Genomic DNA, 57,671 nt, shown 5'->3' with positions numbered 1-57,671 from the left:
ATGAGGGAGGGTTAAAATGGATAATATTTTGGCATTTATAGTGCTCATTGGAATTGCCGTGATTTTGTTTTATTTATACCTTATGAAATTTTTCAAGGAAGGTATTATTACGGGTTTTAAAAAAAAATTTGTAGAAAAAGATGAATATAATAATCAGCATGCTGATTGTTCCGATATAGATTCTAATAAATGGTAAGTTTGAAAACAAAGAAGAATTAAAATAGTAACATATTTGTAGATAACGACATATATTAATAAAAGTAAAAGGAGTATTTTATTGAAGGGAGGAATAGTATGGGAGTAGTCTTAACTAAGGAAATTGTTAGAGTAGACCAGGTCGTAGGAGAAGACAAAGCCCAGGCGGTGGTTGAAGGTGTTATAAACCTTCCGGCAGGCAAACCCGATATAAGCCGGGTAATTTCCGTAAAAGCCGATGTAGATATGGAATCATTGAAAATTAGCATTCTGGATGGGAAGATAATGGTAGAGGGAGAACTTGAAGTTGATGCAATGTATGTTGCAAACATTGCATCTCAGCCCGTTCACGCAGTTGAAGGCAGGATAGGTTTCAACTTTTTTGCCAAGGTTCCGGGAGCAAAAAAGGATATGGCAGTAAAGGTAATGCCCAAAATAGAGTACAGTAAATATTCTTTTGACCCGCAAAAACCAAGAGAGATTACAGCGAGTTTCGTAATACAGTTTTTAGTGAAAGTGTTGCAAAGGGTTGAAGTTGAAATCGCTGTAGATGCCACTGGGCCTGCAGATCTGCAGGTATTAAAAGAAACCGTTAAGCTGGACCATATAGTAGGGGATGCTGCTGCACAAAGCATTGCGAAAGGTGATATCAGCGTTCCTGTTGTAAAACCCGATATATTGGATATAGTAAAAGTACAAGGGACGGCGAGGACCACACAGATAAAAGTGCTTGACAACAAAATAATTGTAGAAGGAGTTCTCGATGTTGGAGTACTTTATGTGGCAAGGGTTCCGGAAGGGCAGGCGCAGCAGCCTGTGCACTTTTTGGAAGGGCAGATCCCCTTTACTCAATTTGTTGAAATACCCGGAGCAAAAGAATCGATGACCAAGATAGTAAGGGTTGAAGTAGAACATATAAGGGGTCGAAAGAAGGATGACAGAACCGTTGCAGTAGAGGCAGTTTTGAAGGTTATGGTAAGGGTATACGAAACAAAGGTTTTAGATGTGATTACAGATCTTTTTAGCCCTTCCGAAAAATTAGATGTCAAGAAGGTTGAGCTAAAAATAGATCAGGTTGTAGGAGAAAATGAAAATCAAATAATCGTAAAAGAAACGGTAATGGTACCCGACGCAAAACCCGATATTTTAGAAATTTACTCAACAAACGCTACTGCAAGGGTAGACAATGCCAGAATAATAGACGGCAAGGTTATAGTAGAAGGGACTTTGCTCGTAGAAACGCTTTATGTGGCGAAAGTTCCTGAAGGCCAACCGCAGCAGCCCGTGCATTTTATGGAGCATGAAATACCTTTCACAACTTTCGTAGAAGTTCCCGGTGCTGAAGAAAACATGATGCTGGATTTTGACTTAATTGTTGAACATGTTACCGCAAGCTTTGATCCCAACTCACCCAGAAAAATGGAAATCAGGGCAATTATCAAACTTTTTGCCAAGGTTACGGAGACAGTAGAACTTGAGGTTGTTACTGAGGTTATAGAGCCTGAGGAAGAAGCACCTGAAAAACCGGGAGAAAAACCCGAGGAAAAGCCCTCTTTAACCATTTATATAGTGCAAAAAGGGGATACTCTCTGGAAAATAGCCAAGCGCTACAATGTTACAGTAGAATCCATAGTAAAAGCAAATAAACTCGAAAATCCCAATATGATTATGCCCGGTCAACAGCTCATAATCCCGAGGTGATTTTTCAGCCCGCGATAGAAAGCGGGCTTTTTGTATTTGAATTTCATTTATTTAAATAAAATTGACAAGTAATATTATAAAAGATATTGTAAAAACTAAGAAATAAGATATTATATATTTAGGGTTATTTTAATGTTTTTAAGAATAAAGTGGGGTATGAAAATGGAATTAAAAAGTAATATATCGGGAGAAGAAAAGCTTACCGAAAAAAGAAAAAGAGAGATACTCGAGGCCGCAATCAAAGTTTTTGCGGAAAAAGGATACCACGGCACAAAAACAAAAGAAATTGCGGAAAGAGCAGGGGTTTCGGAGGGTACGGTATTTAAATACTTCAAAACCAAAAAAGATATATTGCTTGATCTTTTAAACACTTCTTCTATTGATTTTTTGATGAGAATGATTCAAGAAGCTGAAAGTGAAAAAAAAGACGTTCAGGAAGTGCTGGTAAGTTTTTTAAAGAAGTACACCGAGTTTGTAAAAAATAATTTTGAATTAATGAAACTCATATTTTATGAAAGTCAGTTTCATGAAGATTTAAAAAAAGAATTTCTTGAAAAGGTAGATAAAAAAATTACATATTTATGTGAAGAATTAATAAAAGAAAAAATAAAGAAAGGGGAATTTAGACAGGTTGATCCCAGGATAGCTGTAAAAGCATTTATGGGTATGGTGATTGCCACTTTAATATGGCTTAAAACTGAAGGTCCTTTAGAAAATGATATAGATGAAGAGAAAGTGCTGCATCAGCTGATAGATATATTTTTCAACGGTATAAAGGCTTAATGCCGTTCAACCACAGTCCTGTTAGGTTTCTAATTTCTTCTTCAGTAGGCACTTCTCCCGATTCCATTTTTTTTAATAGAATATAAAAAAATGCACCGCTTAAAAGATGGGAAGCAAAGGAAATATCTTTTCTATCCAACTCCCATTCTTTTTTTATGTACTTTTCAATAACCAAAGCCATGTCTTTAATCTGTGTATAAAAAAAATCATTATCCATTTCTATACCCTCTTTTATTTTTTAATAAAAATTAAGTAATTACTTACTCACCGTTATTAATTATTTTATTCCTGAAACCTTTAAAGGTCAATATAGTTATAAAATTTTATTTTTAAAAAACCTATTTCTATTTTTTTACAAGTAAATTACAAATGGATTACAAATGAAAAAAATCTATTGACTTGAAGATAAAGACGCATTATATTTAAAAGTGAGCACTCACTATCAAGTGAGCACTCACCAAAATTCATACCCAAATCCTCTTTATTTTGCCCTCCCCTTTAAAAAGGGGAGGGTCCTTGAAAAAATAATATTTAATGTTTTAAAAACATGTAGGGGGTGAGGATGGAAAAAGATTTTATCCTAAAAATTAAATAAAAAATATATCTTATAAGGAGGTCAGTGTATGGTTAATATGAAGAGAGCAAAGAAATTACTTGCTTTGCTCACAATCCTGTTCTTCGTAGCCGGTTCTGTTTTTGTGGTGCCGTTTGCAAAAGTCAAGACAGCATACGCTGCCACAATAAAAGAAGCTCCGGCTGTTGACATCAACAAACTAATATCAGATGTATCAGATAAAAACACAAAAGATGCTGTAATGAGGCTTGCAGCATTCGGAATTGTAAATGGAATGGAAGATGGGAAATACCATCCCGATGAAAAGGTCACAAGGGAACAGTTTGCAAAACTATTGGTCGTAGCACTTGGCATGGAATCAGCAGCAAAAGCAGCTTCAGGTTATACTCCATTTAAAGATGTAGCTCCTACGAGATGGTCCAGCGGTTACATAAGCGTTGCAGCTGGCCAAGGGCTTGTAAAAGGATTCCCCGATGGCACCTTCCAACCCGATAAAGGTGTCACCTATGCTGAAGCCATAACGATGCTTGTAAGGGCTTTGGGCTACAAGGATGAATTCCTACCCGGTAAATGGCCCGGCAACTACCTTGCAAAAGCTGCGGAAAAGGAAATAACAAAGTATGTAAAATTTGCTGATGTAAACGGCTTTGCAAACAGGGGCGAATGTGCAATATTAGTGAACAACACCCTCGATGCAAAAGTTGTAAAAGTAGACACCTATGAAATTGGAAACGTAAAATACTCTGAATCAGAGAAGACATTGCTTGAGGATAAACTTAACATTACAAAACTTGAAGATAAGAGAATAATTGCAAACAACAGGCTTGATGATTCGCTGAATGAAGATAATAATGAAGTTACTGTAGTCGATGCAAAAGACAATGGCAATGCAAAAGATTATGATGTTGTAGCAGGTTATAATGTTGAACCAGTATTGGGTGAAGAAGTAACCATTTACTTAAACGACGATGACGAAATTGTATACGCTGAAAGAGAATACGACGACAAGGCGATGTTCGACTATGCCTCTTCCGCTAAGGATGATAATACATTGAGCCTCGTCAAATTTGATGACGATTATAAGTTTGACAACAATGCAGTAGTATATGTTTCTGACGCTGATGGTGCTAAAAAGTATGAAATTTATGATGAAAAGGGTAATTTAATTGTTGATCTATCAATGTTTGTCGGTAAACCCGGTAAATTTGTTGTCAAAAACAGCAAAATAGTATTTGCCGATTTGCTCAACCCCGATCAAACCGATGACGGCTGGATGGTAGTAACAGAGAACAATAAGGGTGTTATCAAGGGTATTACTCCAAACACCGACAAACTTGACAATGTAAGCGAAATAGACTTAAGAGAAGATGAAACCTTCGATAAGGTAATAGTCCTTGATACCAACGGCAATGCTCTTACAGTGGATGATATCAAAAAGGGCAATGTAATTTACGTAGGCAAACAGGATATTGATGGAGATACTTACGCTATAGTAAGGGTTGTAAAGGACAACGTTGTTACTGGAAAATTAACAGGATATAAAGATGACAGGGTTGGAATAGATGGGAAATATATAAAATTATCGGTTAACGGAATTAAATACAGTGCAAATGGCGGAGATGACATAAAAGAGTATAATAATCCAGACAAAGACAACGACATGGAAGACTTAGATGATGTAACTGTCACCGCGTACCTCGATGCTGCAGGAAGGATTGCATACTTTGTAGGGAATACGACAGAATCTTCAGGCTATAAATACGGTATTGTCACAAAGATTTATACAGAAAGCGAAAAAATTAAGATTTACACCGTGACAAACGATGGCGAAGGCGACGAAATCGTATATCCTGTAGAAAAAACAAAGAACTTAACAGAAGATAAAGACGGTAAGCCAATAGCGGCAGGTAGCCTTGTAAAATTCAAGCTCAACAAGAATGGCGAAATTGCTGAAAACGAAATTTATGTAGTGGATCTCTCTAAATATTATGTAATGGATGATGACTTTGGCAAAGACAGTATTAAAACAACAAGTGGATCAATTCATGTAGACAGCAAGACAGCAATATTTGATTTGAGAAATGTTAAAGCATATATAGGAATCAATACCGATGAAGATGATGAAATAGAAGTAGAAAATTCTGTATATGCCACACAATATAACTTAGATATAACAGGCGCAGACGTTGATGACGATTTTGATGTAGTAAAATGGAGCGACCTTGCAGAAAACGACAAGGTTGATATACCGTTCTACGTAATCCTTGACGACAACGGCATTGATGCAAAAGCCATATTCTTTGTGAGCAGCACCAGCACAGGTGTAACAGATTCTTCAAGCGATGAAATGCCTGTATACGTAGTAGACATGTGGAAGAAATCTGGAGATGTATACGTAACCATTCATCCGTATGGTGAAAGCACAAAAGATGTAAAAGTTGATTCAGCGTATAAGAGCAGCATTAAAGATGAAAGACCATATGTAGTAAAGATCCAGGCTGACGGAGAATTAGAGATTGTAACAAGCAGCAAAGACTACCAGGAAGTATATGGCAAAGTTTATGCAAAATCTGGCGATACAGTGACGATAGAAGTATATAATAGCAGCACTGGCACATATTCATATCCTAAATACAAGCTGCCTGCAAATGCTATCGTCTACGAAGAAGACGAGAAGAAGTCTGCTTCAAGCATCCATAGTGGAGATGCAGTATACTTCATAGTTGAAGACGGTGTGAACATCAGGGTAATCGAAAGATTAGTTGATGATGAAGAAAAAGCTGTTTTAACTGACAAAAAGAGCCCATATTAATGAAAAATTAAGCGGATGGGGAAATTTAACCCCATCCGCTTACTGCTTGAACAAAAAGTTAACCAATTAATTATAAACATATTTAAATTTAATAGATTAAAAATGTGTTAATGGAGATGATTTCATGAATAACAGCCTTGCTTTTGATGGCGTAATACCTTATGAAGAAAAAATGAACAATTCAGATGATTTATTGGTAGAATTGAGCAATTTTTTCAGGGTTATAGTTGATTCCTTTGACGAAATATTTAAGAAATACGGGATTTCAAGAAGCAAATTTAACGTCCTTTTAATTTTGGGAAAGGAAAAAGAAGAAGGGCTAAGCCTTTCTCAGATTGGGGAAAGGATGAAGGTTAGCAAAGCAAATATAACAAAGCTCATAGACAGGATGGAAAAAGAAAATCTCGTGGAAAGAAAATACGATAAAAGGGATAGGAGGATAGTCCGAGCAGAGCTTACTTTAAAGGGGAAAGAGCTTTTTAGGGTAATTTTCCCGGAATACAAAGAGCAGTGGCAGAGGATAATTTCTGCTCTTGAAAATGAGGAAAAAGATTACTTGATAATGATACTAAAAAAAATAGAAAAAAGAATATTTGAAAACGGGTGATTGAACGATGAACATGGCAAAGCGAATTAGAAGGATTTTGACATTTTTAGTTTTGGTAGCTTTTACAATAGGAGGAATAAGAACTCAAGCTTTTTCTTTACAGAATCCAAATGAAAAGGTTGAAAAATTAAACCTCTCAAAGTGCATAGAAATGGCTTTAAAAAACAATATAAATCTCAGATTAGTTCAGGATGAGCTCGATATGGCAAAACTGCAGGATGAGAAAGCGGATTTTTTATCAAGAAAATTGGGAAGCGGGAAAGACAGTATTAGCGCAGGAAAAGAACAGCTTTCAGAAGCGAAAAAACAGCTTTCCGAGGTAGAAAAAGCATTGGAAGACCCAAACCTGCCTCCCGAGAAAAAAGCTTATCTTGAAGGAATAAAAAAACAATTAGAATCTGCAATAACAGAGGGGGAAACCCTTTTGGAAAAAGGGGAGGAACTTTTGGACAAATCCCTTGATCAGATTATTGCAGGTCTAAATAATGTAAAATCTGCGCAGGATTTGATAAATATTAAAGCTGGGGTAGCTTTGGATGTGGCTACAACTGCAAGGTCTCTTGCAGAAAGGCAGATAGCCCTTTTAGTGGAAAAAGAGTACTATGATGTGTTGAAAGCCCAAAAAATCCTCGAAGTGAAACAAAAAGCATTAGAAAGGGCTCAAGGGCAGCTCGACATTGCCCAAGCAGGGTATAATGCCGGGATGGTGGCAAAGGATGATGTCTTACTTGCAAAAACACAGGTCTCTTTAATGAAGGCTGATTTAGAAAAAGCAAAGATAGATTTAAGCAAGGCGAAAATGGAACTTAAAAAGAGCATAGGATATCCTTTGGAAAAGGATATTGAGGTGGAGGATGTTTTTACGACAGAAAAATACTTTCCAAATCTGGAGGAAGGGATAAAAGAGGGATTGGAAAACAGGCTTGAAATAAGAAAAGCAAAAGGAGAATATTTGGTCTACAAACTCAACTTTGACATAGTAAAAAGGATTTACCCTGAAAACACCTTTCAGTACCGTGAAGCCCTTTTACAGGCAAATAAAGCCTGGGACAATTACCAGAAGGCACTTCTCGATGTAGAAAGTGATATTAGAAATGCGTATGATTCACTTATGTACGCTCAGAATATGCTTGATTATATAGAAAACTGCGTAAAAAATGCCCAGGAAGTTTTAAAAATAGCAGAATACAAGTACCAAAAAGGCTATCCTTATCCCACAAAAAATTTAAAAACTATGGACTTAGAAGATGTGTCCGGAACAATAGTAGAGGTATTAGCGGCCCAGGAAAGGCTTACGGATGTGGAAGAAAAAGTAGTAGAAATAGTTTACAGCTTCAATCTGGCAAAAGCTAATTACGATAATGCAATAGGCAGGCCTTTAAATTAGTACGGTGGGGAGGAAGTAGGGAATATGAGAAAAAAATGGATAATATTGCCAATAGCAATCATAGTTACTTCACTTTTTCTTCAAGGATGCACAGCAAAAAGCAGTGCGAATGTAATGGGAGAGCAGGGCAGTGAAGTGAGGGGAATAATAGAGGCAAAAGAGGTTGACATTAACACAAAAATACCGGGGAAGATTTCTAAGATCTATGTTGAAGAGGGTCAAAAAGTAAATGCAGGGCAGGTCATTGCAGAGATCGAAAGCAATGAATTAAAGGCAAAAAGGGAGCAGGCGAAAGCTTTAGCAGAAGCTGCAAGAGGACAGGTGGATATGGCTTATGCTGCTTTAAAAGCAGCAGAGGCAACCCTTGAAAAGGCAAAAAACGGTGCAAGGCGTCAGGAAATTCAGGAAGCAGAGGATTATTATGAACTCACCGTAAAAACTTATGAAAGGGTTAAAGACCTCTATGAGCATGGAGCAGTGCCTGCACAGAAATTGGATGAAGCCTTAACACAAATGAACATAGCAAAGCAAAAGCTCGATATGGCAAAAGAAGGGGCGCGCAAGGAAGATATAGAGGCGGCTCAGGCGGTTGTAGAGCAGGCAAAGGCCGCTTATGAAGCTGCGAAAGACAAATATCAGCAGGCACTTGCAGGGATTCAGGAAGTAGACAGCTATCTTAAAGACACAAAGGTATTGTCACCAATAAATGGTACAGTAACGGAGATTTATTGCGACGAAGGTGAACTTGTTTCTACAGGGATGCCCATAGCTACTGTAACAAACCTTGATGATGTTTGGATAAAGGTTAATGTCAGTGAAAAAGATTTATCCAAGGTGAAGGTCGGTCAGGAAGTTGTGATAAAGGTGATGGCTTATCCTGACAAGTCTTTTAGAGGTAAAGTGAAAAGGATAAGCGAAAATCCTGATTTTGCTGTAAAAAGAGCAACCAATGATAACGGGTCACAGGATATAATGACCTTTGAGGTGAAGGTTGAATTATTGGAAGGCAGAGAATTAATGAGGCCGGGGATGACAGCCTTTGTGAGATTTTAATGGATTTCAGGGGGTTATTCGAATTGATTTATTTTATAAAAAGCTTAAAGGAAGAGATTTTAAGGATATTTAAAGACCCAAAGTATATTTTGGCGGTTATTTTGATACCAGCTCTGGTTTCATTGGTGCTCTGCTATATGTATTTGCCCGGCGTTGTAAAGGGTGTAAGTACAGCAGTAGTAGATTTGGACAACACTTCTCTCAGCAGGAAGATAATATGGTATTTTGAAAACAATGAAACTTTTAAAGTGAATTATTATCTTGATGAGGATAAAAATTTAGAAGGTCTAATAAAATCCGGGAAAGTGGACGTGGTTGTTTTTATACCTGAAGGCCTTGAAAAGGATGTAAAAAATCAAAAGTCGCCTAAGGTTCTTATCATTGTTAACGGAACAAACATGTCTATTTCAAGCATTTGCCTTGAAAAAAGTGCTGAAATCTTGATGACGGTAAATGCCGGGATTGCGGTAAATTATTTAGAGGCAAAAGGAGTGCAGCCGGATAAGGCAAAAAATTTTGTGTTGGGCCTGCCCTTCGAAAAAAGGGTTTGGTATAATCCAACGAGAAATTACGGCAAGTTTTTAATGCCTGGTGCAATAGCTTCTTTATTTCAGATTTCTATCGTTCTCGGAGCAGCGACTTCAATCAATGGCTCAAAATACAAAGTTTTTTCAAAAGAAATGAATTTTTTAGATAGGCTTCAATTTGTTATGGGAAAACTTGTCTTTCATGCGATGACAGGAGCATTCTTTTTAAATCTAACATATTTCCTTTCTATAAAATACTTTTTGCTCGGGAAAATTGAAGCTGTAAAAGGTATTGCTGTCTTATCCCTGCCTTTTACTCTTACTATCTCGGCTATTGGGGTAATATCATCAATAATTTTCCGCGATCAGATTTCTTCAACAGAAGTGGCTATGTTTTTAGTGCTTCCTACCCTTATTTACTGCGGTTATACCTGGCCAACCCTTGCAATGCCTCCTTTATTAGGCAAACTTGCAAAACTAATACCTTTATACTATTTTGCTGATCCTGTTAAAAGCATTATGGCGACGGGAATAAATAAGGATGTATATATTTACAACTTCAACGCTCTTTTAATATATTTTTTTGCAGTTTTTGCAGCTATCTTTTTAGCTCTTATTCTTTTTGGGAGAAAAAGGAAAGCGGTGGTTGAATAATGCTTAAAAGAGAGTTGATGAATCTGAAGAAAGATAAATTACTTGTGATAGCACTTGTTATAACACCCGTAATTTTTACCGTGCTTTTTTCCTGGTATTACAGCCCTGGTGTAGTAAAATCTATACCTACGGCGATTTTAGACCTTGATAATTCTTCATTGAGCAGAATGATCATAAATTACTTTGAGAATAATGAAAAATACGATATAAGGTATTTCCCTAAGGATGAGGTTGAGCTTAAAAATTTGATACAGCAGGGCAGTGTGAGAATGGCTTTAGTATTCCCTCCGGAATTTTCTTCTAAAGTAAAAAAAGGCGAGGATACGAGAGTTCTTGTTATATGTAACGAAAACAACCTGATTGTTGGAAACAATGCCTTAACCAGAGCCTCCGAAATACTTCAAAGCCTGGGAGTGGGAATTCTTATAAAAAAGATTGAGTCCTTAGGTTATCCGCCCGAATACAGCAAGAATTTAGCAATGCCTCTTGGCTTTACCACAAGGGTTCTCGGGAATCCTGCATATAACTACAGCTATTTTCTGATTCCCGGCCTAATAGGAGCAATATTTCTAGAAATATCTGTTCTAAATATGGCGAGGACAATTGCTGTTGACGCTTCTCAAGAAAAAAACGGCAAAAAGCTAATGGAAATTTATATAACAAGAATGTTTATATATTTAGCCATATTAATATTTGTGTTTTTGGTTTGTATTTTAGCAGTCAATAAATTATTTAAAATTCCTGTTAGGGAAAAGGTATTTGATATAACTCTACTTTCGGCAGCGTTTATAACTTCATGTCTCAATATAGGTGCATTTCTGGGGATTTTAACTAAAAACCCGCTTTTTTCTGTTCAGATTACAGCTTATTTATCTATGCCGACTTTTCTCGCTTCGGGTTTTACATGGCCCTATCATATGATGCCGGAGCCTATAAAGAAATTTGCAGCGATTTGGCCTTTATATTCCTTTATAATTCCCCTTCGGAATATAATGTTGCTCGGGTCATCTGAAGAGGAAATACTATGGGCTATAAAGCGATTGGGCTTAATAAGTGTTTTTGTGTTTTTATTGAACATATTTATAATTTTACTTCCTACAAGCAACAAAGAAAAGGCAGGAATTGCTGGTGGTGAGCGATGACTTATTGACGGTTCTATGAATTATTAATATAATATGTACAAATGAATAATTCGGGCAGGTAACAAGGGAAGCCGGTGAAAATCCGGCGCGGTCGCGCCACTGTGAGGAGGAGCGACCCCACATCATGCCACTGGGAATAACCTGGGAAGGCGTGGGGGAGCAGTGAATCCGAGCCAGGAGACCTGAGGCCTGCTGTCAAACTGGTGCTCCCTACGCAGGATGGGGAACAGTTTACCACTGGCTTATGTCCCCTGGCTTATCTTAAGGAGCCAGGGTTTTTATTTTATTTCATCATTGGGTCTGTTTCAACCCACCTCTGAGGGGAGCCCTGGGGAGGGGAGGTGTTTTAAGAAAAACAGCATATTAGCATGCTGGAGTTAAAATCAATTTTGATAATTGCAGAAAATTAAATCTGAGAAGGTGGGTTGAGATATGTTATATAAAACCAAAAAGCGTACGGTATCGATTATTCTGGTATTTTGCCTTTTATTAAGCATCACTATTGGTGGAGGGGCTCTGACTGCAGCTCAGGCTGCCACGCAGACTGAAAGTTATACCGCTAAGCAATTAGCTGATAAGGCTGTGCAGTTTATTAACGACAGATACAAAGCCGGGGAAAAAATTGACGGCTACACTGCATACGTCCTTACCCTTGCTGGAGAAGATCTTTCGTCGGAAAAATGGTCCAGGAATGGTGAAAGTCTGAAGGAGGAAATTCAGAAAATTGCCGATCTCCTTGGCAATCATAACAGCCTGATTACATATATCCTGGCTACACAGAACGCCGATGGCAGTTTCGGACCTTACGCCAACGAATACGGAACCAAAGCTCCTCTGCAGGCGCTGGCGATGGTAAAGAATGAAATAACCGATAGCAATGTAAAAGATCAGGTGCAGAATAGTGTTTCAAAAGCCGTAACATATTTCAAGGATCGTTATTTAAAAGGGTCTCTGGCTTATGATGCGCAGGGGTGGAGCTTCGACTACCGCTGTGTGGAAGCTCTATCCGACGCAGGGGAAGACCTGTCCAAATGGGTATACGGCGGGAAGTCTCTAAAGGATATAGTCATCACCTCCGCTGACGCTGCTGCGAGTAACGCCACCGTTCTCGATGCCGTCTACCTTGCAAAAGAGCTGATCGCCCTTAGAGCGGTAGACCCGAAATCTAATAATATTGACACTCTTGCCCAAGCTATTGCGGAAAAAAAGAAAACTGACGGCGATTCAATTTATTTTGGTAATAGCATTTATGACAATGTGATGGTCCTGACCGCCCTTGGCAAGGCAGGTAAACTCAACCTGATAGACCAGCAACAGGCTTTTAACTATCTAAATAAATTTAGACGCCCGCATAAGGATAGCTGGGGTAATGAAGCAGGGGTCGCCTGGGGCGGCTATTATCCTGAAGAGCCCGACTTGACGGCACAGGTGCTCACGGCCCTCAGTTATTTTGACGCGGCTCGCGATACCAGCAGCGATATCTATAATGCCATTCAGGGCGGCCTCACTTACCTGCAGGACATCCAGGACGCCGAGACCGCGGCCATAAAAGCCCAGTGGGACAGCACCTTTGCAACGGCCGAAACCCTCATAGCCCTGAAATCACTGGGAAAGACATATAATGATTACGCCGGTGCCGATTCCGCCTGGGTAAAAAGATCGAAGACAAAGACCATTGCCCAGCAAATACTGGTTTTAAACCTCTGGGGGGATGCGGACAGGGTAAACAGGCTTGTAAATCTTTTAAAAGAAAGGCATTCTTCAAAAGGCTTTGACAACAGCGTTTACAGCGACATGTGGGCGTATATCGCGCTGGGAGAAGCGGAAAAGATAAATGAAATAAATACTGCTGAAGCGCGAAGCTACATACTGGGGAAGCAGAGCTCATCCGGAGATACGTCCGGTGCCTGGGGAGAAGTATGGGATGGTGTGTTTTTCCCCGACTTTATGTCAACAGCCCAGGCTATTCGGGCACTGACATACCTGCCCAACGCTTCCGAAGACAAGCAGGTCCAGGATGCCGTAGAAAAAGGGCTTGCTTATCTTAAAAAACAATTGCAGCCCGACGGTAGCGTCTATACCACACAACCCTATCCGGATGATCCGGTGGTGGATACGGCCGAGGTAATTGTTACGTTAAAGAAATTGGGCATGGACCCTGCAGACTGGAAAAGCAGCCAGGGCTTCATTCCTGTTGACTACATGATGCAGAAAGCACTGAATTCCGATGGCAGTTTCGGTGCAATGGGGAATATTCTTGACGCTGCGGAAGCTCTAAGCGCATTTATTCTCATTGATGGGGAAGTTGAACCGATGGGATCTTCGCAGCCCGTTTCTAATCAGGTTAGGTGCACCGTAGATATCGCGGTGGTGGGCAAAGATGGTGAGCTGCTTTTTGGCCCCCGTTCAGTCACCGTAATGGCAGATGGAAGATGGGGGCTGACAGCACTGGGAGCCCTTGACGCTACTGGCCTTGATTATGTTGATGATAACGGCTTTGTCAAGAGCATTGAAGGCCAGGCCAACAGTGGCATGAATGGATGGATGTATAAAGTCAACGGCAAGGTACCTTCTGTCCTGGCCTCCAAATTTGCTATAAATGACGGTGATGAAATCATCTGGTGGTACAGTACAGACATAAATTCTACAGGCCCCACGTGGGAAGAACTGGTAAACAAAAAAGTGATTCAGCAACAGGAAGACGCGATCTCTCCCAACTTTGTAGAACAGAATAAAAAACTCCCGCAGGCTTTGCAGGTTTCCGATGAAGCGCTGAAGGCACTTGAAAAAATCGACCAATTGCTTGAAATAAAAGCGAATACGAAAGATGCGGCGGGCTTTGAAGAAATAAACAAATCGGTAGTGATCGTTGGAAACCGTGAACCGTTTAAACGCAGTGAATTTTTGAATTTAAAGGAAATGCTTCTTCAAAATACGGTTGATCTGGAGAAGAAGGTAACCGCTTCAACAGGGGCAATCATTGTCGATAACAAAGAGGAAATAGCCCTTATCATTCCGGCTGGTGCATTGAAAAAGGATGAGGTAATATCGATCAAAGAGACCAGTCTGCCATCGACTGAGAAAATCGCTGGCAATAGAGGCTTGAGCGCAGTTCCTGCCGGATACAAAGCTTTATCGGGGATTTATGAATTTGGCCCGGATGGAACCTCTTTTACTGTGCCTGTAACAGTGGCCATAAGAATTGCCATTCCACCCCTGGTAAAACCGGAAAACCTGGCCCTTGCCTGGTACGATAAAGCAGGCGGCAGGTGGGCGGTTATCCCTGCTGTGGTGGACTTGCAAAAAGGTGTTATTCTGGCCAAGTTAGAACATTTCTCCGAAATTGCCGTGTTTGCAAAGGAGGTAAAAAAGTCATTTACTGATGTTAACGAGGCATCTTTCGGATGGGCCATGGATGCTGTTGAAGCTCTGGGCGGAGCCGGAATTGTGACAGGAGTTGATGGAACACGCTTTGAGCCTGGCCGTGCTGTGACCAGGGCCGAGTTTGTCTGCCTTCTGGTCAAAGCGCTGGGCCTTGAGCCAAAGACAGGCGGAAAAAGACAATTCAAAGACGTAAAGGAAGACGCATGGTATGCAAGAGCAGTACACATCGCTGCAGACTGGAATATTGTCAACGGCTATGAAGATGGCACATTCCGCCCCGACAGCACCATTACGAGGGAAGAAATTGCGGTCATCCTCGCCCGTTCATTGGGGCTTGCCTCATCAGGGAAAAAGCCGGATTTTAAAGATAAAAAATTGATTTCGTCCTGGAGCGAGGAAAGTATAGCAGCCGCCGTAGCCGGGGGGTTGCTCAAGGGGTTTGAAGATGGTACATTCCGGCCTAAAGCTGCAGCCGGCAGGGCCGAAACCGCAGTTATAATTTACCGGATTATGGGAGGCGAATAGATTTCTATTTATTTTAAGACTTTGGCACAGTGGGGGATATAAGTGAAAAAACAAGCTGTAAAGCTTTCAATTATTATAGCACTATTGCTTGTCATAATAACGGGGCATGTAATATACACTCAAAAAATTTTTCATACCAGGAATACAGAGTTACTTGCTACGGTTGAAAAAAGCACGCTTTCGGATGGTTCGATAAAGAAGGAAACAAGCACTGGTCCGGGGAGTATAACCGTTGAAAAAAAGGTTGTTGAAGAGGCAAAGCATGTCAATGTGTCATCACAGACAAAAATAAAACAGACTTCTAATGCTAAATCTGCGCCTGCCGGTGGAGGGGATACTCCCATGGGCAGTGCTGCGGTTTCCTCTGAGGTAAATACGCCTCGTACCGCTTCTGAAAAAAAAGAGTCGGCTGTTGATAGCGGTGATGCAACAAAAGATACAGAATCAACATCCGCCGGGAGCGGGGAATGTCGGGTAGAAATTGCCATTATCGGAAAGGAAGGCAGAATAGTATACGGCCCCGCAACCGTAGCAGTAAAAGAAAACAACAGGTGGGGTTTAACGGTGCTTGGCGCTCTGGATACCACCGGAATTGAATATAACACCAGCCCGACGTATGCTGGTTTTGTTATAAGTATAGCAGGACAGGCAAACAAAGGCATGTCGGGATGGATGTACAAGGTAAACGATGAAGTTCCAATGGCTGCCGCAAGTGAGAAAAAGATTAAACCTGGCGACAGAATAATCTGGTGGTACAGCGAGAGCATCAATACCCCCTCTCCCACCTGGGAGAGTCTGGAAGGGAATGCACCACAAAATTGATAGGAGAAGATTATCATGCTGGACCGCTTTTTTTATAGAGAAAAAGGGCTCTTTCTGCAGAGTCTTCATCCGCTGTCGGCATTAATGTATATTGCAGTTTTGCTGGTGCTGACATTGATGTTCAACCACCCGCTTTACCTACTGGGGCTGCTGGCGGTAACAGTTACGGCTATAAGAGCTGTTGACGGGATAGATGCCTGGAAAACTTTTTTTAAAGTAAGCCTGGGGGCAGTTTTTGTTATCATAATTGTAAATGCGGTTACTGTGCGCGCCGGCGAAACCGTTATATGGCACGGACCGTATATCCCGGTTTTCGGGAAGTTGGATGTCTCACTGGAGGCCGTTTGTTATGGTGCGGACATGGGATTAAGGCTTCTTGATATAATGAGTATTTTTTGTCTTTACAATTTTATGATTCATCCCGACCGGGTAATGGATTTGCTGTCTCGCTTTTCTTCCAAGTCCGCACTGGTGCTTTCCCTCGCCGCCAGGATGTATCCCGCCATGGTAATTCGACTGGATAGTATCAGAGAAGTACAGGCGGCAAGAGGAATCAATTTTAATGCCGGAACATTAAAAGAAAGAATGGGAAAATACGCCGTGTTGATAAAAATACTGCTTTTAACTTCACTGGAAGATTCCCAGGAAACAGCAGAAGCCATGTATGCGAGGGCCTTTGGTAGCGGCAGACGTTCACACTATGTCCGTGATGTCTGGAGGCTTAGAGATAGCGTCTGCCTTACCGCAAGCCTGCTCGCCCTGGGGGCGGCGACATACGGTTGGGCCAAAGGCTTGGGCACATTCAGCTTTTACCCGCGGCTCGCTTATCTTATTGACGGGTATACGGGAATTGTGTTCTTTTTCACCGTAATTTTTCTGTTATCCTTCCCATTAATGTTGAGTTGGGGGTGGCACAATTGCCCCTTTATCAAATCAAAAATCTGACTTATTTTTACCCCGACAGCCAGAGGCCTGCATTAAAAGACGTAAATATGAATATTGAAGAAGGGGAGTTTTTGCTCATCGCTGGCGGTTCTGGTTCGGGAAAATCTTCTCTTGCTCGGGTGCTCGCTGGCTTAATCCCCGGCTTTTATGGTGGCCGCATAGGTGGCAGCGTTTTCTTTCGGGGCAAGGATATTAAGCAGCTTGACCAACGCAGTATAGCCAGGGAGGTGGGGATAGTCTTCCAGGATCCGGAAAAACAGCTGATTATGACAAGCGTGGAAGCCGAAATTGCGTTTGGTCTGGAAAACCTGGGCCTTCCACGGCAGGAGATGGCCCGTCGTATTGCCGAAGTCATGAGTTTTTTGGGGCTTGCGGAGCTAAGGCAAGAATTTACAGTAAAACTATCCGGCGGTCAAAAACAAAAACTCGCCCTTGCTGCAGTACTTGCTATGCAGCCTTCGGTTTTAATCCTTGACGAGCCCACTTCTCAACTGGACCCAGTAGCGGCGGAGGATTTTTTCAATCTTGTAAAACGTTTGAATGAAGACATAGGCATGACCGTGATTTTAATCGAACAGCGGCTGGAAAGATGTTTTCATTTAGCCGACAGAGTTGTGATTATGGAAGGTGGAAGAATAAAGTATGAGGGCACGCCTGAGCAGGTGGCACGCCGGGCGGCGCATTGTGAAAACCCTTTTATCCCGCCTGTTGCCCGCTTCTTCGCCAAAACGGGTTTTAATACGATTCCCGTCACAGTAAAGGAAGGACGGCGGATGCTAAGAGAAAACTTTAGCCCTCCTTCGAGAGATTTTTATTTAAAGCATCCCGTTGTGGTGCGAGAAGAAGAACCGATCTTACGCATGGACAGAGTATGGTTTGCATATCCCGATGGCAGGGAAGCATTACAGGATATAAATTTACAATTTTTTGCCGGAGAGCTGGTTGCCGTGCTGGGAGCCAACGGAGCAGGCAAATCCACACTCCTCAAAACCATGGCAGGCCTGTTAAAACCAGGGCGCGGCCGGATTATGTTGATGGGCAGGGAACCGGGGAGCAGCATTAGTCGGGGAGCCTGGAATTCCTGTGTGGGTTACCTTTCCCAGAATCCCAGCGATTACCTGTTTCATGATACGGTAGAAGAAGAATTATTATATACTTTAAAAAACTTCGGTATCAGCCCGAACGGTGTAGTTGATGAAATAATGGATAAGCTTTCATTGCAGGATTTCCGACATGTAAACCCACGGGATTTGAGCTGTGGAGAACGCCAGAAGGTGGCCCTTGCTTCGGTGATGGTCACGAGGCCAAAGCTTTTGCTGCTGGATGAACCTACCAGGGGGCTGGACTATCGCCAGAAGATCGAAATGGGGAAAGTGCTGGTGGAATATTGCAGGCAGGGGGCAAGTGTTGTGCTGACTACCCACGATATGGAATTTGCAGCAGAATACGCATCGAGAGTTATCATGATGTTCTGTGGCAGAGTAATATGTGACGGTCCGGTACATCAGGTCCTATCAGAGTCAATTTTTTATTCTACCCAGATCGGCAGGATGTGCCGGGGGTTTGCTGACGGTATTCTAACTCCGGAGGAAGCTCTGGCCGTGTTAAAACCGGCGTCGTCTGGAAAGCGGGAAAGAAAGTTAAAAGGAAGATGCTTATGAAAAAATTGTTGTCAAGAATTCTATTCTGGCTCGGTTTTGCAATTATCCCGGTGTTTCTGGTGGTCGCCATGTCGGGGAAGGCTTCCATCACCCGGGAATGGGGGCTGGCAGCATCTATTATCATCCTCGTTGCTGTTGGTTTGATGTACCTGGGTTTTGAACTGGACGCTTCCTCTCCTAGAGAAATTGCCGTAATAGCGGTGCTGGGAGCCGTTGGCGCAGCAGGCCGGATTGCCTTTGCCGCCCTGCCCAACATACAGCCTACTACATTTATAGCAATCGCTTCCGGTTATGTCTTCGGCTCAAGCGCCGGTTTTATGACAGGTTCCACTGCAGCCTTGGTTTCAAACTTTTTTCTGGGGCAGGGGCCGTGGACACCGTGGCAGATGTTTGCTTGGGGTCTTGCTGGCTCATCCGCAGGTATCGTTAAACGTCTCTTCCCGCACATAGGCAGATGGGGAATGGCTGTTTTCTGCTTTTTATGGGGGTATTTTTTTGGATGGATTTTAAACTTGTGGTCGTGGACTACCTTCGTTAAACCATTAAACTGGCAGAGTTTTATCGCCGTCTGTGCGGCAAGTTTCTGGTTTGATACTTTTCACGCCATAGGCAATGCGGCATTTTACCTGCTTTTCGGCACAGGCTTTATTAAAATATTAAATCGGTTTAAACACAAAATGATTATAAACTATGAGGAAAGCATTAAATAGATGATTTTACAAAAAACCTCTTATAGTAGAGTAAAAAACTACTGTAAGAGGTTTTCATATTGATAGGAAAAAAGAATGAGATATTATCTGACTTGCATAGAAGAAGAGGTAAAAATAAATATAGCTTATTGACACGCGACTTTTAAATTATTATTATAGTAAGTAAGCACTCACTTACATAAGGAGTATAGTATGTTTTTTATTATTTCCCTCCCGTAGGATTTAAATAAAAATAAGGGAAGCCGAGGGTGATATGCTACCTCGGTCTGATTTTTGCAGCAAACGATTTATTATTTGAGCAATCAAAGGGGGGATATTTTTTTAAAAGGCAAATTGACCGAACGGTCGGTTCTGTTATGACTAAAAAACAATTAAAAATAACAATTACATAAAAGTAAAAGGGGTGCATTTTATGAAGTTTTGCAGAAAAAACACCAACATAATAGCTCCGCTATTGCTAATTTTCTTTGTGGCGTCAATATTCCTTCTTGCTGGATGTTCAAAAAAGAAAGAAGAAGCAAAAAATGATACAGCAGTGCCGGTAAAAGTGATGAAAACAAAAAAGGATAAAATAGAAGACATAGCGACTTTTACGGGCCAGATTGAGGCAGGCGTTGAGGTCAAAATTGTAAGCAAAATTTCAGGAAAGGTAAAAGAAGTAAATTTTGAAGTGGGTGATTACGTAAAAGAAGGAGAGCCTCTCGTAATACTTGAGACAGATGAACTGTACGACCAGCTTTCCCAGGCGGAGGCTGCTTTAGCGTCGGCAAAAGCAAACCTTGCTGCCAATGAATCGGGGACGCTGCCTCAGCAGCTTGAGCAGGCAAAGTCTGCTTTTGAGCAGGCCGAGGCAAACTATTTAAACGTCAAGGCTGATTATGAGCGCATGAAGGCGCTGTATGAGGCGGATGCAATTTCTAAGCAGGCATTCGACAGCATGGAACTGAAGTATAAAGTGGCAAAAAGCCAGTATGAAAGCGCAAAAGAACAATTGAGGCTGACCGAAGAGCGCCTGCCCAAAAATATTGAAGCACTGAGAGCACAGGTTGCTCAGGCACAGGCTCAGGTGGAGCTTATAAAAACAAATATAAAGAATTCGGTGATAAGGGCGCCTATATCGGGCATGATTTCATCAAAGCAAATAAATCCCGGGGAAATGTGCCAGGCAGGAGCGGCGCTTGGTTTAATAGTTAATATAGATAAAGTTAAAGTAGTTATAGATGTGCCTGAAGAGGATATTAATAAAATAAAAGATGGGCAGGAAACAACAGTGAATATAGATGCCCTTGGGGATGAAGGTAAAATAAAGGGGAAAATAAGCATTATTTCGCCGGCATCGGGTTCAAGCAGGCTTTTTAAGGTAAAAATCGAGATGGAAAACAAAGATCACACCTTAAAGCCCGGCATGTTTGCAAGTGTGAATGTCGTCAGGGGCATAAAGGAAAATGTGATTACGGTTCCAAAGGATGCTGTGCTGATTAAAAAACATGGCAATGTGGTATATGTTGTAAAGGAAGGCAAAGCAGAAGAACGGCTTGTCAAGATCGGAGTAACAAACGGAGACAGAGTTGAAATAACGGAAGGCCTTAATGAAGGCGAAATGGTTGTGATAAGCGGGCAAAACATGCTGATGGAAGGTTCTACCGTGAAAATTCAATGAAGATTTAGCAAGTGGGGTGAAATCATGAGAATTACGGATACGGCGATAAAAAGGCCCGTAACAACACTCATGGTAGTACTTATCGTTCTTATTCTCGGATTTGTTTCACTTAGCAAAATGCAGGTTGATTTGCTGCCGGATATACAGCTTCCGACGGCCGTTATTGTAACAACATACCCCGGGGCAAGCTCTGAAGAAATAGAGACAATGATAACAAAGCCGATTGAAAAAGAAATAGCAGGGGTAGAAAACATAAAAAGCATATCTTCATCAAGTGAAGCCAACGTTTCGATGATTACGGTGAGTTTCAACTGGGGGACAGACCTCGATACAGCGGTGACGGATATAAGAGAGAAAGTGGATATGGTTAAAAAAAGATTGCCGGACGATGCAGATGAACCACTGGTGTTTAAGTTTGACCCGTCTATGATGCCGGTGCTTATTTACGGCATGACGGGTGACAGAGATCCGCTTTTGATGAAGCAGATTGCTGAAGATATGATAGAAAAAAGGCTTGAGAGGGTAGCGGGAGTTGCAAGCGTCCAGGTTACGGGTGGAGTAGAGCGCCAGATAAGGGTACTGCTTTCACCACAAAAGATGAACGGGTACGGGATAAGCATTGGCCAGGTTGTGCAGGCACTAGCAGCAAATAACCTGAACCTCCCTGGCGGGACTGTAGATTACGGTAGCAGAGAGCTTATAGTGAGGACTACGGGCGAATTTGAAAATGTCGATGAAATAAAAAACCTTCCTGTAGCTAACAGACAGGGGGCTATAGTTAGATTAAGCGATATAGCCAATGTTAAAGATGCTACAGAAGATGTAAAGACCCATTCCAGAATAAACAAGTATGAAGGATTAAGAATACTTATACAAAAATCCAGTGACGCTAACACGGTTGCGGTGGCAAATGGAGTAAAAAAAGAACTTGAAACAATTAAAAAAGAGCTTCCGAAGGGCATAGAGCTATATCAAATATTGGACCAATCGGACTTTATAAACAGGTCGATAAATAGAGTCAAGTCAAATGCACTGGCTGGCGCTATTCTTGCAGTGGTAGTGTTATATCTTTTTCTGCATAATTTCAGGTCTACAGTAGTTATTGCTATATCAATACCTATTTCAATTATAGCCACATTTGTCGTAATGTATTTCAGCGGCATTACGCTAAACCTCATATCCCTCGGCGGCCTTGCCCTGGGAATAGGTATGCTGGTGGATAGCTCCATAGTTGTGCTTGAAAACATATATCATCACAGAGAATTAGGCCTTAACGGCATGGAAGCGGCATCTGTTGGAGCAAGTGAGGTTACTCTTGCTATAGTGGCATCGACACTGACTACAGTTGCTGTATTTTTACCGATAGTCTTTGTAAAAGGACTGGCAGGAGTAGTATTCAAGGAAATGAGCCTCACCATCACATTCTCTCTCATGTCTTCTCTGATTGTTGCGATTACAATCGTACCTTTGCTGAGTTCCCGTCTGGTCAAAGTAACCCCTGCAGAAGAGAAAAAAGAGGGCTTTCTTGCCAGAATATTCGATGGAATGGACAGATTTTACAATAGTGTAGATGAAAAGTATGGAAAGCTTCTTGCGTGGGCCCTGGGGCACAGGAAGATTGTAATACTTGCAATTGTTGTGCTTCTTGTTATAAGCATAATGGCGGTTCCTTTAGTGGGGACGGAATTTTTCCCGGAGACCGATGAGGGCAGGATATCAATCAGTGTGGAATATCCTCTTGGCACAAAAGTTGAGAAGACCGACGAGTTGGTTAAATCCATAGAAAATATAGTTGCTTCAATACCAGAAGTTCAAATGTATTCCTCACAGGTTGGAACGGATACAAAAAGGAGCTTCCTTGGGGCGGGTGGAAGCGGCGAGATAGCGAGCATGGACGTGCGCCTTGTCCCGGTCAGCGAAAGGAAGAGGTCAACTAAGGATGTAGTTGAAGAAATCAGGCAAAAAATAGGAGAAGTCCCCGGGGCAAAAATCGAGATAAACAGCGCATCTATGATAAGCACTATGGGTTCTGCTATGGCAGGAAGCAGTAAACCAGTCCAAATTGCCATAAAGGGAGATGATTTTGCTACACTTGAGAGCCTTGCCGAAAAAATTAAAGCTATAGTCAAAAAAGTGCCGGGCACCAGGGATGTTGAGACATCCATTGATGAAGGGAGACCTGAAGTCCGGATAAAAGTTGATAAGGACAGGGCTTCATACTACGGCCTGGATGCAAGCCAGGTGGCGCAAACAGTAAGAATTGCAATAAACGGAGTTGAAGCGACCAAATACAGGGTTGCCGGGACAGAGGTGGAAGTAAACGTCCAACTAAATGAGCTTTCAAGGAAAACCCTTGAAGACCTTGAAGGGATGACGTTGATGTCTCCGTCGGGCGTCAATGTGCCGCTTAGAAACATAGCTAAATTTACGATTACTGAAGGCCCAAATGTGATCAATCGTGTTGATCAGGAGCGAGTAGTGTATGTGACGGCCGATATTTACGGGAGGAGTTTGGGTGAAGTAACAAATGACATCAAGTCAGCAGTTTCTTCAATCAATCTGCCAGAGGGCTACAGTATAAGTTTTGAAGGCCAGAATAAAGAAATGATGGAATCGTTTGCGGATCTATTCCAAGCCCTGCTTCTTGCGGTATTCCTTGTTTATGCAGTAATGGCAGCCCAGTTCGAGTCGCTCCTTCATCCATTTACCATAATGTTTGCAATACCGTTCTGCATAACGGGCGTTGTATTTGGCCTGCTTTTAAGCAGGAGGGCGTTTAGCGTGCCTGCATTTATCGGTGTTATAATGCTGGCCGGTATTGCGGTTAACAACGCCATTGTATTGGTGGATTACATTAACCAGTTGCGGGCAAAAGGAAAGACGGTTAAAGAGGCGATAGTTGAAGCCGGCCCAAGAAGGCTCAGGCCCATCATGATGACAACACTTACGACAGTTCTCGGCCTTTTACCCCTTGCTCTTGGAATTGGTGAAGGCAGTGAAATCCAGGCGCCCCTTGCTGTTACCGTGCTGGGAGGATTGACCGTCTCAACCCTTTTGACCCTTGTGGTTGTGCCTGTGCTTTACTCTATATTTGAAGACCTGTCGGCAAGGGTGGTAAGAAGAATAAGGATATTAAAGCTGATAAAACCAGGGAGGTCCTGAAAATGAAGAATAAAAAAATCATATATTTCCTTGCGGCTGTCTTATGTTTTTTAATACCGCTTGCAGGTTTTGCGGAATCCAAAGCTCGCGGAGATGTTTCTGCTAATACAGCCGAAATCGCAAACAGTGTGTCCGAAAGTCCTGAAGTTGAAGAAAAAACAAGCTTTTCGCTTGAAGAATGCATAAATACTGCGCTTCAAAACAATATAAACTTAAAAATTTCTTGGCAGGAATACGAAAAAACAATAGTGGAGCGAGAAGAAGCTGAATTTCAAGCAAAGAAGATAGAAGATATTCGAGATGATAAGATATTGAGAAATTATGTTCCAACAGCTTTCAGCTTTGAGGGAGCACAGGTCAAAGACCTGGCTCCCAAGTTGAAAGAAGCAAATGAGCTGATAGCAAAGAAGAACCTTGCACTTGATGAGCAAAACCTCAGGATAGAGGTGGAAAAAGCGTATTTTAATGTGCTGAAAGCCCAGGACAACCTGAAAAATGCCGAGGTTCAGCTTCAGAGAGCTAAAGAACAGCTAAAAAACGCTCAGGAAAGCTATAAGCACGGCGTTGTGGCGAAGGATTCTGTGCTGATGGCAGAATCTGCGGTTGCCAGCGCAGAAGCAAACAAGGTTTCTGCAGAAAAAAACCTCCAACTTGCAAAAATGAACCTCAACAAAATTATGGGCCGCAGCCTTACGGCTCCTCTGGAACTCACAACTACTTTCACCTATACACCTGCTGAGGTACCGGATGTTGAAGAAATGGTCAAAAGCGCCTTAGCCCTAAGGCCTGAAGTCATAAGTGTTAGAGAAATGAAGGAAGTTGCAGAACTGAACTGCAAACTCGCATTAAAATACTACGCTGAAAACACTTTTACTTATAAAAAGGCTAAAATAGAGCTGGAAAAGGCTATATTAGGAGTAAAGGAAGCGGAGGACCAAATTACCCTTGCTGTAAGGTCGGCACATTTGACAGTAAAAGAGGCGGCGGAAAAATTAAAATCAGCAGAAAAGGCAAAGGAGGCAGCACAGGAGATATACAGGATAACTGTCCTAAAGTATAAATCTCAGGTTGCTACAATGGCAGAGGTGCTTCAAGCAATGGAGAACTTGAGACAAGCCGAGCTTTTATACACATCTGCTGTCTTTGATTATAATGTGGCAAGGGCACAGCTTGATAACTGGGCCGGGAAAGGTTTAGAATAAGATTACATTTTTCAGGGGTGAAATTCTTTGAGAGGTGAGAAACAGGAAGAAAAGCGTTCCTCGATACTTGAGGCTGCTGCTTCGATATTTTCAAATAAAGGTTATCCAAATACGAAAATGCAGGATATTGCAGAAAAAGCTGGAATAGGCAAGGGCACTATTTACCAGTATTTTAAGAGTAAAAAACACCTTTTCCGACAGGTGATAAAGGAAGGAATGAATTTTTATTTAAATGGTATCAAAAATGAAATAAAAGGTTATTCCGATCTTAAAGAGATATTGAAAGTGATTGTTAAATTCAGTTTTTCTTTTATGGAAAAGCACGGTCATGTGTTAAGGATGATAGCGAGCCACCGCAGTATAGTTGATGAAAATACGATGAAATGGATATACGATAGAAAAACCAAAGTGATAAGCCTTATTTCGAAAATAATTGCTGAAAACACGGAGAAAACCCCACAAAACGTCAATGATATAAATCTTGCTGCCTATTGCTTTTTCGGGATGATGATTTCTGTGATTCAGGAAAAGGTGTTCCACAATAGAGAATTTGATATAGAGGAAGTTTCGGAAAAGATCGTTAATATCTTCTTACGCGGATATGATAAAATATAAGAGGACCAAAAATGGTCCTCTTTTTTACATTATTTAATTAAATATTTTTTTTAAATTATATCTTTTAGGAGGATTTTTAAATAAAATGTGAAATATATATTTAGGACGAATAAAGGGCGGGGATAGGTTTGCACTATTTTGAAATAGAGACAAAGGCAAAGATAAATCTAACCCTTGATGTACTTTATAAGAGGCAAGACGGATACCATGAAGTTGAGATGATAATGCAGTCAATTTCTTTATGCGATAGGGTAAAAATAAAATTACTACCCCAAAGGGAGATAAGAGTATTCTGCGATATGGCTGGGGTTCCGCTAAATGAAGAGAATACGGCATATAAAGCAGCAAAACTGTTAATGGAAACCTATAAGCTGGATGCGGGAATAGAAATCGAGATAACAAAAAATATTCCTGTTGCAGCCGGGCTTGCAGGGGGAAGTGCCGATGCTGCTGCTGTAATAATTGGCATAAATGAACTTTTTGATTTAAAAAAGAGCACTCAACAACTAATAGAATTTGGTAAAATAATAGGAGCAGATGTGCCCTTTTCAATAATAGGTGGCACAGCCCTTGCAAAAGGCATAGGTGAAAAATTGGAAAAACTTCCCAAACTCGAAAACATCGGCGTTTTATTGATAAAACCGCCTTATTTTGTTTCAACAAAAAAAGTATACAGTAGACTGAATGTAGGAACTATAAAAAAAAGGCCGGATACTGCAAATATGATAGAAAGAATAAAGAATAATGATATTTATGGAATAGCAGAGGGCCTTTGCAATGTCTTAGAAGAGGTAACCTTTAAAATGCATCCTGAACTTGAAGGAATAAAAAGGGAATTGAAGGAAAAAGGAGCCTTGGGAAGTTTAATGTCGGGGAGCGGCCCAACAATATACGGCATTTTTGAAAACCGCAGGGATGCGGAAAAAACCGCTGAAAAACTTTCAAAATTTAAAAGCATGATTATTATAACCGAAATGCAGTAGGGAGGGGAAATTTTGGCAGGTAAATTTAAAGCTATAAGATTGGACAATTATAAGCCTCTAAGAGAAATTGTTTTCCAGGCTTTAAGAGAAGCCATAATTTCTGGCGAATTAAAACCTGGAGAGAGATTGATGGAGGTCCAGCTTGCTGAAGAAATGGGGGTATCACGCACCCCGGTAAGGGAAGCTATAAGGAAGCTGGAACTCGAGGGGCTTGTTGTTATGGTGCCGAGGAAAGGAGCTTATGTAGCGGGGCTTTCTATGAAGGATGCCGCCGATGTCTTTGAGGTAAGGCAAAGCTTGGAAGGCCTTGCTGCAGCCCTTGCCGCCGAAAGGATAACCGATGAGGAAATAGAGGCCTTGGAAAGGATCCTTTTGGAGATCAACGATGCTGCAGAAAAAAATGATCTAAATCTCATTATTCAAAAGGATGCGGAATTTCATAATATCCTTTTTAAGGCAAGCAGGAACGATAAATTGGTGCAGATAATAAATAATTTAAAAGAACAGATTGACAGGTTCAGAATACAGTCCTTTGAAAACCCTGGCAGGCTGAAAAAATTGGTAGAGGAACACAAAAAAATAGTGGAAGCTATATCGGAAAGAAACGTCGAAAAGGCTAAAAAACTGGCAGAGGAGCATATAGAGAAAGTGGAAAACAATGTAATGAATATATTGAGAAAACAAATGGATATTGGAGATGATATTTAATGAAGGCTTTAATACTTGCAGGGGGTAGCACCGATGAAAGTTTAAAGGATAAAGGGGATAATAAAGCCTTGATAAAAATTGGCGAAAAGGAAATGATATTGTATATTGCAGAAGTTCTAAAAACCATTAAAGATATAGATGAAATTGTTGCAATAGGTCCTAAAAGGCTCGAAGGAATTTCCAGGGGGCTTTTCAGTGTTGTGGAGGAGGAAGGTTCGCTTTTTGAAAATGTTAAGAAAGGTCTCTCAATTTTTCCAAAGGAAGAGGAGATTCTCGTTTTGACTTCCGATATTCCCATGATTACTAAGGAGGCATTGGAAGATTTTATAGATAAAGCTAAAAAATCCGGTGCAGATTTTTGCTATCCGATAGTTAGAAAAGAAATCAATGACAAAAAATTCCCCGGAGTCAAAAGGACATATGTAAAGGTTAAAGAAGGCACCTTTACAGGTGGGAATGTGGTTTATATTAAAATAGAAAAGGTTGTAAATGCGGTAGACAAAGTGGAGTCTTTTTTTAAATACAGAAAAAATCCACTAAAATTGGCTATGATTTTTGGTTCTGTTTTTTTATTAAAGTTTTTGTTCGGCACCTTAAAGATTGAGGAATTAGAAAAAAGGGTGCTTGAACTTTTTGGTATTAAAGCAAAGGCTATTATAAGCGATTATCCGGAGATAGGAACGGATGTGGACAAGTTGAGCGACCTTGAGATTGCTGAGAAAGTGCTCACAAAAGGGGGCGGATTATGAGAAGAAGCCAAAGGCTCGTCCTTATTACAAAGCACCTCACCGAAAATCCCAATAAAATAATTCCCCTCAAATTTTTTGCAGAGAAATTCAATGCCGCTAAATCTTCAATAAGTGAAGATTTAAATATTATAAAAAGCTCTTTTTCTGATGCGAGGGAAGGCATTTTAGAAACTATTCCAGGTGCAGCTGGAGGTGTAAGGTATAAGGTAAAGAGTTCAGAAGAAAAAATAAAGGCTTTTTTACAAGAACTTTGCGATTTAATAAGCGACAAAAATAGGTTAATCCCGGGTGATTATATTTATTTGACGGATATAATTTTTTCTCCGGAGTATTCTCTAAGGATTGGAGAAGTAATAGCGGAGAGGTTTATTGATGAAGAACCTACCTGCGTGCTTACGGTTGAGACAAAAGGGATTCCCCTTGCTTTGATGACGGCTCGGGCTTTAAATGTCCCCCTTGTTGTGGCAAGGAGGGATATTAAAGTAACTGAAGGGCCTTCGGTAAATATAAGCTATATTTCGGGTTCAAGCGGCAGGATTCAAAATATGGCGCTTCCGAAAAGAGCTTTATCGGAAAAGGCAAGGGTTTTAATAGTCGACGATTTTATGAAGGGCGGAGGCACCGCAAGGGGGATGACGGAACTTGTGAGGGAATTCAATGCCGAGACTGTAGGCATAGCCGTTTTTATAGCCACAGAAGAACCGAAGGAAAAGCTTGTAAAAAATTATACAACCCTTTTAGTGCTTGAAAAGGTGGAGACAATGAAAGGGTTGATTAAGATTCGCCCCGGGATTTTTTAAAAAATATATAAAAATTATTAAAAATTAGGAGGACTTTGGTTATTTTTATAGAAGTATCTTTAAAGATGATAATATTGTTGGAGGTGCGGTTTTTGGAAATTACCGATGTAAGAATTAGAAAGATTTCAGATGAAGGCAAAATGAAAGCTATTGTTTCTGTTACTTTCGATAATGAATTTGTTGTACATGATATCAGGATTATTGAAGGGGACAGTGGGCTTTTTATAGCTATGCCGAGCCGAAAGACTGCGGATGGGCAGTTTAAGGACATAGCTCATCCTTTAAGTTCCTCGATGAGGGCCAAAATTCAGGAGGCTGTACTTAAATCTTATCAAGCGGCAATAAGCTGAATTCAGGTATAAAATTGAAAAAAATATAGGGCAAAACTGTCCCTATGTTTTTTTTTGACTATATTTCTTACAAATGCTCATTTTTATGATATATTATTAGAGGTAAATATTTTTTGTTTTTTCAGGAGGGTAAGATATGGCTGGGTTTACTGCGGTAATACTTGCTGCAGGTGAAGGAACGAGGATGAAATCTGGGATTCCAAAGGTTTTACATAAGGTTTGCGGTTATCCGATGCTCTTTCATGTAATAAATAGTGCGAAAAAAGCCAAAGCTGATAAAATCGTAGTAGTAGTGGGAAAAGGGGCCGGTGAAGTAAAAAAGGCTTTTCAGGATGAAGGCGTAGAATTTGTGCTTCAAGCTGAGCAAAAAGGTACTGGACATGCCCTTTTACAAGCAAAAGAAGCGGTAAAGGGAAGCGAAAATTTAATTGTCTTATACGGTGATATGCCGCTTATAGAGCCAGACACTATTGAAAGACTTTTTGAATTTCACATTGAGAGACAACCTGCAGCTACGGTTTTAACCTGTATCTTTGATAATCCTTATGGATACGGAAGAATAATAAGGGAAAATGAAAAGGTAATTGCGATAAGGGAGGAAAAGGATGCGAGTGAGGAGGAAAAACTAATAAAAGAGATAAATTCGGGAATCTACTGTTTTAACACCGAAAAAGTTTTTTCAGCTTTAAAAAAGGTAAGAAATGATAACCGCCAAGGAGAATACTACCTTACCGATGTTGTTGAAATCTTAAACAGCGAAGGAGAAGAAGTGCTTGCTTTTAAAGTAGAAAATTCGGATGAGGTTCAGGGCATAAACGATCGGGTGCAGCTTTCAAAAGCTCAGACTATAATGCAAAGAAAAATAATAGAGGCTTTAATGAAAGAAGGGGTTACTTTTATTAATCCCGAAAGCTGTGTTGTGGATATGAGAGTAAAGATAGGCAGGGATACTGTGATATATCCCAATGTGGTAATTGAAGGAGAGACCGAAATCGGTGAAAACTGTACAATTGTAGGCAATACTGTTATAAGAAATTCAAAAATAGGTAATAATGTGGAAATATCGGCAAGCTTTATAGCGGAAAGCGAAATAGGAGATGGTGCCAAAATAGGGCCTTTTGCCAATTTGAGGCCCGGTACAAAAATTTGTAAAAATGTAAAGATAGGTGATTTTGTGGAGATAAAGAACAGCAGCATCGGTGAGGGCACAAAGGTGCCGCACCTTTCTTACATCGGTGATGCAGAAATTGGAGAAAAAGTAAATATTGGTGCAGGGGTTATTTTTGTAAACTATGATGGATACAAAAAACACAAAACGGTTGTAAAGGACAAAGCTTTTATAGGGTGCAATTCAAATTTAATTGCTCCCATTACAGTAGAAGAAGGTGCTTATGTGGCAGCAGGCTCTACCCTCACGAAGGACGTGCCTTCCAAGGCTTTAGCAATTGCGAGAGCCATGCAAGAAAACAAATTGGGATGGGTTGAAAAAAGAAAGAAGTTGTTTGAAGGAGGGGAAAACTGATGGCGGAAAATAAGCTTAAAATTTTTACAGGAAATGCCAATCCGGAATTGGCAAGGGAAATTGCTGAAATACTTGGAATAAACGTAGGGGATGCTGTGGTCAATACCTTCAGCGATGGCGAGATTCAGGTAAAGATAAATGAAAGTGTAAGGGGTGCAGACGTTTTTGTGGTCCAGCCCCTTTCATACCCTGCAAATGACCATATTATGGAGCTTTTGATAATGCTCGATGCTTTTAAAAGGGCATCAGCGTGGAGGATAACGGCGGTTATACCCTATTACGGATATGCAAGGCAGGATAGAAAAATCAGGGCAAGAGACCCTATTACAGCAAAACTTGTTGCAGATATTATTTCAACAGCAGGAGCCCACAGGGTATTAACAATGGATCTTCATGCGGGACAGATTCAGGGATTTTTTAATTTTCCTGTAGATCATCTCCTTGCAGTGCCTATTCTTGCCGATTATTTTAGAAAAAAAGAGTTAGAAGATGTGGTCGTTGTTTCACCGGATTTAGGAGGAGTAACAAGGGCAAGGGAACTGGCTAACAGGGTTAAGGCTTCTATTGCTATAATTGATAAAAGAAGGCCTGAACCTAATGTGGCGGAAGTTATGAACATAATCGGAAATGTAAAGGGAAAGACAGTTATAATGATAGATGACATCATCGATACTGCTGGGACAATAACCCTTGGGGCAGAAGCCCTTTTAGAAAAAGGGGCAAAAGAGGTCTACGCCTGCTGTACCCATCCTGTGCTTTCGGGGCCTGCTATTGAAAGGCTCAGCAAATCGCCCATAAAAGAGGTCGTTGTGACGAATACTATTGCTCTAAGAGAGCATCAAAAGATAGAAAAGATAAAGGTGCTGTCGGTAGCTCCGCTTTTTGCTGAAGCTATAAAAAGGATTCATCAGCACCTTTCAGTAAGCACATTGTTTGATTAATTGATTTTTTTAAACATTCAAATATTGATTATTTCCGAAAAAGAGGATATACTATTATATATGTGTAACAGCCACAAAATTCCACAATTTTGAAAGGGGGATTAACATGGCACAGGTTACTTTAAAAGCTGCTGAGAGAAAGCTTGAGGGCAAAGGCGCATTGAAGGCTTTAAGAAGGGCTAAAAAAATTCCTGCTGTTTTATACGGTAAGAATATGGAAAATAAGTATTTGGCTGTTGACGAATTGGAGTTTCTAAAAGCCATTAAGGGCCATGGGGAAAGCGTGCTTATTGACCTTATTCTCAACAACGAAAAACATACAGTGATTATTAAAGAGATTCAAAAGGATTATTTAAATAATGTTATAAACCATATTGACTTTTACAGGGTGTCTATGACGGATAAAATAGAAGTGGACGTACCTATTGTTTTAAAAGGCGAACCCGAAGGTGTTAAAATGGGTGGAGTACTGCAGCATCAATTAGATGAGCTCACTATAGAGGCATTACCGCAGGATATTCCTGAACACATCGAAGTTGATATTTCTCATTTAAAGATAGGCGATGTGCTTACTGTCAAAGAGATAAAACTCAGCGATAAGATAACTGTGCTTGACGACCCTGACGAAATTGTGGTAGCAGTTCTCGCACCTACTATTGAAGAAGAGGAAGGTGCAGAAGCTGCTGAAGAAGAACCCGAAGTTATTGCAAAGGGAAAGGAAAAGAAACAAGAGGAGTAGTGTAAATGTATTTAATTGCTGGTTTGGGCAATCCTGGCAAACAATACGAGAATACGAGGCATAATATAGGCTTTATTGTAGTGGACTTTATAGCAAAAGAATTAGGTACAAATATAGACAAAATAAAATTTAAAGCACTGTACAATGATATATTTTATAAAAATGAAAAGTTGATTCTTTTAAAACCTATGACTTACATGAACCTTTCAGGGGAAAGCGTAAAAGAGGCTGTAAGTTTCTATAAACTGCCTCTCTCTAATCTAATAGTAATATATGATGATATGGATTTGCCTTTGGGCAAGATAAGGATTAAAAGAAGCGGAAGCAGTGGAGGCCATAAAGGAGTAGAATCTATAATTTACCAGCTTGCTTCCGAGGATTTTTTAAGAATCAGAATAGGGATAGGCAAGCCAAAACCTGGACAGGATACAATAAGCCATGTAATTGGTACCTTTGATGCGGAAGAAGAAAATAAGGTTAAAGAAATTATTAAAATAGCTGCAAGAGCTACTTTTTGTATTATAGAAGAAGGTATAGAAAGAGCGATGAATCTTTATAATGGGATAAAGTTATAAAGTGGAATGTTTACAAAAATTACCTCGAATTTTATAAATTAAAAAGGGCATCCTGAAATTTAGAGGAGGGATGCCCGTTGTCTATAATAAGAAAATTTTTTTACGGGATTGGTATTGCAACCCTTGCCTATATGTTGATGCCTAATAAAATGAAGAAAAAGATGGAACCAATGGTTTCAAAAGGCATGGATGAGGCAAAGATGCTGGCAGAAAAGGGCAAACAAATATTAAAAAAAAACTTCAATGAGAAAATTGAAAACGCACAGGATCAGCAGAACACTAATGAAATTACTGCTGAGGAAGAAGTGGATTTAAAAAGGGAGATTCAAGAATTAAAAGCAACAGTAAAAGCACTACAAAATGAGATAAGAGAAACAAAAATATATTAAAAAAAAGCTGGCCGGATATAAATACCGACCAGCTTTTTGCTTTTTTAATCCTTCAAAACTTCCTTGTTTAATTCCCCTTCAGTAGCTGCAACAACTACAGAGCCTGCAATATCACCAGTTACATTTACGCAGGTCCTCGGCATATCGAGGATTCTGTCAATACCAGCAATTAGTGCAATACCTTCTAAAGGCAGACCTACCGACTGCAATACCATTGAGAGCATGATTAAGCCGGCACCGGGGACACCTGCTGTGCCTATGGATGCTAAGGTTGCGGTCAGTATTATTGTCAGCTGTTGGGAAATAGTAAGGTTAATACCGAAAATTTGGGCTACGAAAAGGGCGCATACACCCTGGTATAAAGCTGTACCGTCCATATTTATTGTCGCACCTAAGGGTAGGACGAAGCTCGATACGGATTTTGAAACCCCGAGATTTTTCTCGGTGATATCCAAACTTACGGGAAGTGTAGCCGAACTGCTGCAGGTGGTAAAGGCGACGAGCATTGCAGGGGCGGCTCCTTTGAAAAATTTGGCAGGACTCATTTTAGCAAAGATGCGGACAAGTGTGGAATAAACTAAACCTGCATGGAGTGCTACACCCAAATAAACGGCAATAATTACTTTTAAAAGGGGAAGCAGCACTTTCGGACCGTTTGCTGCTACAACGGGCACTATCAATGCAAAAACACCAATAGGGGCGTATTCCATTACAATGCCAACTATTTTATAGCTTACTTCTGCTAAACTGTCAAAAAAGCTCAGGACAGGTTTGCCTTTGTCACCGGCTATGGTTATTCCAATGCCCAAAAAGATGGCAAAGGCTATTATCTGGAGCATATTGGCGTCAGCCATTGCTTTTACAGGGTTTGTAGGGATGATGTTGAGGAGTGTTTCTACCACCGATGGAGCTTTGCTTACCTCAACTTTTGCATCAGCCGGTAGAGTAAGGCCTAATCCGGGGTCTAAAAGGTTTCCTAAGATAAGGCCGAGGGTAACCGCAAAAGCGGTGGTTAAGAGGTAATATGCAAGGGTTTTTACGCCTATCCTGCCGAGCCTTTTAACATCGCCTGTGCTTGCGGCACCTACAACCAATGAAGAAAGCACGAGGGGCACAATAATCATTTTGATTAAATTCAGGAAAAGGTCGCCAAAAGGCTTTATATAGGTTTTTGCTGCATCGGGTGCTGACTGGAAGAAGAGTCCGACTATTATACCAAGTATAAGTCCGATGAAAATCTTAGTTGTTAAATTAAGCTTCTTCACATTGACACCCTCCTTTGGAAATAAATAGAATGAATTTATATTTATTTTTGATTTTTATATTTTTTCTTATTTTTTTCCTCACCCCCTGTAGTAAAAATTGCAACTAAAATATTATATCATCTTTACCACAAAATATAAATTAAAACCACAAAAAGTAACAGAAAAGTAAAGATTAATACGAAATGTTACAAAATTTTATTGTATTAAGATTAATTCTATAAATTATAAAAATGGAAACAACTTATTAAAAAATGTCACCAGAACATATGTTGTAATATAAATATGTTTTCCTTGAAAAACACCAAAATTAAATATATTATTAATTCAGGATAAATAAATAAAATTAAAATATGTCACTAACATATAGTGACAATGTCAAATAAAAGAAGGAGGTCTAATATGAGGACAAAAATTCAAAGTTTTGGCCGCTTTTTAAGCGGTATGGTGATGCCTAATATAGGTGCTTTTATTGCATGGGGACTAATAACTGCATTTTTTATCCCTACCGGGTGGATGCCTAATGAAAACTTAGCAAAACTGGTTGGTCCAATGATTGTCTACCTTCTGCCTATTTTAATTGGCTACACAGGTGGGAAAATGGTTCATGGGGTTCGCGGCGGTGTAGTAGGTGCAGTTGCCACAATGGGGGTTGTAGTCGGTTCTAATGTTCCCATGTTTTTGGGAGCAATGATTATGGGGCCATTAGGCGGTTATGTTATTAAGAAATTCGACGAAGCCTTTCAGGACAAAATCCCTGCAGGTTTTGAAATGCTTGTCAACAATTTTTCTGCCGGTATAATTGGTATGGTTATAACCCTTCTTGCTTATTTAGGCATTGGGCCGGTTGTGCAGGCTTTAAACAATGCTCTTGCCTCAGGAGTTCAGGCTATAGTCAATGCAAAGCTTTTGCCTCTTGCTTCGCTCTTCATCGAACCTGGCAAAATCCTGTTTTTAAATAACGCTATAAACCACGGAATATTGGCACCTTTGGGCGTCCAGCAGGCAGCTCAAACGGGAAAATCAATATTCTTCCTTTTGGAGACAAACCCCGGGCCCGGTCTTGGAGTTCTTCTCGCTTACTGGCTAGTAGGTAAAGGAATTGCAAAGGAATCAGCACTAAGTGCTATTATTATCCACTTCTTTGGTGGTATACACGAGATTTATTTTCCCTACGTTTTAATGAATCCCATTCTAATATTAGCAGTTATATTAGGCGGTGCAACAGGTGTATTCACCTTTGTTTTACTCGGGGCAGGGCTTGTTGCAACACCATCGCCCGGAAGCATTTTTGCAGAGCTTGCCATGACTCCTAAAGGAGGTTATATCCCGGTACTTTCAGGTATTGCGCTCTCTGCGCTGATTTCCTTCCTTGTTTCTTCGGCACTTTTAAAGAAATTCGGGCAGGAAGAAGGCGACCTTTTTGCTGCACAGGATATGGTTGACCAGCTAAAGGGTAAGGAAGCCTTCCATGCAGTTAAAAAGCCCGCAAATGTCAAAAAAATAGTATTTGCATGTGACGGCGGTATGGGTTCTTCAGCCATGGGAGCTACCGTCTTGAGAAAGAAAATTCAGGAAGCAGGCTTAAAAGTAGAGGTTGTTCATTCGGCTATTAATGAAATCCCTGAAGATGCAGATATAGTAATTTCTCACAAAGAACTTACAGAAAGGGCTAAAGCTAAAGCTCCAAAAGCAGAGCATATTTCAATAGAAACCTTTGTAAACAATCCTATTTACGATGAAATAGTAAACAGGCTTAAGAAGTGATATAATAATCCATAATAAAATAAAGTAACGGCGTTTGCCGTTACTTTAAATTTTTTACGTACGGTGATGACTTATGACTGCTGAACTAGAAACAAGAGAAAAAAAGATAATAGAACTTCTTTTAAAAGGGCCAAAGACAGCAGAAAATTTGGCCAAGGAGTTGTCCGTTTCTCGAAGGACAATTTTAAGGATTTTGCCATCGTTGGAAGGAAAATTGAAGGAAAGAGGGCTTTTTTTGCAAAGAAAAGCAGGGAAGGGAATCGAAATTAAAGGTAATGAAAATGCCATTAATGAGATAATTAAAGAAATTGTTCAAAAGGGTTCCACATCGGGAAAGTTTTCGGCAAAAGAAAGGCAGTTAATGGTGCTTCTCAATCTTCTTGAGAAAAAAGATGTTGAAAAATTATACACCTTTGCAAAGGAGCTCGGTGTAACCGAAGCCACGATAAGCTACGACCTTAACCAATTGGAAGGGTTTCTTGAAAAATACGACTTAAAGGTAATCCGTAGGCCGGGGTTTGGGGTATATTTAGAGGGAGATGAAAAAAATAAAAGGGCCCTTTTAGCAGATCTAATTTACGAACAATTTGATGAAACCGAATTAATTGAGCTTTTGAGATCTAAATTTGGGGATGTGGAGAAAAAAGAGCAAAAAGATAATAACGGCATCATTGATGAAGTTAAATTGAGACTTTTGAAATTTATAGAAAGGGATTTAATTAACAAAATAGAGGGAGTGTTGAAAGAAATAACGGATAGCTTTGAATTAAATCTGGCAGACAGCGCCTTTGCAGGACTTTTAGTTCATATTGTTTTATCCGTTGCAAGGCTCAGGAACGGAGAAAAAATTTCGATGGAGAAAAACATACTGTCTACCTTGAAGATGACCAAAGAATTTCGCATCGCTGAAGAGTTAAGCAGGAAGATGAAGGAAAAGGGCATATTTGAGATACCCGAAGAAGAATTAGGATTTATTACCATGCACCTTTTGGGAGCAAAATTGAGGGCCGGGGAAGGCTTTGATGAAATATTTTATTTTATAAATGATGATGAGGCTTTAACAATAGCTAGGGAAATATTTTTAAATGTTGGGAAGATACTTAAAAGGGAAATTTACAAAGATGAGAAGGCAATTAAAGATTTGGCTTTGCACCTAAAGCCTGCTATAGCAAGGCTAAGGTTGAAGATGGAAATAAGAAACCCACTGATCAATCAACTTAAAGAAAAATATAATGATTTAATGAATGTATGCAAAAGAGCCGTTGAACCATTAGAAAACAAACTGCTCATTAAATTTCCCGAATCGGAATTGGGGTTTATTGCAATGCATGTAGGGGCATCCTTAGAGAGGATGAAAAAAGAAAAGGAATACAATGTGATTCTTGTTTGCCCCACGGGAATTAGCAGTTCAAAAATGCTTTTAAGCCGGGTTGAAAAAGAGCTTCCCAATTTAAAAGTCCTTGATGCCATATCTATTCTTGAATTGGAAAAGGCACTAAAAAAATATGGTAGAGTGGATTTTATTATTTCCACAATACCTGTTGAAATTCCTAATATAAAATCAGTAACCGTTTCACCGCTATTGGATAAAAAGGATGTAGAAAAGATAAATGTGCTGCTCAAGGAGTTTGAAGGGGATGAAGGGGGGAATATAGATATAGGCATTCAATACAGCAGTAAATCCAAAAAAGAAGATTCAAAGGATACTCTTTTTGATATAATAGAGGGGACGGTTTTTTTGAAAAATATGGAGCAGAGCACTATTGAGGGAGTAATTGAGGAAATTATAAAAAACATCAGGGATTTGATAAAAGACGAGGATTTATTAAAAAAGGATTTAAAAAAGAGAATGGATTTAGGTGGCTGTGGAGTCCCCGGAAAGGGTGTTTTCTTGCTTCATGCGAGGTCATCAGCAGTAAGTAAACCCTTTTTTGGAGTTTTTGGCACAAAAAAAGAGATTTTATTAAAAAATATGGATGGCCAATTTGAAAATTACAAAGATTTTGCCCTGATGTTATTACCTCAAGAGGACTATAAAAAAGCTGCAGAATTGTTTGGGAAGATAAGTGTTCTAATTTTGGAAGATCAAGAATTTTTAAAAGCATTAAAGGGCGAGAGCGAATCGTTATTGATAAAAACACTGATAAAGAAGCTGAAGTAGGAGGTAAGAAAATAAAAATGGTATTTGGTTTTTTAAAGAAAAACAATTCACAGAATAAAAATGGTGAAATTATAAAAGAAAGCATGATATTAGTAGGCGCAAAGGTTAAGGATAAATTTGAAGCTATAAGGTTAGCAGGTGAAATTTTAGTAAAGGAAGGATATGTTGAGCCCGAATATATAGACGCCATGTTTGAAAGGGAAAAACAGATTTCCACCTATATAGGCAATTTTATAGCTATTCCCCACGGTGTTGGGGAATCAAGAAAATATATTAAAAAAACCGGCATTTCTGTGGTGCACATACCCGATGGTGTAGATTTTGGAGACAATAATACTGCTCATCTTGTTATAGGAATAGCAGCCTTAGGAGATGAACATTTAAATATATTAGCCAACATAGCAACCCTTTTTGATGATAAGGATAGGGTAAAAAAATTGATAAATAATGCTTCGAAAAAAGGGATTTACGAATTTCTAAACGGGAGGATTTAGGATGAGGGAAGCGGTTCATTTTGGAGCAGGAAACATAGGCAGGGGTTTCATAGGACTTTTGCTTTCGAAATCGGGTTTTAAGGTTAATTTTGTGGATATTGACCAAGGGCTCATTGATTATTTAAACAGCAATAAAAGGTATTTTGTTGTTGAAAAGCAGGGAGAGAAACAAAAGGAAGTTTTAGTGGAAGGCCTGGAGGCTATAAATTTTTACGATGAAGAAAAAATAGTTGAAAAAATAGTAAAGGCCGATATAATTACAACCTCCGTAGGCCCAAAGGTTTTAGAGAAAATTTCTGAAATAATAGGGAAGGGTATATTAAAAAGGGCAGAGAGAAAAGATATACCCATAAATGTAATTGCCTGCGAAAATTTAATAAGGGCTTCATCTCATTTAAAAGAATATATTTTGAAAGATTTGGATAAAAAAGATAGAGAGAAAGTAAATAATGTGGCAGGATTTCCTGATGCTGCAGTAGATAGGATTGTACCGCCTCAGGGAAGAGATTACTCCAAGGTAATTGTTGAACCCTACTTTGAATGGATTGTGGAAAGGCCGGGGTTTAAAGGTGATGTCCCTGAAGTTACAGGGATGACCTTGGTGGATGATTTGGAACCATACATCGAGAGGAAAATATTCATATTAAATACCGGTCATGCTGTATGCGCATATCTGGGGTTCTTGAAAGGATATAAGACCATAAGAGAGTCACTAAAGGATGGAGAAATTTACAATACCGTAGTAGGAGCCATGAACGAATCTGCCTATTACCTTTCGAAAAAATACGGTCTTACGGGATTGGAAGAATATATTAAAAAGACCTTAGAAAGATTTAATAATCCAGCAATTGATGACAGTGTAGAACGGGTGGGAAGGGAGCCCATAAGGAAGCTTTCCCACAATGAAAGGCTTGTATATCCGGCAAAAGAGGCAATAGACCTTGGACTGAAACCTGAAAACTTGGCCAAAGGCATTGCTGCTGCCTTACTTTTTGACTGCGAAAGTGACAGCGAAGCCTTAAAATTAAAGCAAATGATAGAAAAAAACGGTTTGGAATATGTAATTTATTATGTTTTGGGCCTATCAAGGGATGATGGGGATTTAATTAATTTGATTTTGGAAAATTACAATTATCTATTGAATATAAAAAAGTAATTCCGCGGAAAAAATAAAATAGGGGATTTTGAAATATAGCCCCTATTTTATTTTTATATTGACAGCGAAAATTTTTAATAGTATAATTAAAATAAAATTAGGAGGTGAAAATTATGGCAAATGTTATTATAGAAGAAAAAGCAAAAAAATATTTAGAGGAGAAAGGGCTCACAGAAATAACTGTAAAGTTGGAGAAATACGGTGGAGGATGAGCAGGGTGCAGATATATACCTGCCGTGTATGCAGGCACTCCACAAGATGCATCCAACTACGATGTATATGAAGTAGATGGGGTAAAGGTATTTGTAAGCCCATTTATAGATATGAGAAGAGGTTTAAAGATTTATCTTTCTGGCTTTAGCTTGTTTAAAGGTCTTGCAGTAGCGCCTATAAATTAAGAGTTCAAAACTTCCTGTGAGACTTATAAAGTTCTATAAATTTCAAAATAAAGGCAAGTTCTTCAGGGGTGCAGTCTGCTATCATTTCTAAAACCGATTTTACCTTTGGATCCAAAAAAAGCTGCTTTAGAGATGGGTTCATAATTTTGAATATATTTTCTACACTGTCGTCATCGGTTACGAAATAGCATGGTGTTACGGAAAGGGCTTGGGCTATTTTCTCTAAGGTTTTAATAGAAGGTTCAACTTTACCGCTCTCTAACTGCCCTATGAGTGCAGGTGATACTCCTGCTTTCTTTGCTAATTCAACTTGAGTTAAACCTCTTTCAGTCCTTAGCTTTTTCAGCTTAAAACCTATATTAGCATTGCTTGCAAAAATTTGTTGGGGCTCTACACCCAAAGCTTTCGCTAAATTGTTTAATGTAGAAATTGATGGAAGGACAATACCCTTTTCGATTTGACATAGATAGGATGCAGATATGCCTGCCAATTCGGCGAGCTTTTCTAATGATAGATTCTTCTTTTGGCGTAAAAGATTTAATTTTTCACCTATGGATAAGGGTTTTTCTAAGCTTACATCGTCATTATCCTTTTGGAAAAAGGCTTCCTTGGACACATTCAGAGCATCAGCGAGCTTTTGAATAACCTCTAAAGAAGGCTGCTTTTTTCCTGTTTCAATTTCGCTTAAGTAGGATACGGAAAGCCCTGTTTTTTCAGCAAGCTCTTTTAAAGATATTTTTCGGTTTTTGCGAAGCTGGCGTATAAGAGAACCTTCCATAGCCATTCTCCTTTATATTTAAAAATACTTTAATAAAATTATAGAATAAATTAAATGGATGGTCAAATAAAAAAGAATTTGTTTACTTTTTAAAAGAGAAAGGACATAATAAATTTAAGAAAATTAAAATTAGTGGGGAGGAATAAAAGGTGAAACCTATAAATGTTACCGATGCAAATTTTAACGAGGAGGTTTTAAACTCCGATAAGCCTGTTTTAGTAGACTTTTGGGCAGCGTGGTGTGGACCCTGCCGCATGATGGGGCCAGTAATAGACGAAATAGCTAACGAATACGAGGATACATTAAAGGTATGCAAAATGAATGTGGATGAAAACCCGGATACACCGGCAAGATACGGTATAATGAGCATCCCGACACTTATATTATTTAAAGACGGAAAACCTGTTAAAAAGCTTATCGGTTTTAGACCTAAAAACGATATAGTTGCTGAGCTTGGAATATAAATTTCAAATAGAAGATTAATAAAAAAGACCGCTTATACGTGCGGTCTTTTTTGTTTAAAAGTAGAGTTAAAATAAATAAAATTTTTTGGTAAAATTAGAATGAATCTTTGAGAAAGGAACTTTTTAAAATTTTTGATACAATATGGAAGACGAAAGCAGGTGAAAACCTTGCCGGTTTATCTTACCTTTTACGATGGAGCTGACTGCATAGGGGGCAACAAGATACTTTTGGAAGATGGCGAGACATCGCTTTTTTTGGATTTCGGCACTAACTTTAAAGCGGAGGGCATGTTTTTTGATGAATTTCTTGCACCAAGGGCCACTTTCGGCTTTTACGACCTTCTTTGCTTAAATATCCTTCCACCGTTAAGGGGGTTTTACAGGTCCGATTTAGAATATCCAGGGGTTTGGGATAAATTCTCATCCCATCAACTTTACAGGGAAGCAGAAATTAGCGGTGTGCTCCTTTCACATGCCCACTTTGACCACTGCGGGCATTTTTCTTATATTAGCGAAGAAGTCCCTATAATAACGGGACTTACCAGCGCTCTTATATGCAAAGCCCTCCAGGACACGGGAGGGGGAAACAGGCTGCAGGAAATTTGTTACACAACTCCAAGGGAACTAAAGGATGGGCTTTTACAGACAGCACATTATAAAACATCACCTTTTAAGCAGCGCAAGTACCATATTGCAGGAACCGATGCTATTCCAGAAAGTGCCTGTGAATTTTGGGAAAACGTAGAAAGCTCGCGGGGGTTGGAATGCTGTTCTTTAAAAAGCTGTGGAAGTGAATTTAAAATAAGAGATCTTACAATACGTTTGTGGCCTGTGGACCACTCCATTCCCGGAGCTTGTGCATTCGGCATCAAAACTTCCGAAGGATGGATAGTGTACACAGGGGACTTAAGGCTTCACGGCAAAAACGCTGCACTCACCCGGCGGTTTTTTGAAGAAGCCTCTAAATTAAAACCCATTGCCCTTATATGTGAAGGTACTCATCCGGGGACTCAAAAGCCAGTTACGGAAAAAGAAGTTGCGGAAAACTGCTTTGATGTGGTAAAAAAAGCTCGAGGCCTTGTTGTAGCAGATTTTGGTCCCCGCAACGTAGAACGGCTACTTTCGTTTCTCGATATAGCAGGTAGCACGGGACGCCAATTGGTGCTTACTGCTAAGGATATATACCTTTTAGAAGCCCTTACTGCAGCAGGAGAAAAGGGTGTACCAAACCCACATAAAGATGACCGCATAATGCTATACATAAAACCAAAGGCGCGCAAAGAAAAATGGGAGGAAGCTTTAATTTGCCGTTTTAATCCTTCAAAGATGGTATCGGCAGAAGATATAAAAAAAGAACCCAAAGGCTATATATTGTGTTTTTCCTATTACGATTTTCACGCTTTTTTGGATATAGAACCCCAAGGGGGGACATATATTTATTCTTCCAGCGAGGCATACGATGAGGAAATGCTTATCGACCACAATCGAATCAAAAATTGGATTGATTATTTCGGTTTTGAATTGTACGGCACCCTTGGAAGGGACAGAGAAAGGTCTGGTTTTCACGCCAGCGGGCACATCCACGGTGCCGGCATAGAGGAGATGGTGGAAACTATAGAGCCCAAGGTGCTTATCCCTGTTCATACACAAGATAAAGAATTCTTTAAGCGGTTTGAAGGAACTTGCAAGGTGATATTGCCCGAAAGGAGTAAAACGCTAAAATTATTAAATTAATAATTTATTTATTTGATTTATAAATGATTCAAAATCCTTCATAATAAAATCCTTCATAATAAGATAAGCAAAATTCAGCATATAATTTGACATTTTTAAAATAAAGAATATAATTTTAGTATACAAAGTAAATGCAAATCATTTGCAAAAAGGAGGAAAAAATAAATAAAATGAAAGGCAAGCTTTATAAAAATAGGCTGACTCAAATTTTGGTAATTATTTTTGTGCTGATTTTAATTTTAAGTACAGCTGGCTGTCAAAGCAAAAAAATGAGCAATAAGGATAAGATTGTAGTTTATACATCCATTTACCCTTTATACGATTTTACGAAAAAGATAGGGCAGGATTACATAGTTGTAGAAAACATAACACCTACAGGGGTTGAGCCTCACGAATTTGAGCCCTCTATAAGTAAAATTTCAAAAATATATGAGAGCAATGCCTTTATATATTTGGGTGAACCTATGGATCCATGGGCAGAAAAGTTAAGGGGGGATTTAGCCCAAAAAGGAATAGCGGTATTGAAGGTAGGAGAAGGTTTGATAGAAGGAAATGACCCCCATATATGGCTTTCACCGAAAAAATCAATGCAAATGGCAAAAAAGATATACGACTTATTGGTTAAGGTCGATGAAAAGAACAAAGCCGTTTATGAAAAAAATTATGATCGGTTAATTGAGGAACTTAAAAAATTAGATGATGAGTATAAAAAGGAGTTAGCTTCTACAAGGCTAAGGGATTTTGTGGTATCCCATGCAGCTTTTGGCTATTTGGCAAAAGAATACGGGTTAAACCAGGTATCAATTAAAGGGCTTTCTCCTCAGGAAGAGCCGTCTTTAAAGCATATTAAAAATTTAATAGACTTTTGCAGGGAAAGGGGAATAAAATACATCCTTGCCGAAAGTTTGGAAACTCCTAAGGAAGCCCAAGCTTTAGCAGAAGAAGCGGGCCTAAAAATACTTACTTTAAACCCCATTGAGGGGTTGACGGATGAGGAAGAAAAGGCCAATGAGGATTACTTCAGCTTAATGAGGAAAAATTTAGAGGTTTTAAAGGAAGCTTTAAAGTAAACTTTGGGGGAATTTTTATGTCAATCCCTGTTTTGGAGCTTTTTAATGTAGATTTTTCTTATAACGGCAATACGGTATTGGAAAATGTAAATTTAAAGGTAAAAAAAGGTGATTTCTTGGCTTTAATTGGGCCGAATGGTGCTGCAAAAACCACACTTATGAAGATAATGGTGGGCCTTTTAACCCCGAAAAACGGAAGGGTATTGATTTTTGGAGAGGATATAAAGGATTTTAAGAAGTGGGAAAAGATAGGCTATATCCCCCAATTAACGGGGGATATTAACATGGGTTTTCCTGCAACGGTATGGGAGATAGTGGATTCCAATTATTATAAAGGTTTTTTTAAAGGATTTATTAATAAAGATGAGCGGAAAAAAGCAGTGGAGGAAGCTCTTGAAAGGGTGGGAATTAAGAAACTTTCCAATAAAATGTTAAGGGAGCTGTCCGGAGGGGAAAAGCAGAAGGTTTTTTTAGCCCGCGCCCTTGTGAAAAAACCAGAAATCCTTTTTCTTGATGAGCCTACAAGTGCCATGGATGCTCCTTCACGGGAAGATTTTTATAATCTTTTAACGGGTTTAAATAAAAATTTTGGGATTACGGTGGTTGTTATCACTCATGATATAGGTTTTGCCTATGAAAAAGCTACAAAAATAGGCTGTGTTAAAGAAAAAAGGGTATATATTCATGATAATGTTAGAGAAGTTACCGAAGGTCATATTGCTGAGGTAATGGGGTATAAAATCCCTGCGTGTGATATTCATAGGGAGTGAATAAAATGGATATTTTAAGCCTTTCCCTTATTAACAGGGCTTTAGCAGCGGGCATATTAACGTCAGTATTAATTTCAACGGTAGGGGTTTTTGTGGTCTTAAGGCGTATGTCAATGGTAGGGGATAGCCTCTCCCACGCTTCCTTAGCAGGTGTTGCTGCAGGTATGCTCTTTGGTTTTTATCCTTTCTATGGAGCGGTGATTTTTGCTCTCATTGCTTCCTTTTTAATAGAAATTTTGCGAAAAGCCTTTAGAAAATATTCGGAAGTGGCTTTAGCTGTTGTAATGTCGGCCGGTATAGGGCTTGCAGTTGTCATGATAAGTTTGGGGAAATCCTTCAATGCTGACCTTTTTTCTTACCTTTTTGGGAGCCTAATCGCAGTAAATGAAAAAGACATAAGAATAATGGCTTTAATGGGGATAGCAGTGATACTTTCACTATTTATATTAAATAGAGAACTTTTTGCGGTTACCTTTGATGAAGAATCAGCAAAAATTGCAGGGATACCTGTAAATTTAGTTAATTTATACCTTTCCCTTGTTACTGCTTTGTCGGTGGCTTTATCCGTAAGAATAGTAGGTACCTTGCTTGTCTCGGCATTGATGGTCATACCTACTGCGGTTAGTCTTCAGGTTTCAAAAAGTTTTAAAATGGTTTTTATTGTTTCAAATATCGTAGCCCTTTTTTCGGTGGTTTCAGGGATTATCCTCTCTTATTATTATGATCTTGCTCCGGGGGGGACTATCGTTTTAATTGCATCCTTTATTTTGGCAGCTGTTCTCATTTTAAAGGGGGTTAAAAGCCGATGGGATTAATTTCATCTGAGGATTTAATAAAAAAGGCCGGACTTAAGGTTACAGGGAAGCGAAGGGCAATAATAGATGCCCTCTTAAAGTCCGGCAATATGCTTTCGGCAAAAAATATATATGATCGGGTAAAAAAGGAATACCCAGACATAAATTTTTCAACCGTATACCGCAATTTAAATCTGCTGGCGAAAAAGGGGATATTATGCTTTGTTTTATCCGAAAATAAAAGCATGATATTTAGTGTAAAACTTTCGGATGAACACCACCATCATATTGTTTGCAAAAATTGCGGGAGTTCAGTTGCAATAAACTACTGCCCTATGGAATTTATCGAAAAAGAGCTAAAAGAGTACGGTTTTTCTGCAATGGAGCACAATTTTATAATATACGGTATTTGCCCCGAATGTAAGGCTAAAGGGTGATTTTGCTGCCGAGCCCCAATTCTAAAGCCTTTTCGTATATTTTGGCTGCAGTTACTACGTCTTGAACGGCTAATCCCACGGACTTAAATAGGGTTATTTCGTTTTCGGATGTTCTGCCGGGAAGTTCTCCTGTTAATACTTTTCCAATTTCACCGGTGATTTTTTCTTCACCTATGGTACCTTTTTTCAGAGGGATTATAAGGTCGCCCGCTTCAGCGAGGCATGCTTCCTTTGAGTCCACGAAAATCTTATCTGCTTTCAAAACAGCTTCTTCAGGTATTTCTTGCATTTCAGGGGTATAGGCACCAATGCCGTTTATGTGAACTCCTTTTTTTATTAGATTTCCGTTGAATACAGGCTTTTTGGATGTGGTTACGGTTGTAATTATATCTACTTCGGGCAGCACCTCATCGGAATTTTCGACTGCTGTTATTTTTGCTCCGTAATTTTTAAAATTTTGGCTCATTTTTTGCGCAAAATCTTTTGCCCTGTTAAAATCTATGTCGTATACATATACTTCTTCGAGGTCTCGAACGGAAAGCAAGGCCCAAAGTTGGGTTTCGGCCTGCCCACCGGTACCGAAGATTATTGCTTTTTTTGCATATTTATTGGAAAGTATCTCTGTGGCTACCCCTGACGCTGCACCGGTTCTAAGCCTTGTGAGATATGTACCGTCCATTATTGCATTTACTATGCCCGTTTCTCCATCAACCAAAACCATGGTAGCGGGTACAGAAGGAAGTCCTTTTTTAATATTTTCAGGGTATACTGAAACTATTTTTACACCGGCAAAATTAACCCCTCCCACGTATGCTGGCATAAAAAGTATTTGGCCTTTTTCCTTTTCAACGGAAATATTTGTTCTTAAAGGTACTATACTTTTACCCTCTGACAAAGTTTTATAGGCTTCTTTAACTGCCTCTATAGCTTCTTTCATGGAAAGCACTTTTTTCATTTCTTCCGCACTGATAATAAGCATTTAAATCAACTCCTTTTTTATTAATTATTAATTTATATTCTTATTATATTATCCTTTTGCTTAGAATGGAAAACCTATGTTAATAATGTGATATTATTATAAAATAAGAATAGAAAAAGGAGTGTTTTAAATATGGAGATTATAGATGAAAAATTGGCATCGGCTAAAATAAGAGACCTTTTTAAAGCAGCTCAAAAAAAAGGAGATTATATAACAAGCAATTTCTTAACTCCTCTTGAGCAGGAAATGGTCTTTGATATAGCTAAGGAATTTCAGGATGTAAAATACTATTTTGAAGGAGGGTACAAAGAGGCGGAAAGGAAAATTTTGGTGGCATATCCTGATTATATAGAAGGCCGCCCTTTTGTCCCGCCCATTAAAGCCCTTCGGATAAAAGTAAAAGACGAGGATGCCTTTCCGGGCCATAGGGATTTTTTAGGTTCTATTTTAGGTCTTGGGATATCGAGGGATAAAGTCGGGGATGTTTTGGTAAAAAAGGGAGAAGCCATTGCTATTTTAAAGGAAGAGATAATAGAATTTGTCGGGCTTAATTTAACCAAGGTCAAAAACTTTGGTGTTGAAACGGAAGAAATAACGCTAAAAGAGATTGTGGCACCTGAGAAATCTTATAAAGAAGTAAAAGGCACCGTCGCATCCCTTCGTTTGGATGCTGTGGCAAGCCTTGCTTTTGGAGTTTCCCGCTCCAAAATGGCACCATATATAAAAGGGGAAAATGTTAGGGTAAATTTCAAGGTAATATCGGACCCCTCCTATGAAGTAAAAGAAGGCGACATAATCTCTGCCACAAGGATGGGCAGGGCAAAAATAGAAAAAATCGGTGGTGAAAGCAAAAAGGGAAGGATTTACGTTACGATACATAGGTTTACAGGGTGAACTATACGCATGCGGGTTCGAAAATTAATTCTCCTTTTTCGAATCTTTTAATATTTAAAGCATTGATATCAATGTGGCTTTTTCCATCAATTATTAACTCAGAGAGCAAAAGTCCGACAATTGGCCCCATCTGAAAACCGTGCCCGCTCCAGCCTAAATCAAGGTAGAAACCTTCAATATCTGTTTTTCCTAAGATAGCTTGCTGATCGGGGGTCATGTCGTAAAGCCCTGCCCATTGACGAACAATCCGTAAGTTTTTAATTTTTGGTAAATGGAAGACAAATTTTTTCACCGCTTCTTCTAAAAAGCTCCACGATGAATTTACATTAAAGTCTTTCACTTCGTGTTCGGGATCACCTACGCCCATCAGTATCGTGCCGTTAGGGGATTGTTTGAAATAGGTGCCGTGGATAAAGGATATAACCATACATGGGAGGAAATATTCCACAGGTTCTGTAACAAAAATTTGATGCCTCTCTGGGTACACTGGAATGTCAATTCCTACCATTTTTGCTAATTCTTTGCCCCATGCACCTGCACAGTTTACTATTATTGGAGTTTCGTAGATTTCCTTCTGGGTGGTTACCTTAAACAGTCCGGGTTTTACAACTTTTATATCAAATACTTTATTATAAGTGCTTATTTTAGCCCCTAATCTTTTTGCGGCTTCTGCATACGCAAAGGTTACCATAAAAGGGTTAGCATGCCCGTCTTTTGGATTGAAAGAAGCTCCCATTACACCCTCCAAGTTTAAATGAGGAACTATTTTTTTTATTTCTTCTGGAGAAAGAAAGACAGAATCTTTTATTCCTAATTCGTGTTGTAGTTTAATATTCTCATTAAATTGTTTAACTTGCGATTCATTGTAAGCCAACATTAAATATCCACCTTGAGTGAACTCTATACTTTTTTCAAAGTCCAGTTCTTCTTCAAGGTTTTCTAAAATTTTCATACTCTCCTTCATTAAAAGGCAGTTGATTTTTGTACCGAATTGATGCCTTATCCCTGCCGCACACCTTCCCGTTGCTCCGCTTGTTAGATATTCCTTTTCAAAAAGTATAATGTTTTTCATTCCCTTTTTTGCAAGGTTGTAAAGTACCGATACCCCGTGGATTCCCCCGCCTATTATTACTGCATCTGCTAACTCTGGCATAATGAATACCCCCCAAAAAAAATTAATTATTAATAAAATTTTACAAAATAATTATAAATCATTAAATTATAAAAATACAGATATAAATAAAAAATACAGATATAAATAAAATAATAAAATACTTTTTTGCAGGATTTAATAAATTTTTTGCGAAAAACATTAATCTTTTAAAAGGGGATTTCCTTAAAATAAAATATTATTGGAAGGTGGCAAAATTGCTTGATGAAAGGACTACAAAAATATTAGTGAAGCTTATCCAAGAAGAGGATTTTGTAAAAATAGAAAACTTGAGCCGAGAATTCAATGTTTCAAAAAGAACCATTCAGTACGACCTTGATAAAATTAACTATTTTCTAAAGACTCACGGTTTTCCCTGCCTTGAAAGAAGACCGAAAAAAGGCATCAGGCTTTCTCTTAAAGAAAAACAAGATTTATTGGAGGTTTTAAAAAGAAAAATAAAATTTTATTATTATTCAACTCCCAAAGAAAGACAAAATAAAATTTTAAGCGAGCTTTTTAAAGCAAAGGGTTTTATTACAATAGAAACAATTTCCAATTTGCTTGGGGTAAGCAGAAGCACTGCTATAAAAGACCTTTTAAAGGTGTCCGAGTGGCTTTACAAAAACAACCTTAAACTAATAACGCTTCCAAGATACGGTGTAAAAATCGATGGTGATGAAAGGGCAATAAGGAGGGCAGCTCTATTATTCTTGAGAGAAAATTTAGGCACGGATTTGCCTCTTTTAGAGGAAATAGAATCACAAAATGTGCTAATAAACAAAGACCCCATAATGAAACTTTTAGAAGGAATAGATATAAATCTCATTGTCAATGCCGTAAAAAAAGCTGAAGAACAATTCAATATTAATTTAACTGATAAAACCTTTAACGCTCTAACCCTCCATATTGCCTTCGCAATTAAGAGGATTTTATCGGGCAAAGATATTTTAATGCCAAAGGAAGAACTATCGAGGTTAAAAAATTACAGGGAATTCGAGATTGCTCTTTTCATTGTTGAAAGGCTTAAAGAATACTTTAGCCTTGAAATACCTCAGGATGAAGTGGGATATATCACCATACACCTTATTGGTGGGAACTTTGTAAAGGAAGATTTTTCATCCTATAAAGAAAATTTGTTTTTGGTGCAGATTATTGCTGCAAGGCTTATAGAATTAGTGGGAAAAGAGTTTAAAATGGATTTTTCAATGGATAAAGACCTTTTTAACAACCTTATCCAGCATTTAGGCCCTGCATTTTACAGGCTTAAAAACGGTATACCCATAGTAAATCCCATTTTAAAGGAAATTAAAGAAAGCTTTACGGATATCTATGAGGCGTGCAGAAAGAGTATAAAGGAAATTGAGAATATTAGCGGTTTTTTAATAAATGAAGATGAGATAGGGTATATAGCCATACATTTTGGGGCATCCATTGAAAGGATGAAAATGTCGGAGGAAAGGACTTTTAATGCCTATGTGGTTTGCGGAACGGGGATTGGTACAGCAGAGTTTTTGACATTAAGATTAAAAAAAGAATTTAGAAACTTAAACATATTGGGCACAGCCTCCATCCATAACGTGAGGGAGGTGGTTTTTGCAAGGCCAGTAGATTTAATTATTTCTACAATGAGTTTGCAAATAGAGGATGTTCCAGTAGTTCATGTAAGTCCTATTCTCTCCGAAAAAGATATAGAAAACATAAAAAAAGTATTGTCTATACTTGAAAAGAAAGAAGTGCCGTCCCAAAAAGGCATAAAAATAATTGAAACCATAATGAATGCGATAGAAAGGTATGCAGAGGTTAAAGATAAAGAAGGACTTTATAAAGAACTTTATAAAATCCTATACAACGACGAAGCTGATAATATGAAGGGAGATGGCCAACCTGTGCTAAAGGAGCTTCTTACAAAAGATACGATAAGATTAAAAGTTAAAGCAGAAAATTGGGAAGACGCGGTCAGAATAGGAGGAAAATTGCTTTTTGAAAAGGGTTTTATAGAATCAACTTATATAGATGCTATGGTCAAAAATGTAAAGGAAATTGGGCCTTACATAGTAATAGCTCCCGGTATCGCTATGCCCCATGCAAGGCCTGAAGATGGGGTAAAAAAAGTATGTATGAGTTTGATTACATTAAAAGAGCCGGTAGAGTTCGGGAATAAAGATAATGACCCAGTCAGGTTGGTAATCTGTTTTGGGGCTGTGGACCATGAAAGCCATTTGAAAGCGTTGTCCGAATTAATGGAGATTTTAATGGATAAACAATCTTTGGAAGGAATTTTTAAATCAGAGGATGTAAATGAAGTTCTTAATATAATCAAAAACAATAAAAATTATTAAAGGGAGGGATTTTTATGGCTATTATTAATTTTCTGGTTAAAAATTTGTTTAATCAGGTTTCCGTTTTAATAGGACTTATAGCTTTATTAGGACTATTACTTCAAAAGAAATCCTTCGAAGAAGTTATTTCAGGAACAATTAAAGCTATGGTTGGCATATTGATTATGTCGGCGGGTGTGGATGTCTTCATAGGTGGTCTTGTTTCATTCCAGACCATAGTATCATCTGCTTTTCACATCTCGGCTCCTGTTGCAAAAAATACTTTGCAGAATTTTACTGAGAATTTTGGAAGTATTGCAGTATCTATAATGGCATTAGGATTTTTAATTCACCTTGTAATAGTTAGGGTATTCAACACAAGATTTGTTTATTTAACAGGTCACCTTATGTGGTGGATTTCCCTTGTGATTGCAGCAAGTTTGATTGAGGTATTTCCTGATATGAATCAAGGACTTCTTATTTTGACGGGTGCTATTTTGATAGCCCTTTACTGGACATTTCAGCCTCTTTACCTTCACAAGTACATGAAAAAGGTAACCGACAGCGATGAAATAGGATACGGCCATACTTCTTCAATTGCCGCTTATTTAGCCGGGCGCTTTGGGCATTTGTTTGGAAAACCCGAAGAGAGCACCGAAAAGATAAAAATTCCGAAGAAGATCGAATTTATGAAGGACATAACCGTTGGTACCGCTTTTATAATTACCATAATAATGCTTCTTGCCAGCTTCTTTGCAGAAAAAGAAGTGGTTTTAAAACAGGCAGGAGATTTAAACTTTATTATATGGGCAATACTTCAGGGCTTTAAATTTGCCGCAGGTATTACTATTCTGCTTTACGGTGTAAGACTCTTCCTTGCAGAAATCGTTCCTGCTTTCAGGGGAATATCTCAAAAACTAATTCCCGGAGCAAGGCCTGCACTGGATGTGCCCGTAGTCTTCCCATACGCTCCTACTGCAGTGCTTGTAGGATTTATTAGTTCCACATTGGTATTTTTAATCTTTATGGTCATTTTTGGACTTATGGGATTTGCAACTATAGTTCCTTCCATGATAATGCTCTTTTTCCCTGCTGCCGGTGCAGCGGTTTTTGGAAACGCTGTTGGGGGATGGAAGGGAGCTGCTTTTGGCGGTGCTGTAAACGGCTTATTCTTAGCCTTTGGCCAGGCACTTACGTGGCCCATGCTTTCAAATACTGCTCCTGAACTTGCAGTACTTGCTGATCCCGACTGGTATGTTATAATATGGATAATAATGGGAGTTGGGAAACTAATTAAAGCAATTTTCTAATCAGGGGGTCTTAACTCATGAAAGACAAAATAAAAATTGTAACCGCCTGCGGAGTGGGCATGGGAAGCAGCCTTATATTAAAGATGATGATAGAGGATGTTTTGAAAGCGGAGGGCATCAGCGCTCAGGTAGAGAATATTGACATAGGTAGCATAAAAAGCGCTAACGCGGATATGGTAGTGGTTCAGTCCTTCCACGAAGACAAGGTTAAAGATGCCGCAAAGGTGGTAGTAAATATAGACAATTTTCTTGATAAAGAAAATTTAAGAAAGAAGGTTTTAGAAGGCATTAATGCATTAAAAAACATGCAGTAAAAGAAGGTGAATAGCTTGTTAATGGCATATATCGAAGAGGTAGAAAAGGCTGTAGAAAAGATAAGAACAATACAGGTGGAAAATATAAAAAAAGCGGCTGAGTTGATATTTGAGTCCCTTACCGAAAAGGAAGACAGCGTCTTTCACGTCTTTGGCTGCGGGCATTCTCACATGGCGGCTGAAGAACTTTTTTACAGAGCAGGGGGACTTGCCTGCGTAAATCCTATTTTACCTGCAGAGCTTATGCTTCACGAAGGAGCCTTAAAGAGTTCTTATTATGAGAAAAATGAGGAAATTATAAAAATGATTTTTGATAGGTATGACCTGAGACAAGGAGAGTGCATTGTTGTTGTTTCCCATTCAGGAAGGAACGGAGCTCCCGTTGAGGCTGCAATTGAGGCAAAAAAAAGAGGCCTGAAGGTCATTGCGGTAACCTGCCGGGAATATAAGGAGAAAACTTTTTCAAGGCACTCTTCCGGAAAATTTTTGCAGGATGTAGCCGATGTAGTAATCGACAACTGCGGAAGGTATAAAGACGCAGCACTGACATTGGAAAATGAAGGATTGGAGGTTCCCTTCGCCCCTCTTTCGACTGTTTTAAACACGGTTATTCTCAATATGCTTACAGCAGAAGTGGTAAACCTTATGGTAAAAAATAATGTGAAACCGCCAGTTTTTTTAAGCGGGAATATAGAAGGATCTATGGAAAACAATTTAAAATTGATAGAAAAATATAAGCACAGAGTAAGGCATTTTTGAGCCCTATATTAAAAAGGGCTCTAACTTTTTTAATAAATTATAGTAAAGCCTTCAAGGGGGAAAGTTATATGAGACTTCTTATCAAAAATGCAAAAATAATTGCTCCCTATGAAATCGTAGTAAATCACGGTCTTGCAATAGAAAATGGAAAGATAGCCGATTTTATCGAAAATAGATTTATCAAAGAAGAGATGTTCGATGAGGTAATAGATGCAGAGGGAAATTATTTATCTCCCGGTTTTATAGATATTCACTGCCACGGAGCCTTTGGCTTTGATGTAATGGACGAAGGCTTTTCGCCTTTAGAAAATATTGCAAAATTTCAATTAAAGAACGGAGTAACTTCATTTTTTGCAGCTGTAATGACTGCACCTGTGGAGAAAATTAGAAAATCGCTAAAAAACATAACCTCATATATATTATCCCAGAAAAACTCAAATGCCCCTAAGGAGAAAGCAAAAATTTTAGGAATATATTTGGAAGGCCCTTATTTTTCGCCGACAAAAAAAGGGGCACAGCCTGAAGAATATTTAAGGAAGCCTGATAAAGAAGAGATTATAACTTTACTGGAGGATTCCATGCATTTTATCAAGGTTGTTTCTCTTGCACCCGAACTTGAAGGGGCTTTAGAGGCTATAAAGCTTTTGAAAAAAGAAGGTGTAATAATTGCCCTCGGCCATACGGATGCGGATTATGAGGAAGCGAAAAGGGCAATTTATTTGGGAGCAAGCCTTGCTACCCATACGTATAACGGTATGAGGGGCTTTAGCCACAGGGAACCCGGTGTATTAGGTGCGGTTTTATCCGATGATGGAGTTTACTCTGAGCTCATAGCCGACTGCGTACACGTGCATCCTGCTGCTATGAAACTTTTGGTTAAAGCAAAAGGCACCGAAAAGATAATCCTGATAACCGATTCTATGATGGCGGCAGGACTTTCTGATGGGGAATATACCCTTTCCGGACAAAAAGTAAAGGTAAAAAACGGCATAGCTTCACTTCCGGACGGCACCTTAGCGGGTTCTACCCTTACTTTAAATAAAGCTATATATAATATGGTCTACAAGGTTGGAGTGACTTTACAGGATGCTGTAAAGATGGCTACATTTAATCCTGCGAGGGCTTTAGGGTTTATTGGGAAAGGGAGCATTGAAGTAGGGAATGATGCTGAGCTTGTGATATTTGATGAAAATATAAATATTTTGAGAGTGATATAAAAACAAAAAGCAGGCAAAACGCCTGCCTTATTACTTTTCGGGCTCTAATACAACTTTTTTAGCTTTAATGCTTTTTTCCTGAGCCTTAGGAATTCCAAAGACAATGGCTAAAATTGCCATAATGCCTAAAAGATATGGGTAGTACAAATAGGGCATAATTTGAACCGGTGAAAGTTTTGCAATGCTTCCTGCTAAAAGAAGCTGGGCGCCGTAAGGTATTATTCCCTGAAATACACAAGAGAAAATATCCAGCATACTTGCGCTTCTTCTGGGGTCCACTCCGTGCTCGTCAGCAAGTTTTTTTGCCATAGGACCCGTAATGACTATTGCCACCGTGTTATTTGCTGTGCAGATATCGGCAACGGACACAAGGGCGCCTATCCCGAATTCTGCCCCTTTTCTGGATTTTATCTTTGTTTTTATTACATCTAAAAGGTAGTCGATACCGCCCTCCTCAGCTATCATTGCTGCAAGTCCGCCAATTAAAAGCGATAGAATAAATATTTCCTGCATTGCTCCGAAACCTTCGTATACCTTTTGAGTAAACCCGATAAGGGTAAAGCTCCCGTCGGCAAGACCTATAGCTCCTGCCAAAACGGTTCCTAAAATCAAAACTAAAAATACGTTCATACCTAAGAGAGATAGCACCAAAACTGCTATATAGGGAACTATCTTTAAGAAATTATACTGTAGATCGGAAGGAACCTGTCCCGAAATACCCTGCATTGCCATAACAATCAAAGTAATGATTGCTGCGGGGAGTGCAATTTTAAAATTCATTATGAATTTATCCTTCATTTCGCAACCTTGAGTCCTTGTCGCTGCAATGGTTGTATCGGAAATCATGGACAGGTTGTCGCCAAACATAGCACCTCCCACTACTGCGCCTACCGCCACTGCTAAGGGGAGGTTTGCCTTTAATGCCATATCAACGGCAATTGGAGCGACTGCGGCAATGGTTCCCATTGAAGTACCCATTGCGGTGGCTACAAAAGCCGAAATTATGAAGAGTCCTGGTAAAATAAAGCTCGGAGGTATTATAGAAAGACCAAAATTTACAGTAGAATCAACATCGCCCATTGCTTTTGCAACAACGGAGAAAGCTCCTGCCAAAAGATAAATCATACACATTATTATAATGTTTGAGTCTCCTACTCCCCTTACGAATACATCCATCTTTTCATTTATTGAGCCTTTAAAAATTATGAATGCAACGATGATACCTGCTAATGCCGCAACCGGCGAAGGTAGCTGATAAAAAGCAAAATCTACACCTTTGGAATTAAAATAAATACCGCTTCCTAAAAACAGTGCGAGGAATACTAAAAGGGGAAGAAGGGATAGAGGGTTTTTGTTTTTCATTAAAATCCTCCTTTTGGCAAAATATTAACAAATATCTACAAAAAAATGATTAAAAGTTTTTTGAAAAATTTATCCAAAAAAATATAAAAAGGACAAACAGATTATAATTTTATCTTAAATTTTATAGAAATACAATATTATTTTATTTCGAGCTTTTTGCTTTGTACCATTTTTTTAATTTTTATCACTTATTTATTGCAATA

Annotated in this window: 51 protein-coding genes and 1 riboswitch; of the genes, 45 read left to right on the top strand and 6 right to left on the bottom strand. The window is 39.2% G+C overall.

Features of this window, described 5'->3' with window-relative positions; all coding sequences use genetic code 11:
- Positions 1-16 precede the first annotated feature (16 nt).
- The 3 genes from ACPLVF_RS04785 (at position 17) to ACPLVF_RS04775 (ending at position 2,679) form a co-directional block, all read left to right on the top strand.
- On the top strand, positions 17-196 hold the full coding sequence (locus tag ACPLVF_RS04785) for a hypothetical protein (RefSeq protein WP_424906687.1): 180 nt from the start codon (positions 17-19) through the stop codon (positions 194-196).
- Between the two features lie 98 nt (positions 197-294).
- Entirely contained in the window at positions 295-1,896 is a 1,602-nt protein-coding gene (locus tag ACPLVF_RS04780) for a DUF3794 and LysM peptidoglycan-binding domain-containing protein (RefSeq protein WP_424906686.1), read from the top strand.
- A 162-nt stretch (positions 1,897-2,058) separates the two neighbouring features.
- Positions 2,059-2,679, top strand: a complete 621-nt coding sequence (locus ACPLVF_RS04775; protein ID WP_424906685.1) for a TetR/AcrR family transcriptional regulator — start codon at positions 2,059-2,061, stop codon at positions 2,677-2,679.
- On the opposite strand, the gene ACPLVF_RS04770 is transcribed toward ACPLVF_RS04775, so the two are convergent.
- Complete coding sequence (locus ACPLVF_RS04770) at positions 2,660-2,896, bottom strand: hypothetical protein (protein ID WP_424906684.1); 237 nt, start codon at positions 2,894-2,896, stop codon at positions 2,660-2,662. The two genes, ACPLVF_RS04775 and ACPLVF_RS04770, sit on opposite strands and share 20 nt — an antisense overlap.
- A 406-nt stretch (positions 2,897-3,302) precedes the next feature.
- Here ACPLVF_RS04770 and ACPLVF_RS04765 point away from each other — a divergent pair, with 406 nt between their 5' ends.
- The 25 genes from ACPLVF_RS04765 (at position 3,303) to ACPLVF_RS04645 (ending at position 33,877) form a co-directional block, all read left to right on the top strand.
- Positions 3,303-6,065 carry an S-layer homology domain-containing protein gene (locus ACPLVF_RS04765; RefSeq protein ID WP_424906683.1) on the top strand — a complete coding sequence of 921 codons (2,763 nt, stop codon included), beginning with the start codon at positions 3,303-3,305 and terminating at the stop codon, positions 6,063-6,065.
- A 124-nt stretch (positions 6,066-6,189) separates the two neighbouring features.
- Positions 6,190-6,672, top strand: a complete 483-nt coding sequence (locus ACPLVF_RS04760; RefSeq protein WP_424906682.1) for a MarR family winged helix-turn-helix transcriptional regulator — start codon at positions 6,190-6,192, stop codon at positions 6,670-6,672.
- A gap of 7 nt (positions 6,673-6,679) precedes the next feature.
- A complete protein-coding gene (locus ACPLVF_RS04755; RefSeq protein WP_424906681.1) occupies positions 6,680-8,059 on the top strand; it encodes a TolC family protein in 1,380 nt (459 codons plus the stop codon).
- A gap of 24 nt (positions 8,060-8,083) precedes the next feature.
- Positions 8,084-9,112: an HlyD family secretion protein gene (locus tag ACPLVF_RS04750; RefSeq protein WP_424906680.1), complete on the top strand. Its 1,029-nt coding sequence runs from the start codon at positions 8,084-8,086 to the stop codon at positions 9,110-9,112.
- A 23-nt stretch (positions 9,113-9,135) separates the two neighbouring features.
- Entirely contained in the window at positions 9,136-10,293 is a 1,158-nt protein-coding gene (locus ACPLVF_RS04745) for an ABC transporter permease (protein ID WP_424906679.1), read from the top strand.
- Entirely contained in the window at positions 10,293-11,435 is a 1,143-nt protein-coding gene (locus ACPLVF_RS04740) for an ABC transporter permease (protein WP_424906678.1), read from the top strand. The genes ACPLVF_RS04745 and ACPLVF_RS04740 overlap by 1 nt, the downstream gene beginning before the upstream one ends.
- Before the next feature lie 41 nt (positions 11,436-11,476).
- Positions 11,477-11,642, top strand: a riboswitch (cobalamin riboswitch).
- Positions 11,643-11,867: 225 nt separating this feature from the next.
- Positions 11,868-15,344 carry an S-layer homology domain-containing protein gene (locus ACPLVF_RS04735; protein ID WP_424906677.1) on the top strand — a complete coding sequence of 1,159 codons (3,477 nt, stop codon included), beginning with the start codon at positions 11,868-11,870 and terminating at the stop codon, positions 15,342-15,344.
- A 42-nt stretch (positions 15,345-15,386) separates the two neighbouring features.
- Entirely contained in the window at positions 15,387-16,166 is a 780-nt protein-coding gene (locus ACPLVF_RS04730) for a DUF4430 domain-containing protein (protein ID WP_424906676.1), read from the top strand.
- A 15-nt stretch (positions 16,167-16,181) separates the two neighbouring features.
- Positions 16,182-17,111, top strand: coding sequence for an energy-coupling factor transporter transmembrane component T (locus tag ACPLVF_RS04725; protein ID WP_424906675.1), 930 nt, complete (start codon positions 16,182-16,184; stop codon positions 17,109-17,111).
- A complete protein-coding gene (locus tag ACPLVF_RS04720) occupies positions 17,084-18,772 on the top strand; it encodes an ABC transporter ATP-binding protein (protein WP_424906674.1) in 1,689 nt (562 codons plus the stop codon). Before ACPLVF_RS04725 ends, ACPLVF_RS04720 begins: the two co-directional genes overlap by 28 nt.
- Positions 18,769-19,482, top strand: coding sequence for an ECF transporter S component (locus ACPLVF_RS04715; RefSeq protein ID WP_424906673.1), 714 nt, complete (start codon positions 18,769-18,771; stop codon positions 19,480-19,482). The genes ACPLVF_RS04720 and ACPLVF_RS04715 overlap by 4 nt, the downstream gene beginning before the upstream one ends.
- Before the next feature lie 412 nt (positions 19,483-19,894).
- Positions 19,895-21,142: an efflux RND transporter periplasmic adaptor subunit gene (locus ACPLVF_RS04710; protein WP_424906672.1), complete on the top strand. Its 1,248-nt coding sequence runs from the start codon at positions 19,895-19,897 to the stop codon at positions 21,140-21,142.
- 24 nt (positions 21,143-21,166) lie between these two features.
- Positions 21,167-24,304, top strand: a complete 3,138-nt coding sequence (locus ACPLVF_RS04705) for an efflux RND transporter permease subunit (RefSeq protein WP_424906671.1) — start codon at positions 21,167-21,169, stop codon at positions 24,302-24,304.
- A 2-nt stretch (positions 24,305-24,306) separates the two neighbouring features.
- Entirely contained in the window at positions 24,307-25,506 is a 1,200-nt protein-coding gene (locus ACPLVF_RS04700) for a TolC family protein (protein WP_424906670.1), read from the top strand.
- Positions 25,507-25,533: 27 nt separating this feature from the next.
- Positions 25,534-26,121 (top strand): TetR/AcrR family transcriptional regulator, encoded by a 588-nt coding sequence (locus ACPLVF_RS04695; protein ID WP_424906669.1) that lies wholly within the window; start codon positions 25,534-25,536, stop codon positions 26,119-26,121.
- A 128-nt stretch (positions 26,122-26,249) separates the two neighbouring features.
- Entirely contained in the window at positions 26,250-27,104 is an 855-nt protein-coding gene (gene ispE / locus ACPLVF_RS04690) for a 4-(cytidine 5'-diphospho)-2-C-methyl-D-erythritol kinase (RefSeq protein ID WP_424906668.1), read from the top strand.
- A 12-nt stretch (positions 27,105-27,116) separates the two neighbouring features.
- Positions 27,117-27,812 carry a GntR family transcriptional regulator gene (locus tag ACPLVF_RS04685; RefSeq protein WP_424906667.1) on the top strand — a complete coding sequence of 232 codons (696 nt, stop codon included), beginning with the start codon at positions 27,117-27,119 and terminating at the stop codon, positions 27,810-27,812.
- Positions 27,812-28,561 carry an NTP transferase domain-containing protein gene (locus ACPLVF_RS04680; RefSeq protein ID WP_424906666.1) on the top strand — a complete coding sequence of 250 codons (750 nt, stop codon included), beginning with the start codon at positions 27,812-27,814 and terminating at the stop codon, positions 28,559-28,561. Before ACPLVF_RS04685 ends, ACPLVF_RS04680 begins: the two co-directional genes overlap by 1 nt.
- Positions 28,558-29,361: a pur operon repressor gene (gene purR, locus ACPLVF_RS04675; protein WP_424906665.1), complete on the top strand. Its 804-nt coding sequence runs from the start codon at positions 28,558-28,560 to the stop codon at positions 29,359-29,361. Before ACPLVF_RS04680 ends, purR begins: the two co-directional genes overlap by 4 nt.
- 92 nt (positions 29,362-29,453) lie before the next feature.
- On the top strand, positions 29,454-29,711 hold the full coding sequence (spoVG, locus tag ACPLVF_RS04670) for a septation regulator SpoVG (protein WP_424906714.1): 258 nt from the start codon (positions 29,454-29,456) through the stop codon (positions 29,709-29,711).
- A 136-nt stretch (positions 29,712-29,847) separates the two neighbouring features.
- Entirely contained in the window at positions 29,848-31,233 is a 1,386-nt protein-coding gene (glmU, locus tag ACPLVF_RS04665; RefSeq protein WP_424906664.1) for a bifunctional UDP-N-acetylglucosamine diphosphorylase/glucosamine-1-phosphate N-acetyltransferase GlmU, read from the top strand.
- Positions 31,233-32,174: a ribose-phosphate diphosphokinase gene (locus ACPLVF_RS04660; RefSeq protein ID WP_424906663.1), complete on the top strand. Its 942-nt coding sequence runs from the start codon at positions 31,233-31,235 to the stop codon at positions 32,172-32,174. The genes glmU and ACPLVF_RS04660 overlap by 1 nt, the downstream gene beginning before the upstream one ends.
- A 106-nt stretch (positions 32,175-32,280) precedes the next feature.
- Complete coding sequence (locus ACPLVF_RS04655; protein ID WP_424906662.1) at positions 32,281-32,913, top strand: 50S ribosomal protein L25/general stress protein Ctc; 633 nt, start codon at positions 32,281-32,283, stop codon at positions 32,911-32,913.
- A gap of 5 nt (positions 32,914-32,918) precedes the next feature.
- Entirely contained in the window at positions 32,919-33,488 is a 570-nt protein-coding gene (gene pth, locus ACPLVF_RS04650; RefSeq protein ID WP_424906661.1) for an aminoacyl-tRNA hydrolase, read from the top strand.
- A gap of 77 nt (positions 33,489-33,565) precedes the next feature.
- Entirely contained in the window at positions 33,566-33,877 is a 312-nt protein-coding gene (locus ACPLVF_RS04645; RefSeq protein WP_424906660.1) for a hypothetical protein, read from the top strand.
- A gap of 44 nt (positions 33,878-33,921) precedes the next feature.
- Here ACPLVF_RS04645 and ACPLVF_RS04640 read toward each other — a convergent pair whose 3' ends face one another.
- The gene (locus ACPLVF_RS04640) at positions 33,922-35,142 is read right to left on the bottom strand and encodes a dicarboxylate/amino acid:cation symporter (RefSeq protein WP_424906659.1); all 1,221 of its coding nucleotides are present in this window, start codon (positions 35,140-35,142) and stop codon (positions 33,922-33,924) included.
- A 399-nt stretch (positions 35,143-35,541) separates the two neighbouring features.
- Here ACPLVF_RS04640 and ACPLVF_RS04635 point away from each other — a divergent pair, with 399 nt between their 5' ends.
- The 5 genes from ACPLVF_RS04635 (at position 35,542) to ACPLVF_RS04615 (ending at position 41,115) form a co-directional block, all read left to right on the top strand.
- On the top strand, positions 35,542-36,906 hold the full coding sequence (locus tag ACPLVF_RS04635; RefSeq protein WP_424906658.1) for a PTS mannitol transporter subunit IICB: 1,365 nt from the start codon (positions 35,542-35,544) through the stop codon (positions 36,904-36,906).
- Between the two features lie 73 nt (positions 36,907-36,979).
- Complete coding sequence (locus ACPLVF_RS04630; RefSeq protein ID WP_424906657.1) at positions 36,980-39,067, top strand: BglG family transcription antiterminator; 2,088 nt, start codon at positions 36,980-36,982, stop codon at positions 39,065-39,067.
- Between the two features lie 17 nt (positions 39,068-39,084).
- Positions 39,085-39,561 carry a PTS sugar transporter subunit IIA gene (locus tag ACPLVF_RS04625; protein ID WP_424906656.1) on the top strand — a complete coding sequence of 159 codons (477 nt, stop codon included), beginning with the start codon at positions 39,085-39,087 and terminating at the stop codon, positions 39,559-39,561.
- Between the two features lies 1 nt (position 39,562).
- Complete coding sequence (locus tag ACPLVF_RS04620) at positions 39,563-40,717, top strand: mannitol-1-phosphate 5-dehydrogenase (protein ID WP_424906655.1); 1,155 nt, start codon at positions 39,563-39,565, stop codon at positions 40,715-40,717.
- Between the two features lie 113 nt (positions 40,718-40,830).
- Positions 40,831-41,115: a CC/Se motif family (seleno)protein gene (locus tag ACPLVF_RS04615; protein ID WP_424906654.1), complete on the top strand. Its 285-nt coding sequence runs from the start codon at positions 40,831-40,833 to the stop codon at positions 41,113-41,115.
- 4 nt (positions 41,116-41,119) lie between these two features.
- Here the strand turns inward: ACPLVF_RS04615 and ACPLVF_RS04610 are convergent, their stop codons facing one another.
- Positions 41,120-41,893, bottom strand: coding sequence for a helix-turn-helix domain-containing protein (locus tag ACPLVF_RS04610; protein WP_424906653.1), 774 nt, complete (start codon positions 41,891-41,893; stop codon positions 41,120-41,122).
- Between the two features lie 149 nt (positions 41,894-42,042).
- Here ACPLVF_RS04610 and trxA point away from each other — a divergent pair, with 149 nt between their 5' ends.
- From trxA to ACPLVF_RS04580, 6 genes are all read left to right on the top strand, one after another.
- Positions 42,043-42,357: a thioredoxin gene (gene trxA, locus ACPLVF_RS04605; RefSeq protein ID WP_424906652.1), complete on the top strand. Its 315-nt coding sequence runs from the start codon at positions 42,043-42,045 to the stop codon at positions 42,355-42,357.
- A 168-nt stretch (positions 42,358-42,525) separates the two neighbouring features.
- Complete coding sequence (locus ACPLVF_RS04600) at positions 42,526-44,091, top strand: exonuclease (RefSeq protein WP_424906651.1); 1,566 nt, start codon at positions 42,526-42,528, stop codon at positions 44,089-44,091.
- A 170-nt stretch (positions 44,092-44,261) separates the two neighbouring features.
- Positions 44,262-45,161 carry a metal ABC transporter substrate-binding protein gene (locus ACPLVF_RS04595; RefSeq protein WP_424906650.1) on the top strand — a complete coding sequence of 300 codons (900 nt, stop codon included), beginning with the start codon at positions 44,262-44,264 and terminating at the stop codon, positions 45,159-45,161.
- Positions 45,162-45,178: 17 nt separating this feature from the next.
- Positions 45,179-45,931, top strand: a complete 753-nt coding sequence (locus tag ACPLVF_RS04590; RefSeq protein WP_424906649.1) for a metal ABC transporter ATP-binding protein — start codon at positions 45,179-45,181, stop codon at positions 45,929-45,931.
- A 5-nt stretch (positions 45,932-45,936) separates the two neighbouring features.
- Complete coding sequence (locus ACPLVF_RS04585) at positions 45,937-46,746, top strand: metal ABC transporter permease (RefSeq protein WP_424906648.1); 810 nt, start codon at positions 45,937-45,939, stop codon at positions 46,744-46,746.
- On the top strand, positions 46,737-47,162 hold the full coding sequence (locus ACPLVF_RS04580) for a Fur family transcriptional regulator (protein ID WP_424906647.1): 426 nt from the start codon (positions 46,737-46,739) through the stop codon (positions 47,160-47,162). Before ACPLVF_RS04585 ends, ACPLVF_RS04580 begins: the two co-directional genes overlap by 10 nt.
- Here ACPLVF_RS04580 and ACPLVF_RS04575 read toward each other — a convergent pair.
- Positions 47,152-48,141 (bottom strand): ornithine cyclodeaminase family protein, encoded by a 990-nt coding sequence (locus ACPLVF_RS04575; RefSeq protein WP_424906646.1) that lies wholly within the window; start codon positions 48,139-48,141, stop codon positions 47,152-47,154. The two genes, ACPLVF_RS04580 and ACPLVF_RS04575, sit on opposite strands and share 11 nt — an antisense overlap.
- A gap of 132 nt (positions 48,142-48,273) precedes the next feature.
- On the opposite strand from ACPLVF_RS04575, the gene ACPLVF_RS04570 reads away from it, so the two are divergent.
- Positions 48,274-49,035, top strand: a complete 762-nt coding sequence (locus tag ACPLVF_RS04570; RefSeq protein WP_424906645.1) for an RNA-binding protein — start codon at positions 48,274-48,276, stop codon at positions 49,033-49,035.
- 1 nt (position 49,036) lies between these two features.
- On the opposite strand, the gene ACPLVF_RS04565 is transcribed toward ACPLVF_RS04570, so the two are convergent.
- Positions 49,037-50,188: an NAD(P)/FAD-dependent oxidoreductase gene (locus tag ACPLVF_RS04565; protein ID WP_424906644.1), complete on the bottom strand. Its 1,152-nt coding sequence runs from the start codon at positions 50,186-50,188 to the stop codon at positions 49,037-49,039.
- Between the two features lie 215 nt (positions 50,189-50,403).
- Here ACPLVF_RS04565 and ACPLVF_RS04560 point away from each other — a divergent pair, with 215 nt between their 5' ends.
- The 5 genes from ACPLVF_RS04560 to nagA all read left to right on the top strand — a co-directional run bounded on the left by ACPLVF_RS04560 (position 50,404) and on the right by nagA (position 56,106).
- Positions 50,404-52,527, top strand: coding sequence for a BglG family transcription antiterminator (locus ACPLVF_RS04560; protein WP_424906643.1), 2,124 nt, complete (start codon positions 50,404-50,406; stop codon positions 52,525-52,527).
- 14 nt (positions 52,528-52,541) lie between these two features.
- Complete coding sequence (locus ACPLVF_RS04555; protein ID WP_424906642.1) at positions 52,542-53,816, top strand: PTS ascorbate transporter subunit IIC; 1,275 nt, start codon at positions 52,542-52,544, stop codon at positions 53,814-53,816.
- Positions 53,817-53,833: 17 nt separating this feature from the next.
- Positions 53,834-54,130 carry a PTS sugar transporter subunit IIB gene (locus ACPLVF_RS04550; protein WP_424906641.1) on the top strand — a complete coding sequence of 99 codons (297 nt, stop codon included), beginning with the start codon at positions 53,834-53,836 and terminating at the stop codon, positions 54,128-54,130.
- Positions 54,131-54,145: 15 nt separating this feature from the next.
- Positions 54,146-54,889, top strand: a complete 744-nt coding sequence (locus tag ACPLVF_RS04545; protein WP_424906640.1) for an SIS domain-containing protein — start codon at positions 54,146-54,148, stop codon at positions 54,887-54,889.
- A 68-nt stretch (positions 54,890-54,957) separates the two neighbouring features.
- Positions 54,958-56,106, top strand: coding sequence for an N-acetylglucosamine-6-phosphate deacetylase (gene nagA / locus ACPLVF_RS04540; protein WP_424906639.1), 1,149 nt, complete (start codon positions 54,958-54,960; stop codon positions 56,104-56,106).
- Positions 56,107-56,136: 30 nt separating this feature from the next.
- Here the strand turns inward: nagA and ACPLVF_RS04535 are convergent, their stop codons facing one another.
- A complete protein-coding gene (locus tag ACPLVF_RS04535) occupies positions 56,137-57,468 on the bottom strand; it encodes a Na+/H+ antiporter NhaC family protein (RefSeq protein ID WP_424906638.1) in 1,332 nt (443 codons plus the stop codon).
- Positions 57,469-57,671: the final 203 nt, after the last annotated feature.

The sequence above is a fragment of the Thermovenabulum sp. genome (assembly GCF_049701175.1).
Taxonomy (GTDB): Bacteria; Bacillota; Thermosediminibacteria; order Thermosediminibacterales; family Thermosediminibacteraceae; genus Thermovenabulum.
Note: the sequence above shows the minus strand (reverse complement) of the source record. Positions and strands in the feature narration are given on the sequence as shown.

Excerpts from the sequence above, each read along its gene's own strand:
- ACPLVF_RS04705 (WP_424906671.1), top strand. The coding sequence starts at position 21,167 with ATGAGAATTACGGATACGGCGATAAAAAGGCCCGTAACAACACTCATG.
- ACPLVF_RS04770 (WP_424906684.1), bottom strand. The coding sequence starts at position 2,896 with ATGGATAATGATTTTTTTTATACACAGATTAAAGACATGGCTTTGGTT.
- glmU (WP_424906664.1), top strand. The coding sequence starts at position 29,848 with ATGGCTGGGTTTACTGCGGTAATACTTGCTGCAGGTGAAGGAACGAGG.
- ACPLVF_RS04750 (WP_424906680.1), top strand. The coding sequence starts at position 8,084 with ATGAGAAAAAAATGGATAATATTGCCAATAGCAATCATAGTTACTTCA.
- ACPLVF_RS04570 (WP_424906645.1), top strand. The coding sequence starts at position 48,274 with ATGGAGATTATAGATGAAAAATTGGCATCGGCTAAAATAAGAGACCTT.
- ACPLVF_RS04535 (WP_424906638.1), bottom strand. The coding sequence starts at position 57,468 with ATGAAAAACAAAAACCCTCTATCCCTTCTTCCCCTTTTAGTATTCCTC.
- ACPLVF_RS04625 (WP_424906656.1), top strand. The coding sequence starts at position 39,085 with ATGGTATTTGGTTTTTTAAAGAAAAACAATTCACAGAATAAAAATGGT.
- ACPLVF_RS04755 (WP_424906681.1), top strand. The coding sequence starts at position 6,680 with ATGAACATGGCAAAGCGAATTAGAAGGATTTTGACATTTTTAGTTTTG.
- ACPLVF_RS04585 (WP_424906648.1), top strand. The coding sequence starts at position 45,937 with ATGGATATTTTAAGCCTTTCCCTTATTAACAGGGCTTTAGCAGCGGGC.
- ACPLVF_RS04550 (WP_424906641.1), top strand. The coding sequence starts at position 53,834 with ATGAAAGACAAAATAAAAATTGTAACCGCCTGCGGAGTGGGCATGGGA.
- ACPLVF_RS04565 (WP_424906644.1), bottom strand. The coding sequence starts at position 50,188 with ATGCCAGAGTTAGCAGATGCAGTAATAATAGGCGGGGGAATCCACGGG.
- ACPLVF_RS04785 (WP_424906687.1), top strand. The coding sequence starts at position 17 with ATGGATAATATTTTGGCATTTATAGTGCTCATTGGAATTGCCGTGATT.
- ACPLVF_RS04710 (WP_424906672.1), top strand. The coding sequence starts at position 19,895 with ATGAAGTTTTGCAGAAAAAACACCAACATAATAGCTCCGCTATTGCTA.
- ACPLVF_RS04655 (WP_424906662.1), top strand. The coding sequence starts at position 32,281 with ATGGCACAGGTTACTTTAAAAGCTGCTGAGAGAAAGCTTGAGGGCAAA.
- ACPLVF_RS04740 (WP_424906678.1), top strand. The coding sequence starts at position 10,293 with ATGCTTAAAAGAGAGTTGATGAATCTGAAGAAAGATAAATTACTTGTG.
- ACPLVF_RS04715 (WP_424906673.1), top strand. The coding sequence starts at position 18,769 with ATGAAAAAATTGTTGTCAAGAATTCTATTCTGGCTCGGTTTTGCAATT.
- ACPLVF_RS04735 (WP_424906677.1), top strand. The coding sequence starts at position 11,868 with ATGTTATATAAAACCAAAAAGCGTACGGTATCGATTATTCTGGTATTT.
- ACPLVF_RS04765 (WP_424906683.1), top strand. The coding sequence starts at position 3,303 with ATGGTTAATATGAAGAGAGCAAAGAAATTACTTGCTTTGCTCACAATC.
- pth (WP_424906661.1), top strand. The coding sequence starts at position 32,919 with ATGTATTTAATTGCTGGTTTGGGCAATCCTGGCAAACAATACGAGAAT.
- purR (WP_424906665.1), top strand. The coding sequence starts at position 28,558 with ATGAGAAGAAGCCAAAGGCTCGTCCTTATTACAAAGCACCTCACCGAA.
- ACPLVF_RS04580 (WP_424906647.1), top strand. The coding sequence starts at position 46,737 with ATGGGATTAATTTCATCTGAGGATTTAATAAAAAAGGCCGGACTTAAG.
- ACPLVF_RS04635 (WP_424906658.1), top strand. The coding sequence starts at position 35,542 with ATGAGGACAAAAATTCAAAGTTTTGGCCGCTTTTTAAGCGGTATGGTG.
- ACPLVF_RS04620 (WP_424906655.1), top strand. The coding sequence starts at position 39,563 with ATGAGGGAAGCGGTTCATTTTGGAGCAGGAAACATAGGCAGGGGTTTC.
- ACPLVF_RS04630 (WP_424906657.1), top strand. The coding sequence starts at position 36,980 with ATGACTGCTGAACTAGAAACAAGAGAAAAAAAGATAATAGAACTTCTT.
- ACPLVF_RS04725 (WP_424906675.1), top strand. The coding sequence starts at position 16,182 with ATGCTGGACCGCTTTTTTTATAGAGAAAAAGGGCTCTTTCTGCAGAGT.
- nagA (WP_424906639.1), top strand. The coding sequence starts at position 54,958 with ATGAGACTTCTTATCAAAAATGCAAAAATAATTGCTCCCTATGAAATC.
- ACPLVF_RS04700 (WP_424906670.1), top strand. The coding sequence starts at position 24,307 with ATGAAGAATAAAAAAATCATATATTTCCTTGCGGCTGTCTTATGTTTT.
- ACPLVF_RS04760 (WP_424906682.1), top strand. The coding sequence starts at position 6,190 with ATGAATAACAGCCTTGCTTTTGATGGCGTAATACCTTATGAAGAAAAA.
- ACPLVF_RS04595 (WP_424906650.1), top strand. The coding sequence starts at position 44,262 with ATGAAAGGCAAGCTTTATAAAAATAGGCTGACTCAAATTTTGGTAATT.
- ACPLVF_RS04555 (WP_424906642.1), top strand. The coding sequence starts at position 52,542 with ATGGCTATTATTAATTTTCTGGTTAAAAATTTGTTTAATCAGGTTTCC.
- ACPLVF_RS04780 (WP_424906686.1), top strand. The coding sequence starts at position 295 with ATGGGAGTAGTCTTAACTAAGGAAATTGTTAGAGTAGACCAGGTCGTA.
- ACPLVF_RS04590 (WP_424906649.1), top strand. The coding sequence starts at position 45,179 with ATGTCAATCCCTGTTTTGGAGCTTTTTAATGTAGATTTTTCTTATAAC.
- ACPLVF_RS04575 (WP_424906646.1), bottom strand. The coding sequence starts at position 48,141 with ATGCTTATTATCAGTGCGGAAGAAATGAAAAAAGTGCTTTCCATGAAA.
- ACPLVF_RS04610 (WP_424906653.1), bottom strand. The coding sequence starts at position 41,893 with ATGGAAGGTTCTCTTATACGCCAGCTTCGCAAAAACCGAAAAATATCT.
- ACPLVF_RS04680 (WP_424906666.1), top strand. The coding sequence starts at position 27,812 with ATGAAGGCTTTAATACTTGCAGGGGGTAGCACCGATGAAAGTTTAAAG.
- ACPLVF_RS04775 (WP_424906685.1), top strand. The coding sequence starts at position 2,059 with ATGGAATTAAAAAGTAATATATCGGGAGAAGAAAAGCTTACCGAAAAA.
- ACPLVF_RS04660 (WP_424906663.1), top strand. The coding sequence starts at position 31,233 with ATGGCGGAAAATAAGCTTAAAATTTTTACAGGAAATGCCAATCCGGAA.